Below are 56108 nucleotides of genomic sequence, written 5' to 3'. Positions count from 1 at the left end.
CGCCACATCCAGGCCTTCCAGCACACGCAACATGAAAGCTTCGCGCTGGCGCTGGGGCAGCAGTTTCACGGCCGCTGCCATATCCGCGTACGACTGTGCATCATGCAACCTTTCCAGGGGGCCCGGAGAGTTGTCGGGCGGCTCCCAGGCGGGAAGCTCGTCGCCATCCTCATCCCTGCCGCCCAGCCAGCCCACCATGATCGAGCGCACCTTGCGGCGGCGCTGCAGATCCACGATGCGCCGGCGCAGGATGCCCCAGAACAGCGGCGTCCATTCCTGTGCGGGCTTGTCGCTGTAATGCTTGACCAGCCGGAGCATGGCGTCCTGCACGGCGTCCAGCGCGTCCTCACGATGGCCGAGGTTCAGCTCGGCCATGCGGAAGGCGCGACGCTCCACCTGCGCCAGGAAGGCATCCATCGAGGCGGGCACCGCGCGGACATCTTCGGCAAGCAGGTCGGCATCGAGGGTGGAGACGACGCTGCTCATGGCGTCATCGTCCGCTTCGCCGGATCGGGCATGCTGCGACTCCATCGGTACGTCCTTGTGCATCAACGCTCAAGGCTCGCACGGGTTGACCCACGCCCGTATGATGCGTGTACAACGATGTCCTGGCAGGGAGGGGTCATGATCGACGGGTTCCTGGCGCTTTACATCTTCATGCTGGCCGCTTTCACGGGGTACGAGATCATCGCCCGGGTACCGGTGATTCTCCACACGCCGTTGATGTCCGGTTCGAACTTCATTCACGGCATTGTGCTGGTGGGCGCCATGATAGCGCTAGGCCATGCCCAGACCACCTTCGAGCTGGTCATTGGCTTTCTGGGCGTCCTGCTGGGTGCCGGCAACGCCGCCGGTGGCTACGTGGTCACCGAGCGCATGCTGGAGATGTTCAAGTCCAGCAAGCCTGCCGTCAGCAAGGAGACCCACTGATGGGTCTGCTCCCGGACGTGATCAAGGCCTGTTATTTCCTCGCTGCCCTCCTGTTCATCCTCGGTCTCAAGCGCATGAGTTCGCCCCGCACGGCCCGGGGCGGCATCGTGTGGGCCGGTGTCGGCATGCTGGTGGCGGTGCTGGCCACCTTCGCGCTGCCGGACATGCACAACCGGGGCCTGATCCTGGCGGCGGTGCTGATCGGCGTGGCGGCGGCCTGGTGGTCGGGCCGGCGGGTGGCCATGACGGCCATGCCGCAGATGGTGGCCCTGTACAACGGCATGGGCGGCGGTGCCGCCGCGGCCATCGGCGCCGCCGAACTGTTCAGCTACGCGGGCGCCGCGGTGACCCTGCTCGACGGCGACCAGTTCACCGCCAGTGGTACGGCGTCTCCCGGGGCGGCCCAGCTGGCGCTGGCCGTGCTGGGCGCGCTGATCGGCTCGGTCAGCTTCTCCGGCTCGCTGATCGCCTTCGCCAAGCTGCAGGGCTGGCTGGACAAGCGCTTCGTGTTTCCCGGCCAGCGGGCGGTGAACCTGCTGATCCTGGCCGGAGCCGTGGTATTGGGGGCGATGATCGCCAGCGGCCAGCTGAGCATGCCGCTGATCGTGTCGTTCTTCGTGCTGGCGCTGCTGTTCGGCCTGATGATGACGCTGCCGATCGGCGGCGCCGACATGCCGGTGGTGATCTCGCTGTACAACGCCTTCACCGGCCTGGCGGTGGCCTTCGAGGGCTTCGTGCTGCAGAACGAGGCCATGATCATCGCCGGTACCGTGGTGGGTGCGGCCGGTACCCTGCTGACCCAGCTGATGGCCAAGGCCATGAACCGCTCGATCGGCAACGTGCTGTTCGGCAGCTTCGGCGCGGCGGGGGCCGCGGGCCAGGCCATCGATGGCGCCCAGAAGCCGATCGAGGCCAGCGACGCGGCGGTGATGATGGCCTACGCCGAGCGCGTGGTGATCGTGCCCGGCTACGGCATGGCCGTGGCCCAGGCCCAGCACAAGGTGTGGGAGTTCGCCAAGCTGCTGATCGAGCGCGGGGTGAAGGTGAAATTCGCCATCCACCCGGTGGCCGGCCGCATGCCGGGCCATATGAACGTGCTGCTGGCCGAGGCCGGCGTGCCGTATGACCTGATCGCCGACATGGACGACATCAACCCGGAATTTCCCAACACCGACGTGGTCCTGGTGATAGGCGCCAACGATGTGGTCAATCCGCTGGCCAAGACCGATCCGTCCTCGCCGATCTACGGCATGCCGATCCTGGACGTGGCCGCCGCCAAGCAGGTGATCGTGATCAAGCGTGGCAAGGGCACTGGCTTTGCCGGCATCGAGAATGCGCTGTTCTACGCGGACAATGCCCGCATGCTCTATGGCGATGGCCAGGCCGCCGCCGGCCAGCTGGTGGCGGAACTGAAGTCGCTGGATGCGTGAGCCGGATTCAGCCGCCGGTCTTGGCCGGCGGCCTGGCGCGGCCGGCGGCCACGGCCGCCAGGGCCATGCCGATGGCGTACCAGATATAGTCCGGCGTCATCGCCCCGAGCCGGGCCAACTGCAGCAGCAGGCCGAAGCCGGCCGTGCGCAACGCATCGATCAGGCCCAGTCCCATCAACCCGGCGATACGCGCGCCGGCGGTCAGCAGGTTGACGTAGAAAGCCGCCACCAGGGTCGCCAGCGCGGCCAGCAGGGCCGTTCCCGCGCCGGCCGGGCGTACCCAGCCGCACAGCGCCTTGCCCAGCAACCAGCCGATCGGCAGCGCCAGCCACGGCAGGGCGCGCTGCAGGTAGAGCGTGGGAACCATCCACACGGCGCCGGCGGCGAGGCCCAGCACCAGTGCGCTGACCAGCGCCAGTAGCCAGGAGAACGCGACCCGAGCGTTCATGAAAGAGCAGAAAGGAGCAGGGCTGCGGGCACGGGTTCTTCTCTAGCGTAAAACCCCCATCATAGCGCGGCCTGCGCGTCGGCTGCCCCGAGGCCCTTGAGATTGGGCCCGACTGGCCTGATCTCGCAGGCATGCCTGGCCGCCACGCGGCATAATAGGCAGTTCGGTGCGGTCCCTTGCCGCGCCCATCGATGAGATTCGGCATGAGCGGTTTCAGTCTTAGCAGCGAGCCTTTTACCCTGGAGCGTGACTGCCAGGCGGTCATGGTGCCGCAGGGCGAAACGGTGAACCTGCCCGCCGGCCAGGTGGGCTATATCACCCAGGCGCTGGGCGGCAGCTTCACCGTGTACGTGGAAGGTAACCTGTTCCGCATCGCCGGCAACGACGCCGACGCGCTGGGCAAGGAGCCGCCGCCGCCGATCGAGCTGCCGGCGGACGCCAGCGACGCCGACGTCGAAGCCCTGGTGTGGCTGCAACTGCGCACCGTGTTCGACCCGGAGATCCCGATCAACGTGGTCGAGCTGGGCCTGGTCTACGACGTCACCCTGGAACACCCCGCGCCGGACCAGCGCAAGGTATACGTGAAGATGACCCTGACCGCCCCCGGCTGCGGCATGGGCGACATCCTGGTCGACGACGTGCGCACCAAGCTCGAACTGATTCCCACGGTAATCGAGGCGGACGTGGATCTGGTGTTCGATCCGCCGTGGAACCACTCGATGATGTCGGACATCGCCAAGCTCGAAACCGGCATGCTCTGAGGCATCGCACGTTGCGGCCACAAACAGGGTCGCAGCGAACCGATACAGATCAAAACGTTCAGCTCCAGGGGGCGCCAGACTGCGCAACGCAGTCTGACTTAACCACTGGAGCCTTCATGTTTCCTGAGTTCCGCGAGCTGATCACCCAGCTGAAGGGCGAGGATCCTCACTTCTCGCGCTTGTTCCACCGCCACAACACGCTGGACCAGGCCATCAAGAACATGGAGTCCGGCGCGGTCCCCGCCGGCGACTTCGCGATCGAGCAGCTGAAGAAGGAAAAGCTGCTGCTCAAGGATCAGCTCTACAGCATCCTGCGTCGCGCCTCCGCATCCTGATTCGTGCGCCACCTCGGCGCTGTCCTTCTTGTCCATTGCCATGAGGTGACGCGATGCCGTCTCCCAATCCTCCCGTTGTGCCTTTTCCGAACGGGCTCGACAGCCAGACGGGCCCTGTCGCCGAGCCTGATGCCGCGGCCGAACCGCGGAGTCGCCCAGCCCTCAAGGCGCCGGATCCGGAACGGCGCACCGTCCAGGAGGCCATCGACTCGGCCGGGGAACAACTGGCCGCCAGCGTGCACGACATCGTGGCGCAGGCTGCACCGGATGCGGACGCCGTCATCGATGGCGTGCGTACCATCCTCGACGGGCTGGCGCCGGATGACGCGGTCCGCCTGCGCAACCTTGTATTGGAAGGTGACCCCAACCTGCGGGCCGGCCACCGCCATCCGGACGATGAGCTTTCGGCCGGATGGCGCAAGGGCGAGTACCCGTACCGAAACAAGATGTCCCGCCGCAATTACGAGAAGCAGAAGTACCGCCTGCAGGTGGAGCTGCTGAAGCTGCAGGCATGGGTGCGCGAGAGCGGCGAGCGCGTGGTGATCCTGTTCGAAGGGCGCGACGCGGCCGGCAAGGGCGGCGCCATCAAGCGTTTCATGGAGCATCTCAACCCGCGCGGCGCGCGCGTGGTGGCGCTGGAAAAGCCCACCGAATCGGAGCGCGGCCAGTGGTATTTCCAGCGTTATGTACAGCACCTGCCCACTGCGGGCGAGATCGTGCTGTTCGACCGCAGCTGGTACAACCGTGCCGGCGTGGAGCACGTCATGGGGTTCTGTACGCCCAGTGAGTACGACGACTTCATGCGACAGGTGCCGGAGTTCGAGAAGCACCTGGTGTCCAGCGGCATCCACCTGTTCAAGTTCTGGTTCTCGGTAAGCCAGGGCGAGCAGCGCCGGCGTTTTGCCGAGCGCAAGCTGCATCCGCTCAAGCAGTGGAAGCTCAGCCCGGTGGATCTTGCCTCGCTGGACAAGTGGGACGCCTATACGCAGGCCAAGGAAGCGATGTTCGCCCGTACCGACACGGCGGACTCGCCGTGGATCGTGATCCGTTCCGACTGCAAGAAGCGGGCACGCCTCAATGCCATGCGCCACGTACTCAACCGGTTGCCGTACGCCAATGGCCATCGCCAGGCAGTCGGGCTGGCCGATCCGTTGATCGTGGGGCGCGCACTGTTCGGTTGAGTCGCCGTGCTCCCCCAAAAACCACAGGCCCCGGCAGCGATGCCGGGGCCTGTGGTGTTTTGCCGTGGGGCGAGGTCGATCAGCCGTTGGCTTCCTCGAAGCGGTTGGCGTCGCGGTTCTTGCGCACCTTGGCCGGATCCCACACGCGACCGTTCATGGTGATGTAGACGCCATCGGGCAGGGTCTGCACGGCGGCAACGGCACAGCCGATGTTGAACACCGCGTCCGAGCCCTGGAAGCGGGCGGGATTCAGCGCGCCGGTGAGCACGATCACCTTGCCCTTGATGTTGGCCAGTTCGCGTGCGGTCTCGACCATGGTGTCGGTGCCGTGCGTCACCAGCACGTGGCGATGCGGCTGCGCCTCGATGGTGGAACGGATCAGCGCACGGTCCTCGTCGGTGATGTGCAGGCTGTCCTTGCGCAGGATCGGGATCACATCGAACTGGAAGGCCACGCCGAGCTGACCGAGGATCTCGCCGATCTGCGGCGCGCCGATCTTGTAGTCCGACTTGTCGTCGAAATAGATCTTGTCGATGGTGCCGCCGGTGGTGACGATGGTCAGATGCTGCATGGTCGATGATCGCAAGGTGGGGAGGCGCGCATTTTAGCCGCTGGCGCCGTCCCGTGCTCAGTGTGGCCCGAGCAGCAGGGCCGTGTCAGTGGCATCCGCGGCGTTCAGGCGGATCAGGCCATGCCCCACGAAGCGCCGCAACGCCGCGGCGGCCCGGGCACCGCCGCGGGGCGCCGACCAGCTGTCGTGGCGGGCCAGCAGCGCCGCCGCCGCGCAGCGCGCCAGCGTAATGGCCAGGCCTCGCGCACCGGCTTCCAGGCTGTCCCGCTGCCCCGCATGGTCCTGTAGGTAGGCGCTGGCCGCCTGCAAGGCCGCATGGATCTGCGCCCTGGCGTGGGCGTCGATGCTGTCGGCCAGCCAGCCGTCGATGGCCCGGTGCAACGGGGCCAACTGCTCGGCGCCAAGCGCGCGCAGGCTGTCGAGTGAGAGCACGTTGGTGGTGCCCTCCCAGATCGCATAGACCTGCGCATCGCGCAGCAGCTGCGGCAGGCCGGTGTCCTCGACGTAGCCGGCGCCGCCGAAGCACTCCAGTGCCTCCGAGCACATGCGCACGGCCATCTTGCCGGTCCACAGCTTGGCCAGTGGCGTCAGCAGCCGCAGGAGGGCGGCTTCGTGGGGTTGTGCTGCGCCATGCTCCACCCGGCCGAGCAGATGCGCGACCTCGAAGGTCAGCGCGAACGCCCCTTCGAACTCGGCCTGCAGGTCGGCCAGCGTCTGCGCGTGCAGCGGTTGCTCGATGAGCCGCTTGCCGAAGGCGCGGCGGCGCGTGGCGTAGTCGCGGGCGAGGGTGAGTGCGCGGGCCATGCTGGCGGTGGCGCCCACGGCGTTCCAGGTGCGCGTGATGTTGAGCATCGGCGCCACCTGGCGCACGCCGTTGGCAAGTTCGCCCAGCGGCCAGGCGGGGATCCCCTCGAGATGGATTTCCGCGGTGGGCAGCTCGTGCGTGCCCAGCTTGTCCTTGAGGCGGTCGATCACCAGTTCGGGCCGGCGGCGTTCGCCGTCCATGGTCTCCACGTAGAACAGCGCCAGTGCCGACGCGCCGGTCCCGGCGCCCTCGGGGCGCGCCAATGCCAGCGCCATTTCGCCGACCACGGCGGAGCTGAACCACTTGCGGCCGTACAGCCGCCACTGGCCGTTGGCGTCCTGGCGCGCGATGGTTTCGGTGTTGCCCACGTCCGAGCCGCCGGTGTTCTCGGTCATCCATTGGCCGCTCAGCCAGAAGCTGCCGGTGTCGCGGCTGAGCAGATGAGGCAGGGCGCGATCCAGCAGCGCCTTGTTGCCCGAGGCCTTCAGCGCGGTGGCCGCGCCATCGGTCATCGCCAGCGGGCAGGTATAGAACTCGCTGGCGACGTGATAGAGGTAGACGCGGGCAAACTCTTCCAGTCGCGCGTGCTCGTGCGCCTCATGGCCCGCGGCCAGCACGGCGTGGCGGGTGGTGAGTTGCGGGCCTTCCAACCAGGCCTCGGTCAGTTCGATGCGGTCGACCCGGTTGCCCCACGCATCCCACTGGGTCAGCACCGGCTTGCGGCGGGTGCTGTGCGCGGCGCGCTTGAAGGCCATGCAGGCATGGTCGCCCAGGGCGTCGAGGTCTGCCGCCAATACGGCGCGACGGGCCGGTGGCAGGGCGCGTTCCAGCATCGCCTGCAGCAGGCGGTCCTCACGGTACGGATGGGCGAGCTGCGGTGGTTCCTGCACGAATCCCATGATCGGCCCTCGTCGGATGGCTCCGGCCAGTATAGGCGCGTGAGGCGCTCAGCCGTCCTGGATGGCCGCGATGTCGACCAGGTCTTCCTGCTTGCCGTTGATGTACAGGCGCAGGCCGCGGTGCGGGTAGTCGCAGACGTCGTGTTCCAGTCGCTGGCCCATCACCAGCAGCACCAGCGGCGACTTGCCCGTGTTGGTCACCACATGCGCAGGCCCGTTGCGCGCGAAGCCGAGGAAGTCGCCCTCGCCGATGTCATGGTGATGACCGTCGACCATGGCGCTGCCATGGCCGCTGAGCACGTACACGCATTCTTCCTCGTACCGGTGCCGGTGGTACTCGCTGGAGTCGTGGCCCGGCATCAGCGTGATGTGGTGCACGCCGATCTGGCTCAGGCCTGTGGCATCGCCGAGCGACTTGCGATGGCGCACGCCATTGGGGTTCAGCGTATGCACGCTGACCGTGGCTTCCATGGCCTCGATGTCGGCCGCCTTCAGCAGTTCCCGCGGTTGTTTGCTCACATGCAATCCCACCCTGGTGACGACGATGGCGTGGAACCCGGTTGTGCGCCGGGTTCATCGGGCCATCCTAGCGCGTCGGTTCAGGGCGTGCGGAAGCGCAGCACGAAGCGGTCGGTGTCGCCGCGGATGGATGGATCGCGGATGCCCAGCGTGTGATCGTCGGCGGGGTTGCGCAGCGCATCGCTCTGGCCGTCGAAACGAAAACCGGCGGCGGCGAGTTCGCTTTTCACCGCGGCCGGATCGATGCGATGCAGGTCGTCGGTGCGGCGGGTGCCGCTGCCTGCCGCGGCGGCATGGTCGAGCACGAGCAAGGTGCCGCCGGGTTTGAGCGCCGCGTAGAGCGTGCGGTCCAGCGTCGCCATGTCCGGCGAACCCATGAACGGGTCGTGCAGGTCGTGATAGTTCTGCGAGGTGAAGATCAGGTCGACGCGTTCGGGCAGTCGCAGCTGGCTTATCGGTTCCACCAGCACCTGCACGTTTGCGTACGGCGCGGTGCCTGCAAAGCCATGCAGGCTTTGCAGGCCCTTCGGCGCGGCCTTGTCCATCTCCACCGGCTGCAGCGCGTAGACCTTGCCGGTGGGCCCGACGATGAGACTGAGCAGGCGCGTGTAGTAACCGGAGCCCGGCATCAGGTCCACTACCACCTGGCCTGGCTTCACGCCGGTGAAATCCAGCACCTGGGCGGGCTTGCGATGAGGATCCTGGGCGCGGTCGTCAGCCGGCCGGCTGCCGTCGCCGATGGCGCGGGCGATGTAGTCGGGTGGTTGCTGCGCACGGCTGAGGCCGATCGGCAGCAGCAAGGCGAAGGCAAAGGTGGCGAACAGCGGGGAGAGCTTCACGGGGGACCTCCGGGTTCGACGTTTCAGTGGACGTAGTTCAGCGCGATGGCGGGCGTGATCGAGCCCGTCGTGCCGTGGCCGTCGAGGATCACGCGCGTACCCAGCAGCACGCCGATGTTCGGCGTCCAGCTGTATTCCAAGGCGGGAGCAAAGCCCACCGCGTTGCTGCTGCCGCTGTGCGTGCGCACGCCTTGCGGAAACGGTTCGCCACCCGGGTCGGTGGTGTTGCCGCTGACCACGGTGTTGCAGTTATGGGTAAACAGCAGGTCGAGCGCGAGCACCCAGCGCCGGGTCAGGCTGTACTCGAACGCGGTATCGGCGGAGTAGCTGTTGCCCGGACGCACGTTGCCGCTGAAGCCCATGCCGGTGCCGTAGACGCTCACGCCGTGCAGGTTGGTACGCCCGGAGAAGTTGGCCCACACGTTGAAGCGCACGCGCAGGATGCGTCCGTTCGGCAGCCACAGGTAGGTCTGCGTGTTGATGCCGATGGACGTGGTGTAGACGCCGGCGCCCATGCCGTTGGCCGGACGGTTGCCAAGTTGGTCGTAACGGCCGGTGGGCACGGTTTCCTGCAACTGGAGCGCCACGGTGGGCACCCAGCTGCCCTCCTGGAACCGGTGCAGGCGGTACTGCGCGGAGAAGGTGGTGTCGCCCAGCTGCACGCCATCGCTGTCGGGACCGCCGCTCACGCGGTTGTAGTCGAACACCGGGATCACTCCCACGGTGAAGTCGTTGGCCAGGCCGTATTGCAGGTAGGTACGCGAGCCGAAGCTGTCCGAGCCCCGCGAGCTGATGTCGTACAGGTAGGGCTCGGCAAGGATGTGGCCGGTGGGCAGCGTCTCGGCCGAATTGGCCAGCATCGGGCCCGTCCACCAGGCGTTGTCGCGGCTTTCCGAGGTGGCGGGCGGTTCTTGCGAGCAGGCCGGCAGCGGCGCCACCAGCGAGAACAGGATGCCGAGCAGGCACAGCCAGGCCGCGCGTCGAAACAGCGTCAGCGAGGTCGTGGGGACTTGTGCCGGACGGTTCATGGGGCGCAAGCTAGGCCCAAAAGTGGTTGGCTGGAATAACCACTTTTACCTGGTTTTGTATAACCACTTTCGGAGATCCGCATGAAACGCCTGCATGCCGGTTTCCTGCCGTCGGTGGCCGTGGATCCGGCCGTGGATGTGCCGCTGTACCTGCAATTGTCGGAGTGGTTCCGGCAGGCCATCCTGCAAGGCCAGCTGCGTCCCGGCCAGCGCGTGCCTTCCACGCGGCGCCTTGCCGACGAGCTGAACATCTCGCGCATTCCAGTGCTGGGTGCCTACGAGCAGTTGCAGGCAGAGGGTTATCTCGAGACGTTCACCGGCGCCGGCACCTGTGTGGCGCGAGCCATTCCGGATGATCTGCGCGGTGCCGGGCGATCGCCACGCACGCCGTCGTCACCCGGGCAGCCTGCCGGTCCGCGTCGCGTGTCGCAGCGGGCTGCGCGCATGCGCGCGCCCGAGCAGACCTGGCTGGCCAACCAGGGCGCCTTCCGCGTGGGCCGGCCTGCGCTGGAGCAGTTTCCGTTTGCCGTTTGGTCCAAGCTGGTGAGCCGGCATGCCCGGCATATGAACGCGGACGCCATGATCTATGGCGACCCCGCGGGATACTCGCCGTTGCGCGAGGCGATCGCCGATTACCTGGGAGCCGTGCGTGGGGTGCGCTGCGATGCCACGCAGGTGCTGATCACCACCGGCTCGCAGCAAGGCCTGCAGATTTGCGCCCACGTGCTGTTCGACCACGGCGAGCGGGTGTGGATGGAAGATCCCGGTTATCCCGGCGCGCACCAGGCCTTCCACACGGCTGGCGCACAGCTGGTGCCGGTGCCTGTGGACGAGGATGGCCTGGACGTGGCGCAGGGGGCGCGGCTGGCACCGGATGCGCGTGCGGCTTACGTGTCGCCCTCGCACCAGTTCCCCCTGGGCACGACGATGAGCGCGGCGCGACGCATGCAGCTGATCGACTGGGCCGCGCGCAACGATGCCTGGATCGTGGAGGACGACTACGACAGCGAGTACCGCTTCGGCGGCCGACCGCTCGCCTCGCTGCAGGGCACCGACGCGCACGCGCGGGTGATCTACCTGGGCACCTTCAGCAAGGTGATGTTTCCCGCGCTTCGCGTGGGCTATATGGTGGTGCCCAGGGATCTGGTTCGCGATTTCCACGCCGGGCGCGACGCGATGGATACGTTCACCTCGTTGCTCTACCAGCGCGTGATGACCGACTTCATTCGCGAGGGCCATTTCGCGCGGCATATCCGTGGCATGCGTGCCCTGTACCAGGCACGCCGCTCGGCGGTGCTGGACGCGCTGGCCGAGCACCTGGCCGGTCGCTTCGAGGTGATGGGGGCCGACGCCGGCATGCAACTGGCCGGCTGGTTGCCGGAGGGCGTGGACGATGTCGCGGTGTCGCGTATGGCTGCCACGCGGGGCGTATCGGTGCGCCCCTTGTCGCTGTGCTACCTCGGCAGGCCGCGCAGCGGGCTGATCCTCGGCTACGGCGGCGCGTCGCCGGAAGAGATACGCGAAGGCGTGCGCGAGCTCAGTCACTGCTACTGAGCGTGCGTGCGCCGCGGTCGATGGCGCAACCGGATGCGGGCGCCGGATAGCGAAGCGGGGCCGCTCGGCCCCGCTTCGTCGCTCCTATGAGCCGCCTGGCTAATCCGCGTGAGGCACCGGCGCTCTGAGCGAGCGCCGGGAATGCCCGTAACAGATATCGCTGCGGATTACGGAGCGGTCTTGGCGGCCTTGGCCGGCTTGGCCGCGTCGGAACCGGCGGGGGCGTTCTTCACGTAGCGGTCGAACCAGGTCAGCATCTCGTAGACCTCCTGTTCGTTCGACTCCATTGCGGTGTACCAGTGCGGCTCATGCGGCAGCATTACCAGGCGGGTAGTGCCGCCAAGGCCGCGAATGGCCTGGAACAGCTTTTCCGACTGGATCGGCTCGGTGCCCGGGTTGGCATCGTCCATGCCATGCATGATCAGCAGCGGTGCCTTGACCTTGTCCGCGTGGAAGAAGGTGGAGGCCTGCTCGTACACCGAGGTCGCCTGCCACAGCGAGCGTCGCTCGTTCTGGAAACCGAATGGGGTGAGCGTCTTGTTGTAGCCACCACTGGTGGCCACGCCGGCGCGGAACAGGTCCGTGTGGGCAAGCAGGTTGGCGGTCATCAGCGCGCCGTGGCTGTGGCCGGTGACGCCAATGCGGTTGCGATCCACCACGCCCATGTCCACCGCCTTGTCGACGGCAGCCTGGGCATCCATCACCAGCTGGTCGATGTAGGTGTCATACGCTGTGCGCGGATCACCCACGATGGGGAACGAGGCGTTGTCGATGATCGCGTAGCCCGACAGCAGCAACAGGCGGTAGCTGCGCAGCACGTCGAACTTCTGCTGCGAGCCGCTGATCTGCCCGGCCTGGCTGGGGTCGGCGAAGTCCTGCGGGTAGGCATACAACACGGCCGGCAGCCGCGTGCCCGGCTTGTAGCCCGGCGGCGTGTACAGGGTAAAGGACAGTTCCACGCCATCCTTGCGCTTGTAGGTCACCAGCTGCTTGCCGATGCCGCGTACCTGCGGCGTCGGATCGGGGATGTGCGTGATCGGCGAGGCGCTGGAGGCAAACGCGGCTTCGCCAGCGGCAGCATTGGCGACCGGCTGGCCCAGCGTGTAGAGGAACAGGTTGGGCGGCTCGACGGGCGACTGGCGTGCGGTGATGAAGCGTTCGCCGCCGGTCAGTACGGCCAGCGGACGCTCGAAGGCGTCGGCGCTGCTGCGGAACAGCCGCTCGGTGTGGCCACTGGTGAGGTTGTAGCGATCAAGGAAGGGGCGATCACCCTTGGGCGTGCCACCCGGTCCGGCCAGGTACACGTTGTCGCCATCCTGGCGCACCACGCTGGCGCCATTGGGCAGCGTCTGCATCAGCAGCGAGCCGGGATTGTTGTAGACCTCGTTGAGCGAATAGTCCCAGATCGTGCGCGCGGGCTTCTCCGGGTGGGCCACGTCGACGCGGGTGATGTGCATCCACTGGCGGTTGGCGTCGAACTCGTACACGAAGGGCTCATCGCCCTGGGCGAGCCAGCGCATGCCGCCGAAGCGCTGCGTGGTGCGGGCGATTTCCCTGGGTTTGCCACTGAAGGGCGCGCTCCATGCCATCACCTTGTCGCGCTGGGGAACGTTGACCTTCCAGTCGCCTCCGTCCAGCGCCTCGGGCCATACGAGCGTCGCCGGTGCATTGGCGCGCCACGTCAGTTCGCGAGGGCCTACCGGCACGCCGTGCACCGGCACGCGGTCGGCCACCGGCAGCGTGGCGATGGCCGCGGCTTGTCCCGTGCGCACGTCCAGCACGCTGACGTCACGCGCAAAGCGCTCATAGGTCGTCACGTAGGAGTAGGGACGCTTGAGCGTCTCCACCAGCACGTGCACACCATCGGGTGCGCCGTTCACCTCGGCCAGCACGCCGGGCTTGCCGACGTCGCGGATCTGCCCGCTGGCGGCGTCGACCACGGCCAGCTGCGCCATGCCGTAGTAGTCGAACAGGGCCTCGTCCTCCGGGCTGCCGAGCGTGTCGCGGGCCTCGTAGGTGCTGCTCTCGCCCTTGCCCTGGATGGACTCCTTGATCTCCGGACCGGCAGTGGCGCTTGCCTTGGGCGCCGGGCCCAGGTTGGCCGGGACCAGCTTCACCAGCAGGGTGTCGCTGTCGTGCAGCCACTGCACTTCGTCTTCCATCACGGTGTTGATCGCCGCACCCTCGACGCGGTGCACCGCTCCGGTCAGGGCGTCGCCCAGCCACAGTTCGGTGCGCTCGCTGGTCGTGTTGGTGAAGGCGAAGCGATGGCCATCGGGCGACCACAGCGGCACGTCAGGGCAGGCGTCGGCGGGCAGCTTCACGGCAATCTGCTGGTGGCTGGCGACGTCTTCCAGCGTGAAGCTCTTCAGGCAGGGGCGGATGCCGTAGCCGCTGGAGGCGTCATGGCGGCTGTGGTTGCGCGGCTCGATGCGCAGGCCGGCGAGCTTTACGTACGGCTCGGCCACGCGCTCGATCGATGGGTACTGCGACAGCTCGACCAGCAGCATGCGCTGGCGGGTGGGATCCAGTACGGGAACCGCCGGCAGCGGCGCATGCATCACGCCGAGCAACGGCTCCGGTGGCTTGTCGTAGGCCGCCTGAAGGGCTATTGGCAGCAGGGCCAGCAATCCTGCAAAGAGGGGTGCCCGCCGACGAAGGGTGGCAAGGTGCATCGTGCATTCTCCCTGGGGTGATCATTCCCTGATAGCACAGCGCCTGCCACCGGCCTCCCTGCTGGAAGTCATGCGGCGAAAAATATTTCGAATTCCTCCGGTCGATGCCGGAGCGCGGGCTGCTCAGGCCGGCGACTTATGGCGTACGCCCCAGCCGAGCGTGCCGATCAGGGTGAGGGTAAGCGCGATCTCCAGCAGGGCCAGTAGGCGCTGGTCTGGTGCGCTCCACGCCTCGCTGATGCCGTGGCAGAAATAGAACAGGCTGAGGATGCCCACCCATAGCAGCGCGCGGCGCACATTGCGGATCGCCAGCAGCGGCAACAGCAGCGGGATCACCGTGACCGCCAGTACCAGCGATACCGGCAGTTGCTGTGGCGGAAACAGCCAGCCGTGCCAGACGGGCTGCAGCACGGCCAGTGCCGCCCATGCCGCCAGGCCCAGCCGGTAGACCGGGAGGATCGATGCGCTCATGCAGCGGTGCCCAGGCGCCGCGCCACGTCGGCCAGCCGACGGCCGAGTGCACGGGCCAGTTCGCGTTCGTGTTCGGTGATGGCGTTGTCGCCCTTGGCGCCGGCCACATGGCTGGCGCCGTACGGCGTGCCGCCGCTCTGCGTGGCGGTGAGTGCGGGCTCGGTGTAAGGCAGGCCCACGATCAGCATGCCGTGGTGGAGCAGGGGGAGCGCCATGGTGAGCAAGGTCGATTCCTGTCCGCCATGCATGGTGCTGGTGGCGGTGAACAGCGCGGCGGGTTTGCCGGCGAGTGCGCCGCTGGCCCACTCGGCACCGGTGGAGTCCAGGAAATACTTCAAGGGCGCGGCCATGTTGCCAAAGCGCGTGGGGCTGCCCAGCGCCAGGCCGGCGCATTCGAGCAGGTCCTCGCGGGTGACGTAGGGGGCGCCTTCCTCCGGCTCCGGCGGTTGTGCCACTTCGGTGACCGGCGCCACTGGCGGCACCTGGCGCAGGCGGGCGCGCATGCCGGGCACTTCCTCCACGCCACGCGCGATCAGTCGTGCCAGCTGGGCGGTATGGCCGGTGCGGCTGTAGTAGAGGACCAGGATGTCGTGGCTCATGGTTTGGGCAGCAGGCGAATGATCGGTTAGTGTACCGGTCGATCAAGCCCGTGTAGCCGGCCTGTTCACGTCACGCGCATGCCCCGTGGTGCATGCAGGGGGCGTCCTGTTCCGGCGCCATCGAAGGAACCCACATGGCCTTGCGTTTCGACCGCGACCGCCTCAGCAGCTTCAGCCGCTTCCTGTGGCAGCGCTTCATCGACGACAAGTGTTTCGAGACGGCCGGTGCGCTGTCCTACACCACGCTGGTTTCGCTGGTGCCGCTGATCGTCGCCTCGCTGGCGATCTTCGCCGCGTTCCCCGCGTTTGCCGACGCGCGTGCCACCCTGATCGAGTTCGTCTTCAGCAACTTCATGCCTGCCGCTGGCGAGCGCGTGCAGGAGTACCTCAACGGCTTCGCCGACAACGCCAGCAAGCTCACCGGCATCAGCGTGCTGGTGATGTTCTTCAGCGCACTGTCGATGATGGTGAGCATCGAGGATCGACTCAACCGCATCTGGCGCGTGCGCCGCCAGCGCGGCTGGGTGTCGCGCCTGTTGCTGTACTGGGCGGCGCTGACCCTGGGGCCGGTGCTCATCGTCGGCGGCATCGCGGTGGCGTCGTACGCCACCGCGATGCCGATCCTTGGCGATGCGGTCGGCCAGCTCGGCCTGCGCCAGCGGCTGGTGTCCACGTTGCCGTTCGTGGTGACGTTCCTCACCCTGATGCTGATCTACATGATGGTGCCGAACCGCCGCGTGCGCTGGCAGGAGGCGGCCATTGGCGCGCTGCTGGGCGCGGTGATGTTCGAGATCGCGCGCTGGGGCTTCGCCCACTTCATCCATCACGCGCACACCTACCAGCAGGTGTACGGCGCCGCGCTGGCGGCGATCCCGATCTTCCTGCTGTGGATCTACATGTCGTGGGTGATCGTGATCCTGTGCGCCTCGGTGGCCGCCTCGATGGAGGCGTTCGAATACCAGGCCCCCGCGACCTGCCTGCCCGACGAGGATGCCTTCCTCGGCTTGTTGCTGGTGCTGCGGCACTTCATCGATGCGCACCGGCAGGGCGTGGCGGTGGATCTGGAAGTCCTGCGCGGCCGCGAGCCACGCCTGTCGCGGTTGATCATCGGCCGTTACATCGACGACCTGCAACGCGCGGACCTGATCCGACAGGCGCCGGGTGGCTGGTTGCTGAGCCGCAGTCTCGACAGCACCGATCTCTTGCGCGTGTATGCTCACAGCCATTACCGCCTTCCGCTGCGGCCCTACGAAGACGTGCAGGCCAACGGCATCGAGTTGCCGGAGGCATTGCTCGCCCTGCTCGAGCAGACGGCGCGATCGCTGGACGTCACGCTGGGCACGCGCCTGGACGTGGCCTATCCGGTCACCGTTGCCCCCCTTACCGAGGACACCGATACATGACATTGCTCAAGCCGCTCGCCGCCGTCGCGCTGGCCATCGCGCTCGCAGGTACGGCGCAGGCTGCGATGCCCGTACAGCCGTCGATCAAGCTCACCACGCTGGACGGCAAACCCTATGACCTCGCCACGCAGCGGGGCAAGTGGGTGATCGTCAACTATTGGGCCACCTGGTGCGTGCCCTGCATCAAGGAGATGCCCGACATCTCGCGCTTCGTCACCGCGCACAAGGACAAGGTGTCGGCCATCGGCATTGCCTATGACGACAGCGACAAGGCCGATATCCAGGCATTCCTTGCCAAGCATCCGGTGAGCTATCCCGTGGCCCAGGTCACGCTGGACAAGCCGCTGAAGGACTTCGACGAACCACGCGGCCTGCCCACCACCTGGCTGATCGCACCCGACGGCAAGGTCGCCAAGCGTTTCGTGGGCACGGTGAACGATGCCTCGCTCAGCGAGGCGATCGGCCTGGGGAAATGACCGTGGCCGCCGCGCGCTTCCTGGTCAGCGGGCGCGTGCAGGGCGTGTTCTATCGAGCCAGTACGCGCGAGCAGGCGCTGGCGCTGGGCTTGAGCGGCCATGCGCTGAACCTGCCCGATGGCCGGGTCGAAGTGGTGGCGGTGGGCCCGGACGAGGCGCTCGACGCGCTGGAACGATGGCTGTGGCAGGGGCCCGCCCTGGCCCGGGGCGAAGTGGTGATCCGCGAAACCTGTGCCGTTCCCGACATAGAGGGCTTTCGCACCGCTTGAGCCTTGCTCAGTCGGCCTGCGCCAATTCCAGTTCCGCATTGCTTTCCCACGGCGGGGACATCGCGAAGGGGCGGGGCAGGGACAAGGCGAAGCCCTGAGCGAAATCGATGCCCAGCTTGCGTACCTGCTGCAGCAGGGCCTCCGAACCCACGCATTCGGCGATGGTCAGCTTGCCGGTGACGTGGCCGATGTTGTTGATCGCCTCGACCATGGCGAAGTCGATCGGATCCTCGATCATGTCCTTGACGAAGCTGCCCTCGATCTTCACGAAGTCCACCGGCAGATGCTTGAGGTAGGTGAACGAGGACATGCCCGCGCCGAAATCGTCCAGCGAGAAGCGGCAGCCGAGCCTGCGCATCTCATGGATGAAGGTGGTGGCGCGCGACAGGCTGGATATGGCGGCGGTTTCGGTGATCTCGAAGCAGATCATCGACGGCGCGATGCTGAACTGGTTGAACTGCTGGCGCAGGAAGCCCGCGAAGCCTTCCTCGCACAGCGAGTTGCCCGACAGGTTGATCGCGCATAGCCGTGGCGCGCGGGCGGGATCGCGATCCAGGCGCTGGCGCAGCGTGGCAAACGCCGACTGCACCACCCAGCGGTCGATCGAGGGCATCAGGCCGTAGCGCTCGGCTGCAGGGATGAACGCGCGAGGTGGTATCAGCAGGCCATCCTCGCTCACCATGCGCAACAGCAGCTCGACATGGCGTGGTCCGCCGGGCTCGCGAAGGTCCGCGATGTCCTGCGCGAACAGGCAGAAGCGCCCCTCGGCGAGCGCCGCCTGGATGCGGCTGACCCAGCTCATCTCCGACTGCCGCACCGCCACCTCGTCATTGTCCAGGTGGTAGGTCTGCACGCGATTGCGGCCTTTTTCCTTGGCCAGGTGGCAGGCGGCGTCGGCCGCGCCGAGGATGTCCTCGCGTGCCAGCTGCTCGCCATCGAGGCTCACCAGTCCGATGCTGGCGGTGATGGCGAAGCTGCGTTCGCCGAACACAAAGGGCTCGTCGTTGATCGCGGCGCGCAGGTTCTCTGCGATGGTGAGTGCCGCCCCGGCGTCGCAGTCCTCCAGCAGCACGACGAACTCGTCACCGCCGAGCCGCGCCACGGCGTCGAAGCCGCGCACGTGGCGCGCGAACAGCGCGGCGACCTGGCGCAACAGCTCATCGCCGGCAGCGTGGCTGCAGGTGTCGTTGACCACCTTGAACTGGTCAAGGTCCAGGTACAGCACGGTGAACGGCGGGCCACCGGCATGGGTGGCGCGTGACGCGCGTGCGAGGCGGCGTTCGAACTCGCGGCGGTTGATCAGGCCGGTGAGGCCGTCGTGGCTGGCCTGATAGGCGAGCTGGGCCGCATGCTCCCGATCGCGGCTGACGTCACGCATCACCAGCACCACGCCGTCGATGCTGCCGGTACGGCCCCGGATCGGCGTCGCGGTGAGATCCACCGCGACCGACCAGCCATCCGAATGCGCCAGCACCAGCTTGTCGCCGAAGCTCCAGGCCGATTGTTCGCGCAGCACTTGCGGGATCGGGTCAGGGGCTGGTTCGCCGGTCGATTCGGTGACGAACCGGCAGATCGCCGAGACGGGCAGGCCACGCGCCAGCTCCATATGCCAGCGCGTCAGGCGCTCGGCGCTGGGGTTGAGGTACTCGATGCGGCCTTGGGCGTCGGTGGTGATCACCGCATCGCCGATGGACTGCAGGGTGACCTCGGCGCGTTCCTTCGCTGCATAAAGCAGGGCGTCGGCGGTGCGCCGTTCGGTGATTTCGGTGACCGAGCCGGCCGTGCGCAAGGCGATGCCCCGTGCGTCGCGCGTGGATGCGCCACGGGCATGGAACCAGCGCACGCCACCTGCCGGTTGCGGCACCCGGAACTCCACGTCCAGCGCATGGCTGCGTCGCACGTGGGCCACCACGGCGCGCATGACCGCACGCCGGTCGCGCGGATGCAGGTGGTGGAACACGGAAGGCTCGTCGTTGCCGGCGCTCCCGTTCGCGCCGAGCATGCCGCGCAGCTGCGGCGAGAGGTAGACCCGCCCGCTGCGGCGATCCCAGTCCCACAGGCCATCGTTGCTGCCCGCCACCGCCAGTTGGTAGCGGTCTTCGCTGGCACGCAGCGCATGCGCCACCCGCGCGCGGTCGTCGAGCAAGCGGCGCGCGCGCCAGGTGGCGCCGAGCGCAAGCAGGCAGCCGGCCAGGCACAAGGTCGTGCGCAGCAGGTTCACCGTTTCACGCGAGGCCTGAGCCAGCGCATCGGAGAAGCCGTACTCGAGCGGGGTGAGCTCCGCGTCCACGTCACGCACGCGGCGCCGGTAGGCTTCGATCCAGGCACCGTCGTCCTCGCGCAGGAGCACGCGGCGGCGGGCGTCGCGCGCGAGCGTGATGAGTTCGTCGATGCGATCATCGGCAGCCGTCCAGTAGGCGACCGCGCGGCGCACGTCGCCGACATCGCGGAAATAGCGATACAGGCGTGCCATGCCCGGCACGTCGGTGCGATCGATGCCACCGCGAGCGAACTGCTTGGTGACCAGCGCCATGTCGGGTTCGGCGCGGTCCAGTTCCAGGCGCGCGGCGCGATCGCCCAGCGGCACCTCCATCATCTGCTCGAAGCCGCGGTAGTCCAGCTCGGAAAACGTCGAGAGGTAGTGCTGCAGGTAGGACACCGCGATCTTCTGGTTCTTCGACCAGCGGCTTTCGCCTCCCACGAAGGCACGGGCGGCCGAGAGGATGTCCAGGCTGGCGACGCACAGGCCAATGGTCACCGCGACGACCAGCACGAAGGGCACGACGATCTCCGTCGCACGCTCCCTCTGGTCCGGTGCAATCCCCCGGCCGCGACCTCGCATAGCCCCCTCCGGTGTGGCCTGACGATCAGGCCTGAGGTTTATCGGCCGGGGCAGGCGTGGCTTGAAGGCCGTGCGAGGCCTCGCGATGTCGATCCGGCGGGGGCTGCGTCGTCGGATGTAAGAGGCCGCGCGTGCCGGCGAGCCCCGACGCACAGCCAGGAGGGTCCCATGTCCAGCCGTTTCCAGCGCATCACCCCGTTCCTGTGGTTCGAGCACCAGGCCGAGCAGGCGGCGGCGTTCTACGTGCAGGTCTTTCCCCACTCATGCATCGGCGACACCACCCGCCATACCGCCGACAGCGCGGCGGCCTCGGGCCGCGCGGTGGGTTCGGTGATGACGGTGGCGTTTGAGCTGGACGGCCAGCTCTTCACGGCGCTCAATGGCGGGCCGCTGTTCCGCTTCAACGAGGCACTTTCGCTGGTGGTGCATTGCCATTCGCAGGATGAAGTGGACCACTACTGGAGCCGGCTGTCCGCCGGCGGCGATCCCCAGTCCCAACAGTGCGGCTGGCTCAAGGACCGCTATGGCGTGTCCTGGCAGGTGGTGCCGGACGAGATGATCCGGATGCTCGGCGCCGCGGACCCGGCCAAGGTGGCGCGCGTCACGGCGGCGCTGATGCGGATGAAGAAGATCGACCTGGCGGTATTGCGCCAGGCCGCCGCCTGATCAGTCCTCCTGGTCGTCGCAGGTGTCGGGCACCCACAGCGCCTTGCTGGTGACGTGTTCGGTCCTGGGCTTGCCCTTGAGCTTGGGCAGCTTCACCTCGGGGATCGTCTCATCGTGCCGCGGCACCTGTTCGAGCAGGTGGCGGATCAGGTTGACCCGGCCGCGCTTCTGGTTGTTGAAGTCGACCACGAACCAGGGCGCATGGGGCCGGTGCGTGCGATCGATCATGAGGTCGCGCAGATGGCCGATTTCCGCGTACTTTTCGCGCGAGGCAAGGTCGTTGGGCGACAGCTTCCAGCGCTTGAGCGGGTCCTGGGCCCGGTCGGAGAACCGCTCCTCCTGCTCCTCCTGGTCCACCGCCAGCCAGTACTTGATGAGGATGATCCCGTCGTCGGTGAGCAGCTTCTCGAACGCCGGCACGGCGGCCATGAAGGCCTTGTACTGTGCCTTGGTGCAGAAGCCCATGGCCGGCTCGACCACCGCGCGGTTGTACCAGCTGCGGTCGAACAGCACGATCTCGCCCGCGCTCGGCAGGTGCTGCACGTAGCGCTGGAAGTACCACTGGGTGGATTCGGTTTCGTCCGGCTTGGGCAGCGAGGCGATGCGGAATCCTCGCGTGTCCATCGACTCGGTGATGGCCTTGATGGTGCCGCCCTTGCCGGCGGCGTCACGCCCCTCGAACACCACCACCAGCCGTTGCCCGCTGCGTCGGAGCCAGCGATGCAGGCCGGCCAGCTCCAGTTGCAGTTCGGCCATCGCGCGCCGGTAGGTCTTGGCCTTCTTCTTCGCCATCGGGAGAGCCTCCTTGATGCTGCCGCCGGAACATTGTGCGTGGCCGATGAGAGGAGCGGGTGAAGGAAAGCCCACGGCACGCGGCCTGGGCACCTCGCTGCAGCCGCCCTTGCCGGGGCGGCCGCGGAACCTTACAGGTCCAGGTCCACCGGCTTGCGTCCTATCCGGTAGCGCACGCTCATCGCCTGCACCGCACGGCGGAAGTCGCCGGCATAACCGCGCATGTCGAACAACGGGCTCTGCGTGCGCTGTTGCGCCAGGTGGTGGCGCAGGGTGAGCAATGCGTCGCGATCGTTGCCGAGCTGGGTGGCCATGGCGATGAAGGTTTCCTCGTCCTCGCAGGCCAGCTCCGGCAAACCGAGCTGCTGCACCAGGCTGGTGGCCACGCGGCCGGCGAAGGTGCGGCCGGTGCAGGTCAGCACCGGACAGCCGGCCCACAGCGCATCCGAGGCCGTGGTGTGGGCGTTGTACGGCAGCGTGTCCAGGAACAGGTCGGCGTGTGCGTAGCGCCCCAGGTATTCGGCATGCGGCAGGCGCGGCATGAACACCAGTCGTTGCGGATCGACGCCAGCGGCACTGGCGGCGGCCTGCAGGCGCTGGTCGGCGCCATCGGGGCCGCTCAGCAGCCACAGCACGCTCTCGGGCACCTGCTGCAGGATCAGCATGAAGCGCGCGAACGCGGCCGGATTGAGCTTGTAGCTGTTGTTGAAGCAGGCGAACACCGTGCCCTGGCTGGGCAGGCCACACTCGGCGCGCGAGGGCGCCGGGGGCACCACGCGGGTGTTGTCGTTGGGCTGGTAGCAGCGGGGCAGGCGAATCAGCTTTTCACTGACCTGCGCGCGCAGGCCGTCGGGCAGCACAGCGGCGTCGGCCAGCAGATAGTCCATCCACGGGGCGCCGCTGGAGCCGGGATAGGCCAGCCAGTTCACCTGCACCGGGGCGGGGCGCAGCGCGAACAGTTCGCCGTTGTCGCGGCCGGAATAGCCATTGAGGTCGAACAGGATTTCGATGCCCTTGCCGTGAATCAGCTGCGCGAGCTGGGCTTGGTTCAAGCTGGCGGCATCGTGCAGCGTGCCGGTGGCGGCAAGACGACGGCGAATCGGGCCGCCATCGTCGGGCGTGGTGGCGAACAGGTGCAGTTCCAGGCCCTGGCCGGCCAGCGCCTCGAGCATGGCCACCACCAGCAGGCCGGTGGCGTGCTCGTTGAATCCGTCGGCGACCAGGCCTACCCGGATCGGCGCATCCGGGGCCGGCTTGGCGTGCTCAAGGTTCAGTTGCTTGCGCAGCGGGGCTGCCTGCCGCTCGATGGTCTGTGCATAGGTGGTGGCACAGCGCAGCTGCAGCGCCGCGTCGACATCCTCGGCGAGCATCACGAAGGGGCTGACCGCGGTGTGGCCATCGACCGCGGCCTGTTGCACGCGTTCGCTCAACTCATCGATGCCACGCCAGTCGCACAGCTTGCGCCGCACGAACAGCAGCTGGGCCAGGCTCGGGCCGTCATGGGGGGCCAGCGCCAGCGCACGTGCGTAGGCGTCGGCGGCGGCGGCGAGCTTGCCCGCATCCTCCAGCGCCTGGCCCGCGGAAAACGGATGGGAGGCATGGCCGGGGGCGAGCCGCTCGGCCGTCAGCCAGGCCTCGGCGGCCTCGGTATGGCGCCCCTCGGCGACGCGGATGCGTCCGCGCAGGGCGTAGGCGCCGTCCAGGCGTGCGTGCAGTGCCAGTGCCTCGTCGGTGTGCAGGTTGGCCTGCGGCAGATGGCCCAGTTCCAGCTCGGCCGCGGCGAGGTTCAGGCGCAGGCCGGCGTGCTCGGGCGCGCCATGCGTGGCCATGGCATACGACTCGCGGGCGTGCTGGTAGCGCGCCGCCGCCATCAACGCGTTGCCCAGCGCCAGCAGGATCGCCGGGTGTCCCGGTGCCTTGCGCAGCGCGGCGCGCAGCAGCTCGATGGCCTCGTCGGCCTGGCCTAGGCTCACCAGCAGGCTGCCCAGATTGCACTGCACCTCGATGCTGTGCGGGGCCAGGCGCGCGGCCTCGTGCATGGCGACCAGGGCCTGGTCCAGGCGTTGCAGCTGCATCAGGCAGATGCCGTGCAGGCGCGCCAGTTCGGCGTCTTCGGGGTGCTGCGTCCGGGCGTGAGCGGCCATCGGCTCGGCGTCGGCATAGGCGCCGCGCTCCAGACTCTCGATCACCTGCTGGGCGAGGATCTGTGAAGAGGGGGTAAAAAGGTCAGTCATTCGCCCAAACTAGCTCAGGGCGCCCTGCCTGCCAATCCATCGGCGGCAGGCAGGAACTTGCGCGCGACGCTCAGCCGGCGGTGAGCGCCTTCAGTTCGTCGGCCTGGTTTTCGCGGGTCAGGGTGTCGACCAGTTCGTCCAGGTCGCCCTGCAATACCTCGGGCAGCCGGTACAGGGTGAGATTGACGCGGTGGTCGGTGATGCGGCCTTGCGGGAAGTTGTCCGTGCGGATGCGCTGGCTGCGGTCGCCGGAGCCCACCTGCAGGCGCCGCGATTCGGCCTGCGCCGCGGCCTGCTTGCTGCGTTCGTCGTCGAGCAGGCGCGCCTTGAGCAGGCTGAGCGCACGGGCGCGGTTCTTGTGCTGGCTGCGCTCGTCCTGGCACTCGACCACGATGCCGGTAGGCAGGTGGGTGATGCGGATGGCCGAGTCGGTCTTGTTGACGTGCTGGCCGCCCGCACCGGAGGCGCGGAAGGTGTCGGTCTTGAGATCGGCCGGGTTGATCTCGATGTCGTCGATCTCGTCCATCTCGGGCAGGATCGCCACCGTGGCGGCCGAGGTATGGATGCGCCCCTGCGATTCGGTTTCCGGCACGCGCTGCACGCGATGCGTGCCCGATTCGAACTTCAGCCGCGAGTAGGCACCCTTGCCCTCGATGCGCGCCACGATCTCCTTGTAGCCGCCGTGCTCGCCCGCGTTCTCGCTGAGCACCTCGACATGCCAGCGCCGCCGTTCGGCGTAGCGCGTGTACATGCGGAACAGGTCGCCGGCAAAGATGGCCGCCTCGTCGCCGCCGGTGCCTGCACGCACTTCCAGGAACAGGTTGGCCTCGTCGCGCGGGTCCTTGGGCAGCAGCAGGATCTGCAGTTCGTCGTCCAGTTCCACCAGCCGGCGTTCCAGCCGGCCGATGTCGTCCTGCGCCATGTCGCGCAGTTCGGGGTCGTCCAGCATGGCGCGCGTTTCGCCCAGCTCCTGCTCGGCCTGGTCATGCTCGCGCAGCGCGCCCACCACGGGCTCAAGCTGCGCGTACTCGCGCGACAGGTCGCGGAATCGCGTGTTGTCGGCAAGTACGTCGGGTTGGCCTAGCAGCAGCCCGATCTCCTCGTGGCGTTCGGCGAGGGATTCGAGCTTGCGGCGGATCGATGGGGTCATGGAGAAGGCGGGTGGGCGAGGGGAGGGGATAGAGCCGGAGGCTCCGCGCAGGCATTGTCGCCCGGCCCGCTACTCTTCGCCCACTTCGCGCTTCTCGTCGATGCCGTAGAGTCGTCCGGCGGCATGCAGCAGGTCCATGTCACCGCTGAGCGCCGCCTCGCGCAGCCGTGCGCTGGGATGGTGCAGCAGCTTGTTGGTCAGCGTGTTGGCCAGGAAGGCCAGCGCCTCGTCCGGCGACTTGCCGCGGGCGATCATCGCGCGGGCCTTTTCCAGCACCTCGTCGCGGTACAGCTCGGCATGCTGGCGCAGGTCCACCGCCGGGTTGCGCAAACCGAGGGCGCGACGCCAGGCCATGTAACGCTCGACCTGCAGGTCGATGATGGCGTCCGCTTCGCGCGCGGCGGCCTCGCGGGAACGGCGGTTGTCGTCGATCACCTGGCGCAGGTCGTCGATGCCGTAGAGGAACACGTCGTCGAGGTCGCCTACCGAGGCATCGATGTCGCGCGGCACCGCGATGTCGACCATGAACATCGGCTTGCGCCGCCGCGCCACGATGGCCTTCTCGACCATGCCGTGGGTGACGATGGGCTGGCGGGCCGCCGTGGAGCTGATCACGATGTCGGCATCGGCCAGATGCTGGGGCAGGTCCTGCAGGGCGATGGCGTAGCCGCCGTGCCGGCTGGCCAGTTCCTGCGCGTTCTCCAGCGTGCGGTTGGCCACGATCAGCCGGCGCACCTGCTTGTCGACCAGGTGGCGCGCGGCCAGCTCGATGGTGTCGCCGGCGCCGATCAGCAGCACGCAGGCCTGGCGCAGGTCGGCGAAGACCTGCTCGGCGAGGCGCACCGCGGTAAACGCCACCGACACCGTGTGGGCGCCGATGCGGGTATCGGTGCGCACGCGCTTGGCCACCGCGAACGTATGCTGCAGCAGGCGCTCCATCGGCGCGCGCAGCATCTGCGCGTCGCGTGCCTGCTGGTAGGCATCCTTCACCTGGCCAAGGATCTGCGGCTCGCCCAGCACCATGGAGTCCAGCCCGGTGGCGACGCGGAACATGTGACGCACGGCGGCGTCTTCATCGTGCCGATACAGGAACTCGTCCAGCTTGCCGGCAGTCAGTTGGTGGTGCCGGCTGAGCCATGCCTGGGGTACGCCCTCTGCCCCTGCCGAGACACTCACGTAGAGTTCGGTACGGTTGCAGGTGGACAGGATCATGGCCTCTTCCACGCCGGGTTCACGGCCTAGCGCAAGCAGGGCCTGGCTGGCGGAATCCGCGTCGAACGCAACCTGTTCGCGCAGGTTGACCGGCGCGGTGAGGTGGTTGAGCCCTAGGGCGATCAGCGTCATGGTGTGGGGCGATTCGAGGCGGAAAGCAACCGGCGGCGTAAACTAGGCTTTGGCACCGGCCGTTTTACAAGGGCTGCGGCCAACACAGACGGATGAGCGGAGAATAGTGTGCTGAGCAGGTGGTTCAAGTTCAAGCAACTGCGGCATTTTGCGGCTGGCGGCATGGTGGTGCTTCTGCTGGCCGGGTGTGCCACCGCTCCGGGGCGCTCAACCAGCCAGGGTTCCGCGTCGAGCCAGCCCCTCGGCCGGTTGGTGGTGGCGACGTCGGACCAAGACCATGACCTGTTGGCGCAGCTCATGGCTGGCGAGATGGCGCTCACCCGCACCGATATCAAGGCAGCATCGGCGTCCTACAGCCGGGCGATGATGCTTTCCAGCGACCCGCGGGTCGCCGAGCAAGCCGCCGCCATGGCCATCGCCATCCACGACACGGACGGCGCCGAGGCGGCCATCGCGCGCTGGCAGGCACTCGGGGGCAAGCCGGCGCCGCTGGCGCAGGCCCGCGCCGAGCTGGCGCTGAGCCAGGGCAACACCGACGAAGCGCGCCGCCAGCTGGAGATCCTGGTCAACACCGGCGATCCGGATGCCTGGCGGCAGTTCGGCCGCGTGCTGGTGGGCAGTCGGGACACGGCCCAGGCGGCCCAGTTGCTGGAAGCGGTCGCCACTCCGCAACGACTGCCCAGCGATCCGCAGGCGTGGCTGGCGATGAGCGAACTGGGCGACAAGCTGGGTCGTCACGCCTATGCCATGCAGATTGCCGAGGCGGCAGTGAAGCGCTTCGGTACTGCCGAGACGTATGCGTGGCTGGGCCAGATGCGCTACCACGACGGCGACAAGGCGGGGGCCAAGGCATTGTTCGACAAGGCTTTGGCCAAGGACCCCAAGGACACCCACCTGCGCCTGGCCTATGCCACCCTGCTGGGGCAAAGCGGCGACTACAGCGACGCCGCCCGGCTGCTGGACAACGGTCCGCAGGACGCCGACACGTATGCGATGCGCGCCGCGCTCGCCGCGCGCGCCAACGACACCAAGACCATCAATCGCCTGTACACCCAGCTGCAGCGCGCGCCGGACGACGTCCGCCAGAACAGTGCCTACCTGCTGGGCCAGCTGGCCGAAATGCTGGACAAGAAGGAAGAGGCGCTGAAGTGGTACGACCAGGTGCCCGATGACGACGATCACGCCTTCGATGCCGACCTGCGCAGTGCCGTGCTGATGCAGGATCTGGGGCGCAGCGCCGATGCCCACGAGCAGCTCGCGCAGATGCAGACCGATTATCTCGACCAGCCCGCGCAGCTGCGGCGCGCGTACGAGGTCGATGCCGAGCTGTACATGAACGAGCAGCAGTACGGGCAGGCCGAGCGCGCCTTCACCCGCGCCCTGCAGGTGACCCCGGACGACCCCGCACTGCTTTACGGACGTGGGCTGGCCTACGCCGAATCGGGTGACATCGACCAGGCCGTCACCGACTTCCGCCGCCTGCTGCAACTCAAGCCGGACGATACCGACGCCAGCAACGCCCTGGGCTACACCCTGGCCGATGCCAACCGGGACCTGCCCGAGGCCGAGCGGCTCATCCAGGCGGCCCGCGCGGCACGTCCGGACGATCCGGCGATCCAGGACTCCTGGGGCTGGCTGCAATACCGGCTGGGCCACCTCGACCAGGCCGAGAAGACCCTGCGCGGCGCCTGGATGGCGCACAAGGACGCCGACGTCGGCGTGCATCTGGGCGAGGTGCTGTGGAAGCAGGGCCGGCAAGAGGATGCACGGCGCGTTTTCGACGAAGTGCGTAAGATCGACCCGCAGAGCACCAGCCTCCACAACACTCTCAAGCGCCTCAATCCATGAAGCTTCCCATTCGCGTATTTGCGGCAGCCCTGCCGCTGCTGCTAGCCGCCTGCGTCCACAAGGAAGCAGTCAAACCCCCGCCGCCGAAGGCGGATTTCGCCGCCTTGCTCGACCAGCAGCGCGCCCGTGAGCACCTGATGGCCAAGACCGATCATTGGGTGCTGCAGGGCAAGATCGGCGTGTCCGGCCCGGTCAACGGCAAGAACGAGGGCGGCAGCGGCAGCCTCACCTGGACCCAGAACGGCGCGAACTACGAATTCGTGGTGCGCGGCCCGGTGGGCAGCAAGAGCTTCAAGCTCACGGTGACTCCGGAAGGCGCCACGCTGGAAGGGCTCGACGGCGGCCCTCAGCGCAGCCCCGATCCCCAGTCGCTGGTGGAAAACGCCCTGGGCTGGCACATGCCGCTCACCGACCTGCGTGCCTGGGTGCTGGGCCTGCGCGCCGAGAGTGGCCCGGGCGAGTTGACCTTCGGTGACAACGGCCTGCCGACCCAGCTGGTCCAGGACGGCTGGACCGTGGCCTATCCGGCCTGGGATACCGCCCACCAGCCGCCCGTGCCGAGCAAGGTGTTCGCCGAGAATCCGCCGTACAAGGTGCGCCTGTCGGTCGATTCCTGGACCTTCCAGTAAACCGGGGCAGCCTTCTGGCTGAACTGTAGGAGTGCACTCCGTGCGCGACCCCGGCAGGGCATCGGGCCTGGTCCTGCCGTGGCCAGGAAATGGATGTTGACCCTTGATTCGCGCACAGGCTGCGCTCCTACAAAAAGGCGTGCGTCGTACTGGCGCCGCCGATTGCCGTCCAAGGACGACCGATGAGCTTTCACATCGAACGCGCCCGCCCCGACCAGGTCGATGCCCTTTGCGCCATCGAGCGGGCGGCCGTCGAGTTGTTTCGTGGCCACCGCGCCTGGGCGTCGTACCGGCAAGTGTCGGTGCCGCCCGAGGTGCTGCGCGAGGCGATCGCGCGTGGACTGGTGTGGGTGGCGCTGATCGGCTCCGGTGAACCGGTCGGTTTCGTCTGGCTGGATGCGGAGGAGGGCGGCGAGGCCATCGGCGTCGCCGAGATGGACGTACTGCCCTCGCACGGCCAGCGTGGCATCGGCGCGGCCCTGCTGGAGCATGCCTGCGGCTGGGCCCGCATGGCCGGCTACCACCGGGTGGACCTGGGCACCCTAGCCGATGTGCCGTGGAACGCCCCGTTCTACGCCAAGCACGGCTTCGTGGTGCTGGACAAGGATCGTCCCGAGTTCGCCTTCTACCGCGAGCGGGATCGCGAAAACGGCTTCCCTGACGACCTGCGGGTATTCATGAGCCGGCCCTTGCCGCCGCCGGACCCGGCCGACTGGACCGCCTGGCCGGCGCCGGCCAAGCTCAACCTGTTCCTGCGTATCACCGGCCGGCGCGCCGATGGCTACCACGAGCTGCAGACCGTGTTCCGCCTGCTCGACTGGGGTGACGAGATCCGCCTGCGGCCGCGCCGCGATGGCGAGATCCACCGTTTCAACGACGTGCCCGGGGTGCCTGCCGAGAGCGATCTGGTGGTGCGCGCCGCGCGCCTGCTGCGGCCGCATGCTCCGGCCGGCTCGGGCGTGGATATCGAGGTGGACAAGCGCATCCCGATGGGCGGCGGGCTGGGCGGTGGCAGTTCGGACGCCGCCACCGTGCTGGTGGCACTCAACCGCCTGTGGGGCGCCGGCCTGGACGAGGACGCCCTGGCCGAGCTGGGTCGGCAGCTGGGCGCCGACGTGCCGGTGTTCGTTCGTGGCCGTTCAGCCTGGGCCGAGGGGATCGGCGAGAAACTGCGTCCGTTGGCGCTGCCACGGCGCTGGTACGTGGTGCTGGACCCCCATGAACACGTGCCTACCGCAGCGCTTTTTCAAGCGACTGAATTGACACGAAATGCCCCGCCCGCCACAATTTCATCCTTTGCTTCGGGCGAAACGGTCGAGAACGCGTTCGCGCCCGTGGTCCGCGCGCGACATCCGCGCGTGGCTGCGGCGCTGGACTGGCTCGACGGCTTCGGCCGGGCAAGGCTTTCCGGCAGCGGTGCGTGTGTGTTCCTGGAGACGGATTCCCCGGAACGCGCCGAGGCCATCGCGGAGCGCTGTCCCGCCCGGTTCACGGCCCATGTGGCCAGGGGCGAGGATGTCTCTCCGTTGCTTGTCGCCCTGGCGCGCCATCGTGGTGCCGACGGGGCGGGCAAGTAGGAAAATCCAGTTTCTACTGGGGCGTCGCCAAGCTGGTTAAGGCACAGGATTTTGATTCCTGCATGCGAAGGTTCGAATCCTTCCGCCCCAGCCATTTCACACATGGCTCATCAGGTCCAAAGAAAATGACTGTCGACACGTCCGGTCCGATGCTCTTCACCGGTAATGCGCACCGCGCGCTTGCCGAGGATGTCGCCCAGCGTCTTGGCGTTCCCCTGGGCAAGGCACTCGTCAGCCGCTTCAGCGACGGCGAGACCCAGGTGGAGATCGAGGAAAACGTCCGTCGCCAGGAAGTGTTCGTGCTGCAGCCGACCGGTGCGCCGAGCGCGGAGAACCTGTTCGAACTGCTGACGCTGGTGGATGCGCTCAAGCGTGCCTCGGCGGCCAGCGTTACCGCGGTGATCCCGTACTTCGGCTACGCCCGCCAGGATCGTCGCCCGCGCTCGGCGCGCGTGCCGATCACGGCGAAGATGGTGGCCAAGATGATCGGCACCGCAGGTGTGGATCGCGTGCTCACTGTGGACCTGCATGCGGACCAGATCCAGGGCTTCTTCGACATCCCTGTGGACAACGTCTATGCCTCGCCGGTGCTGCTGGCGGACATCTGGCGCAACTACAGCATGGACGACCTGATCGTGGTCAGTCCGGACGTCGGTGGCGTGGTACGCGCCCGTGCGATGGCCAAGCGCCTCGACGACGCCGACCTGGCGATCATCGACAAGCGTCGCCCGAAGGCGAACGTCGCCACCGTGATGAACATCATCGGTGAAGTCGACGGCAAGACCTGCGTGCTGGTTGACGACATCGTCGACACCGCCGGCACCCTGTGCGCGGCCGCCGCGGCGCTCAAGGAGCGCGGCGCCCGCAAGGTGGTGGCGTACTGCGTGCACCCGGTGCTGTCGGGCGCGGCGCTGAAGAACATCGAGAACTCCCAGCTCGACCAGCTGGTGGTGACCAACACCTTGCCGCTGCGGCCCGACATCGCCGCGTGCAGCAAGATCCGCCAGCTCTCGGTCGCCGAGTTGCTGGCCGAAACGATCCGCCGCATCGCCTTTGGCGAGTCGGTGAGCTCGTTGTACATCGACTGATTTTTGGAGGGAATGGGGAATCGGGAATAGAGAACAGGAAAAGGCAAGGCGTCGCGCAGTGGCTCTTCCGATTCCCTATTCCCGACTCCCTATTCCCTCCGTAACACGGCTCCCCTGGTCGCGGGGGAGTCGCCAGACTGCCGCGAGGCAGCTCACTACTGATAGGCAATACCAACATGGCTACGACTCACGAAATCAAGGCTACGGCCCGTAATGACGAGGGGAAAGGTGCGAGCCGCCGCCTGCGTCATGCCGGCTTCGTGCCTGCTGTTGTCTACGGCGCCGGCCAGGCCCCGCAGAGCATCCAGATCGAGCACAACACCATCCTTCTCTCCGCCAAGCACGAGTGGTTCTTCTCCTCGGTGCTCGACCTGAACGTCGACGGCAAGGTGCAGAAGGTGCTGGTGCGTGACTGGCAGAAGCACCCGTACAAGCTGCAGATGCTGCACATGGACTTCCAGCGCGTGGACGAGAACAAGGCGATCCACGTCAATGTGCCGGTGCACTTCCTGAACCAGGAAAAGTCGGCCGCTGCCAAGACCTCGGGCGTGGTGATCTCGCACAACCTGACCGAAGTGGAAGTGTCCTGCCTGCCGAAGGATCTGCCGGAGTTCATCGAACTCGACCTGGCCGACCTGAAGCCGGGCGACATCGTCCACCTGTCGCAGCTCAAGCTGCCGAAGGGCGTGGAAATCGTCGCGCTGCACCTGGGTGCGGACCACGACATCGCCGTCGTCACCGCCAACACGGTGAAGGAAGAGGCCGAGGAAGCCCCGGCTGCCGAAGGCGAAGCCGCTCCGGCCGCCGAAGCTCCCAAGAAGTAAGTCGCTGCGGCCCGCGCTCTCCGGAGCGCGGGCCGTCACGATCTTATGGCGGGTCTTCGACTCATCGTCGGACTGGGCAATCCCGGTGCCGAATATCTCCGAACCCGGCACAACGCCGGGTTCTGGTTTGTTGATGCCCTGGCGTCAGGGCAGGGCGAGCGCTTCGGTTTCGATGGCAAGCTGCATGGCGAGACCTGCAAGGTCCGCATCGCTGGCCAGTCGGTGTGGCTGCTCAAGCCTTCCACCTTCATGAACAAGAGCGGCATCGCCGTGGCTTCGGCGCTGCGCTACTACAAGATCGAGCCGGACGAGTGCCTGGTGGCGCACGACGAGCTCGATCTCGATGCCGGCACCGTGCGGATGAAGTTCGACGGTGGCCACGGCGGCCAGAATGGCTTGCGCGACATCATTGCGCATCTGGGCCACGCCAAGTTCCATCGCATGCGCATCGGCATTGGCCATCCCGGCCACAAGGACAAGGTCACGCCGTGGGTGCTCGGTCGCCCCTCGGCCAAGGACGAGGACGCCATCGTCGACGGCATCGCGCGCGCGCTGGACGTGCTGCCGCTGGCGGTCGATGGCCAGTTCGACAAGGCCATGCAACAACTACATACAGCAGGGAAATAGAGAATTGGGCATAGGGAATCGTTAAGGCGATCCCGTCCCTGGTCTTACTATTCCCCATTCTCTATTCCCCATTCCCGGATCTACCCCATGGGCATCAAATGCGGCATCGTCGGCCTGCCTAACGTCGGCAAGTCCACCCTGTTCAACGCGCTGACCAAGGCGGGCATCGCCGCGGCCAATTTCCCGTTCTGCACCATCGAGCCGAACGTGGGTGTGGTGCCGGTGCCCGATCCGCGCCTGCAGGCGCTGTCGGACATCGTCAATCCGCAGAAGGTGATCCCGACCGCCGTCGAGTTCGTCGACATCGCCGGCCTGGTGGCCGGTGCGTCGAAGGGCGAGGGCCTGGGCAACAAGTTCCTGGCGCACATCCGCGAAGTGGATGCGATCGCCCATGTGGTGCGCTGCTTCGAGCACACGGACATCATCCATGTGGCCGGCAAGGTCGACCCGATCGCCGACATCGAAACCATCGACACCGAGCTGGCGCTGGCTGACCTCGATTCCGTCGAGAAGGCGCTGAATCGCGCCGAGCGTTCGGCCAAGGCCAACGACAAGGACGCCATCGCCAAGAAGCCGGTGCTGCAGAAGCTGGCCGCGGGCCTCAACGAAGGCAAGACCGCGCGCAGCCTGGGCCTGGACGAGGAGGAGAAGGCGCTGGTGCGCGACCTGTTCCTGCTCACGCTCAAGCCGCTGATGTACATCGCCAACGTGCGCGAGGACGGCTTCGAGAACAACCCGCACCTGGACGCCGTGCGCGCCCGCGCCGCCGCCGAGGGCGCCGAGGTGGTACCGGTGTGCGCCGCCATCGAGGAAGAGCTCTCGCAGCTGGATGACGCCGACCGCGACGAGTTCCTCAAGGACCTGGGCCTGGACGAGCCGGGCCTGAACCGCGTGATCCGTGCTGGCTACAAGCTGCTCAACCTGCAGACCTACTTCACCGCGGGCGTGAAGGAAGTACGCGCCTGGACCATCAAGCGCGGCTTCACCGCGCCGCAGGCCGCCGGCGTGATCCATACCGACTTCGAGCGCGGCTTCATCCGTGCCGAGACGGTGAGCTACGACGATTTCATCCAGTACAAGGGCGAGGCCGGTGCTGCTGCCGCCGGTCGCCTGCGCAAGGAAGGCAAGGACTACGTGGTGAAGGACGGCGACGTGCTGCACTTCCTGTTCAACGTCTGATCCATTCGGACGTCCGCAAAAAAGCCGCGCATTGCGCGGCTTTTTTGTTGCCTCTCTTGCAGGAGCGCACCCTGTGCGCGACCGGATCGGAGCGGGGATGCAGGCTGCAACGGCGCTGGGGCTTGGGCCCTCGCTACGCGTCGCTCGCCCCTCGGCGGTTCGCTTCATGGGTTTTTCGCGCACAGGGTGCGCTCCTGCAGGGGTTGTCGCTCGCCGCCGGCATGGCGCCGGGCGCGCTCTTCCAGCGTCTTCAAGACCCTCACGGCGGTGGCCACGTCCTCCGGCGGCAGGTCGGCCAGCAGCGCCGAGCGAAGCTCCCTCAGGGCTGTCTCCAACTCGGCGGCTACCCGCACGCCCTCGGGCAGCAGATAGATCGCCCGTTGGCGCCGGTTGGCGGGCACCAGGCGCCGCTCCAGCAGTTGTGCCTGCTCGGCTTGGTCCAGCGTGCGGACCAGGGCGGCGGGGTGGACGCCGACGCGCTCTGCGAGCACCTGCTGACTGACGCCGTCGCCCAGGCGCGAAAGCAGCAACACCGGGGTCGCCACGGTCACCGACAGGCCGCTGTCGCCCAGTACGGTGCTGGCGGCCTGGTGCCAGGCCTGGCGGGTCGGCTGCAGGGCCACGGTCAGGGCGTAATAAAGGTCCTGGGGCATGCGAGGGGTGCTCCGGGCGTGGCAGGCCACGCGCTGGCTGGTTAATCGTTTAAAAGCATATAGTCTATTTGACAATAATAAACATGACATCAATAATTCGCGACCATTCGGGCCCCGCGGCGGGCCTGTCGGCATCGCGCGTTCATGACCACCCCGTTTCGCCCACCGAATATGGTCCTCGCGACCATCGGCCTGTCGTTGGCCACCTTCATGCAGGTGCTGGACACGACGATCGCCAACGTCTCCCTGCCCACCATTGCCGGCAACCTTGGCGTCAGCAGTGACCAGAGCACCTGGGTGATCACTTCGTTCGCGGTGAGCCAGGCCATTTCGCTGCCGTTGACCGGCTTCCTCAGCAAGCGCTTCGGCGAGGTGAGGCTGTTTGTCTGGTGCACGCTGTTGTTCGTGCTGGCCTCGTTCCTGTGCGGCATCTCGCAGAGCATGGCCATGCTGATCGGCTTTCGCGCGCTGCAGGGTGCGGTGGCCGGTCCGATGTATCCGATCACGCAAAGCCTGATGATCGGCATCTATCCGGCGAACAAGCGCGGCATGGCGCTGTCGCTGCTGTCGATGGTGGCGGTGGTGGCGCCGATCACCGGCCCGATCCTGGGCGGCTGGATCACCGACAACTACTCGTGGCCGTGGATCTTCTTCATCAACGTGCCGGTGGGCATCTTCGCCAGCATGGTGGTGGCCAACCAGATGCGCGGCAAGGTGGAGACTACGTCGCGACCGCGCTTCGATTACGTGGGCCTGATCACCCTGGTCATTGGCGTGGGCGCGCTGCAGATCATGCTCGACAAGGGCAATGACGAAGACTGGTTCCATTCCAACTTCATCATCGTCACCACCATCATCTCGGCGATCAGCCTGGTGGTGTTCCTGATCTGGGAGCTCACCGACGAGCAGCCCATCGTGGACCTGCGGCTGCTGCGCCATCGCAACTTCAAATTCGGCACGCTGGCGCTGGTGTTGTCGTATTCGGCGTATTTCGCCATCAACCTGCTGTTGCCGCAGTGGTTGCAGCGCAACCTCGGCTATACCGCCACCTGGGCCGGTTTCGCGGCCGCGCCGATCGGCATCTTCCCCGTGCTCCTGAGCTTCGTGGTCGGCCGCTACGCGATGCGTTTCGACCTGCGCCTGCTGGCCTCGTTCGCCTTTGTGGTGATGGGCACCACCTGCTTCCTGCGCTCGAACTTCTACCTCGACATCGACTTCGCCCATGTCGCGTCGATGCAGGCGCTGATGGGCCTGGGCGTGGCGCTGTTCTTCATGCCGGTGACGGTGGTGCTGCTGTCGGACCTCGATCGCCACGAGATCGCCTCGGGCTCGGGCCTGGCGACCTTCCTGCGCACGCTGGGTGGCAGTTTCTCCGCCTCGTTGACCACCTTCCTGTGGGATCGTCGCGCGGTGCTGCATCACGCCCGGCTGGCCGAACACGTCACCCTCTATAACCAGGATGCGATGGCGACGGTGAACCAGTACGGCGGCGGCAACACCCAACTGGGTATCGGCGTGGTCAACAACCTCATCACCAACCAGGGTTACCAGGTCGCCTTCGACGAACTGTTTCACGCGCTGGGCTGGATTTTCCTCGGCCTGATCGTGTTCGTATGGCTGACCAGGCCGCCGTTCGCAGCCAAGTCATCCGACGCCGGGGCAGGTGCACACTGAGTCGACGGGCGCGGCTTGCTGGCGCCCAGGTGCCATGCTGTGATGGCCGCATGAGCGAATTGCGCATGCGGCTGGCACGCGTCGAGGACGCGGCGGCCATTACCGTGCTGGCCCGGCGCGTGGTGCGCCGCTGGATCATGCCGCACCAGCCGCGTGCCGGTGTGCTGGCGCTGGAGGAGGCGTTCTCCGTCCCCGTCATTCGCGCCCGCCTTCTGGCCGGCCAGCGCTTCCACTTGGCCTATGTGGATGGCGTGCTGGCCGGGGTGGCCGCCGTCCGTGACGATTGCCACGTCTTCCAGCTGTTCGTCGGCACCCGTTACCAGGGGCAGGGCATCGGCAGGAGGCTGTGGGCGCGCCTGAGGCGCGACTGCGTGCGTCGCGCCGGCACCCGCGTATTCACCCTCAACGCGGCGCTGGGCGCGGTGCCGGTCTACCTGCGGCTGGGCTTCGTGCGCGATCCGCGGCCACGCCGACGGGCCGGCCCGGTGGTCAGCATGCCCATGCTTTACCGGGTGGTGGAGCGCTCCTGACCTTGGTCGGCTGTATGCGACCATCGGTCGCGGCGCATAATGGCGTTCTTCCCGAATTCCGGAGTCCCTGATCCATGCCCGGCAAGCAGCACGAAGTGAACTTCCGTTTCCTGGCCCAGCCGACCGACGTCAACTTCGGCGGCAAGGTGCACGGCGGCATGGTGATGAAGTGGATCGACCAGGCCGGCTATGCCTGCGCCGTGGCGTGGAGCGGGGCGTACTGCGTGACCGCGGCGGTCAGTGGCATCCAGTTCGTGGCGCCGATCCTCATTGGCGACCTGGTGACGGTGCGCGCGCGGCTGATCCACACCGGCCGTTCCAGCATGCACATGGCGGTGGATGTGCTGGCGCGCGACCTGAAGAAGGACGAGCACCACCTGGCGACCAGTTGCGTGATGGTCTTCGTGGCGCTGGACGCGCCCGACGGCAAGCCCACCTCCGTGCCTGCATGGCAGCCACGCGATGATCGCGAGCGCCAGTTGCAGGAGCAGGCGATGAAGCTGATGGACCTGTCCAAGGAGATGGAGCAGCTGGTCGACGCGCACGTGGCGGAGAACGCCTGAGCCGTCCCGGCGGCGCAGTGAAAAAAAAACGCAGGAAAACGTCATTTTTTCTGCGACAGGTGTTGACAGCCACCGGGCTGATCCACACAATAGCCGTTCTTTGTTGGAGGGATACCCAAGCGGCCAACGGGGGCAGACTGTAAATCTGCTGGCTTACGCCTTCGGTGGTTCGAATCCACCTCCCTCCACCAGACGATTTCCGCAAAGGCTGATTCAACCAGGCGGGAGTAGTTCAATGGTAGAACCTCAGCCTTCCAAGCTGATGGTGCGGGTTCGATTCCCGTCTCCCGCTCCATTGAAGTCGTCTTAAGGTGTTTTTTGTGCTCATGTAGCTCAGTCGGTAGAGCACTTCCTTGGTAAGGAAGAGGTCGCTGGTTCGATTCCAGTCATGAGCACCATCTCACCGCGGCCCGCGGTACCATTCCACTTTTCATCATTCGACTCCATCGGGGTTTTAGACGTATGGCAAAGGGTAAATTCGAACGCACCAAGCCGCACGTCAACGTCGGCACGATTGGTCACGTGGACCACGGCAAGACGACGCTGACGGCTGCACTGACCAAGGTGGGTGCAGAGCGCTTCGGTGGCGAATTCAAGGCGTATGACGCGATCGACGCGGCGCCGGAAGAAAAGGCCCGTGGTATCACGATCTCGACCGCGCACGTCGAATACGAATCGCCGACCCGCCACTACGCCCACGTGGACTGCCCGGGCCACGCCGACTACGTGAAGAACATGATCACGGGTGCGGCGCAGATGGACGGCGCGATCCTGGTGTGCGCGGCCGCTGATGGCCCGATGCCGCAGACCCGCGAACACATCCTGCTGTCGCGCCAGGTCGGCGTGCCGTACATCGTCGTGTTCCTGAACAAGGCCGACATGGTTGACGACGCCGAGCTGCTAGATCTGGGTGAGATGCAAGTGCGCGAGCTGCTGTCGAAGTACGACTTCCCGGGCGACGACACCCCGATCATCAAGGGTTCGGCCAAGCTGGCGCTGGAAGGCGACCAGTCGGAAATCGGCGTGCCGGCGATCATCGCCCTGGTGGACGCACTGGACACCTACATTCCGGAGCCGCAGCGCGCGATCGACCAGCCGTTCCTGATGCCGGTGGAAGACGTGTTCTCGATCTCGGGCCGCGGCACCGTGGTGACCGGTCGTATCGAGCGCGGCATCATTAAGGTCGGTGACGAAGTCGAAGTGGTGGGCATCCGTCCGACCCAGAAGACCACCGTGACCGGCGTGGAAATGTTCCGCAAGCTGCTGGACCAGGGCCAGGCAGGCGACAACGCCGGTCTGCTGCTGCGCGGCCTGAAGCGTGACGACGTCGAGCGTGGCCAGGTGCTGGCCAAGCCGGGCACGATCACCCCGCACACCGACTTCGAAGCCGAAGTGTACGTGCTGTCGAAGGACGAAGGTGGTCGTCACACCCCGTTCTTCAAGGGCTACCGCCCGCAGTTCTACTTCCGCACGACCGACGTGACCGGCGCGATCGAGCTGCCGGAAGGCGTGGAAATGGTCATGCCGGGTGACAACATCAAGATGAACGTCACCCTGATCCACCCGATCGCCATGGATCAGGGTCTGCGCTTCGCCATTCGCGAAGGCGGCCGTACCGTCGGCGCCGGCGTGGTGGCCAAGGTCATCAAGTAAGCTGTAGACTGGGAAGTCGCCCGCTCTGCGGGCTGCAAGGAACCGGGGAGGGTGGCCGAGGCTGCCCCACCCAGGGCCGGGGTCAAAAGATCCCACCTTGCGGCAGCAAGGCGAGCGACTTCACCCATTTCATACGCCAGTAGCTCAATTGGCAGAGCAGCGGTCTCCAAAACCGCAGGTTGGGGGTTCGAGTCCCTCCTGGCGTGCCATCTTCCCGAGGATCCACGACGGATGGTGGATGGCATACAGGCCGTAGCCCGGTCGATGCCTCTCTCATCCGATCACGTCGCATGAATACGAAGGCAGAACCGACCAAGGGCGCCAATGGCGCCGATATCGCCAAGCTGGTGCTGGCCGTGCTGGTGCTGGCTGCCGGCATTTTTGCGTATTCGTGGTTCGGCAGTGACGGCGCGATCCCGCAGTCGGTGCTCCTCCTGGGAGTGCTGGTGGCGTTGGTCGCTTCGCTGGCCATTTCGGCCTTCACGGCGCCGGGTCGTCGCGTGCGCGCGTTCCTCGGTGAATCGCAGTTCGAACTGCGCAAGGTGGTCTGGCCCACCCGCGACGAGACGCTCAAGACGACCGGCATCATCATTGTCGTGGTCATCGTCCTTTCGCTGCTGCTGGGCCTGATCGATTTGATCCTGAAGTCGGTCGTGCTCGACTGGCTGCTCAAGCTCGGTACGTGAGGTGATGGCATGAGCAAGCGTTGGTATGTGGTGCACGCCTATTCGGGCTTCGAGAACCAGGTGAAGCGCTCGCTGGACGAGCGGATTCGCCGCGCCGGCATGGAAGAGAAGTTCGGCGAAGTGCTGGTGCCGACCGAAGAGGTCATCGAGATGCGTAGCGGCCAGAAGCGCCGCAGCGAGCGCAAGTTCTTCCCGGGTTACGTTCTCGTGCAGATCGAGACGGACACCGAGGGCAAGGCGCCGCGCATCGACGACGAATGCTGGCATCTGGTCAAGGAGACCCCGAAGGTCATGGGTTTCATCGGCGGCACCGCCGATCGCCCCCTGCCGATCCGCGACTCCGAGGCCGACGCCATTCTCAGCCGCGTCCGCGAGGGCGTGGAAAAGCCCAAGCCGAAGGTGCTGTTCGAGCCGGGCGAGATGGTCCGCGTCATCGACGGTCCGTTCAACGATTTCAACGGCGTGGTCGAGGAAGTCAACTACGAAAAGAGCCGCCTGCGCGTTGCGGTGCTCATTTTCGGCCGTTCGACCCCGGTCGAGCTGGAATTCGGCCAGGTCGAGAAGGCCTGATCGACGGCCCCGGCATGGGGCTTGCTTAAAACTTGATCAGTCTCTAAACTACGCGGTTCACGCTGGGGTCTTTTAGCCCGGCGTGTCCGTGTTTCTGGGGTTCGCGGGATGGCGGGCCTTCCTCTCTCAAGGACGACAACACTGCGAGGAGCCGCAAGGCGCTAATACTCGCGAGGAAATTCCAATGGCAAAGAAAGTTACTGGCTATATCAAGCTGCAGGTCAAGGCCGGCCAGGCCAACCCGTCGCCGCCGGTGGGTCCCGCCCTCGGCCAGCGCGGCCTGAACATCATGGAATTCTGCAAGGCGTTCAATGCCGCCACGCAGAAGATGGAGCCGGGTCTGCCGATCCCCGTGATCATCACGGCCTACTCCGACCGTAGCTTCACCTTTATCACCAAGACCCCGCCGGCTTCGATCCTGATCAAGAAGGTCACGGGTGTTGCCAAGGGTTCGTCCAAGCCGAACACCGACAAGGTGGGCAAGATCACCCGCAAGCAGCTGGAAGACGTTGCGAAGCAGAAGGAGCCGGATCTCACGGCTGCTGATCTGGATGCCGCGGTGCGCACCATTGCCGGTAGCGCGCGCAGCATGGGCTTGGTGGTGGAGGGCTAAGACATGGCAAAGATCACGAAGCGTATGAAGGCGGCCCAGGCCGCAGTGCAGCCGGGCAAGCTCTATGGCCTGGAAGAAGCCCTGAACATCGTCAAGAACAACGCCAAGGCCAAGTTCGCCGAGTCGGTGGACGTTGCCGTCCGCCTCGGCATCGACGCCAAGAAGTCCGACCAGGGCGTGCGCGGCTCCTCGCTGCTGCCGCACGGCACCGGCAAGACCGTCAAGGTCGCCGTGTTCGTGCCGGCCGGTGAAAAGGCCGAGGCTGCCAAGGCCGCCGGTGCCGACGCCGTCGGCATGGACGACCTGGCCGAGCGCATGCAGGCGGGTGATCTCGACTTCGGTCGCGTGATCGCCACGCCGGACGCGATGCGCGTGGTCGGTAAGCTCGGCCAGCTGCTCGGCCCCCGTGGCCTGATGCCGAACCCGAAGGACGGCTCGGTCACCGCCGACGTCGCCACGGCCGTCAAGAACGCCAAGGCCGGCCAGGTGAAGTTCCGCAACGACAAGGCGGGCATCATCCACGCCACCATCGGCAAGGCCAGCTTCGACGCTGCCCAGCTCGCGGACAACCTCAACGCGCTGGTCAACGACCTGCTGAAGGCCAAGCCGGCCACCGCCAAGGGTCAGTACCTGCAGAAGATCGCCCTGTCGTCCACCATGGGCGTGGGCGTGCCGGTCGACGCGTCGACCCTGACGGTGTCGACCAAGTAAGTGTTCAAGTCCTGCACCGGTACTGCCGGTGCAGGCACGTTTTTGAGGGCAGCCGAGGCTTCGAAGCCGACGCCGCCGTCAAAGACCGCAGGCGCGATCAGCGCGCCACGACGACGAGCAGGGAGCTCGTGTTGGCAAGGAAACGCCGTCGTGGCTAGCGGGTTCGCTTAATCGGGTTCTTCGCGAGCCTGGCCTGCGCAGATGGTGCTGCCCCTTCTGGAATCGTTGTTCTGGAAAGGCCACCACCCGGGATCACTACGATCCCCGACGTCACGGATGGCGTCGCTCAGGACCGCAAGCGGCAGGAGTCGCAAGCGGATTTCAAAGTGGAGGAGTGATATGGCTCTGAATCTCTCTCAGAAGCAAGAAGTAGTCGCCGAACTGGCAGAAGTTGCCGCGAAGGCTCACTCCTTGGTCGCTGTCGAGTACGCGGGCACCACGGTCGAACAGATGACCGCGATGCGCAAGAAGGCCCGTGAAAGCGGTGTGTTCCTGAAGGTTGCCAAGAACACGCTCGCTTCGCGCGCCGTCGGTGGTACCGAGTTCGAGGTCGTCAAGGACGCCCTGACCGGTCCGCTGCTGTACGCGTTCTCGATGGAGGAGCCCGGTGCTGCCGGTCGCCTGATCAAGGAATTCGCGAAGACCAATGACAAGCTGAAGGCCCGAGTCGTCTCCGTGGAAGGCAAGCTGCTGCCGGCTGCCCATGTGGACGTGCTGGCCTCGCTGCCGACCCGCGAAGAAGCGCTGGCCATGCTGGCCCGCGTGCTCGCCGAGCCCGCTGCGATGTTCGCCCGCGCCGTCAAGGCCGTGGCCGACAAGCAGGGCGGTGGCGAAGTCGCCGCGGAAGCCACGGCTGAAGCCTAAGTTCGACGCTTATCTAAATCGAATCAATTTCCAGAGGTAATACAAAATGTCCCTGACCAACGAACAGATCGTTGAAGCCGTTGCCGCCAAGTCGCTGATGGAAGTGATGGAGCTGGTGAAGGCCATCGAAGAGAAGTTTGGCGTGTCCGCCGCTGCCCCGGTCATGATGGCTGCTGGCCCGGCTGCCGCCGGCCCGGCTGCTGAAGAGCAGACCGAGTTCGACGTCATCCTGAAGAGCGCCGGCGACAAGAAGGTCGACGTGATCAAGGCCGTCCGCGCCATCACCGGCCTGGGCCTGAAGGAAGCCAAGGACCTGACCGAGGCCGGTGGCGTCGTGAAGGAAGCCGCTTCGAAGGAAGACGCTGCGAAGTTCAAGAAGGACCTCGAAGCTGCCGGCGCCACGGTCGAACTGAAGTAATTGGCGCCCTTGCGCGCCGTCAGTTTGATCTAGCGTCAAGCAAGCCTGGGGGCGTAAGCCCCCGGGCTTTGCCTGTTGCAGAAGGTCGCCCCCCGCGATGCGTTCTGTAACGACCGGGTTTCATCGTTGAGTTTTGTGTTTCACGCGTCGGGAAGACAGCACTGAAAGGCCCGCAGTCCATCGCCGACCTTTGATTCATGCCTTTTTGATCAGCGACGGGCAGGGCAGCACATCTTGTCCGTCGATGGCAGACACAGCTTTCACAATTCAGCCGGTGTGTGCACCACCGGCGTCACTGCGAACCGAGGCGGTACCCACCATGACCTACTCGTTTACCGAGAAGAAGCGCATCCGCAAGGATTTCGGCAAGCGTCCCCCTGTATTGGGCGTGCCGAACCTGCTGACCATCCAGACCGATTCCTATCGCGAGTTCCTGCAGGAGCATGTCGCTCCCAAGGCGCGCGACGACAAGGGTCTCCACGCTGCGCTGAAGTCGGTGTTCCCGATCGTCAGCTATTCGGGCAATGCCGCGCTTGAGTACGTCGACTATCGCCTGGGCGAGCCGCCGTTCGACGAGCGGGAGTGCCGCAACCGCGGCATGACCTTCGGCGCGCCGCTGCGCGTGACCGTGCGCCTGGTCATCTACGACAAGGACAGCCCGGCGACGAAGAAGGCCGTGAAGTACGTGAAGGAGCAGGAGGTCTACATGGGCGAGATCCCGCTCATGACCGAGACCGGCACTTTCATCATCAACGGCACCGAGCGCGTCATCGTCTCGCAGCTGCATCGTTCGCCGGGCGTGTTCTTCGACCACGACCGCGGCAAGACGCACAGCTCGGGCAAGCTGCTGTTCTCCGCCCGCGTCATTCCTTACCGTGGTTCGTGGCTCGACTTCGAGTTCGACCCGAAGGATGCGCTGTTCACCCGTATCGACCGTCGCCGCAAGCTGCCGGTGACCGTGCTGCTGCGTGCGCTCGGCTACAACAACGTCGAGATGCTCGATACGTTCTTCGAGCACAACGTGTTCCACCTGGGCAAGAAGGGTGGCACCACGCTGGAGCTGGTCGCCGAGCGACTGCGCGGCGAAACGCTGACCTTCGACCTGACCATCGGTGACAAGGTGCTGGTGGAAGCCGGCAAGCGCATCACCGCGCGCCACGTGCGCCAGCTCGCCGCCGAGAACATCACCGCGCTGGAAGTGCCGGATGACTACCCGATCGGCCGCATCCTGGCCATCGACGTGGTCGACCCGAAGACGGGCGAACTGCTGGCCCAGGCCAACGACGAGATCTCGGCCGAGCAGCTGGAGAACTTCCGCAAGGCCGGCATCGAGGTCGTCCCGACCCTGTACGTGAACGACCTGGATCGCGGCGCGTACATCTCGCACACCCTGCGTATCGACAACACCAAGACGCAGCTCGAAGCGCTGGTGGAAATCTACCGCATGATGCGCCCGGGCGAGCCGCCGACCAAGGACGCTGCGCAGAACCTGTTCTACAACCTGTTCTTCACCTTCGACCGCTACGACCTGTCGGCCGTGGGTCGCATGAAGTTCAACCGTCGCGTGGGCCGCCAGGAAATCGTCGGTCCGGGCGTGCTGTACGACAAGAAGTACTTCGCCGACCGCAAGGAAGAGGAAGCCCAGGCGCTGGTCGCCTCGCAGGGCGACCAGTCCGACATCCTCGACGTGCTCAAGGTGCTCATCGACATCAAGAACGGTCATGGCACCGTCGACGATATCGACCACCTGGGCAACCGTCGCGTGCGTTCGGTCGGTGAAATGGCGGAGAACACCTTCCGCATCGGCCTGGTGCGCGTCGAGCGCGCCGTGCGCGAGCGCCTGTCGCTGGCCGAGTCCGAGGGCCTGACCCCGCAGGAACTGATCAACGCCAAGCCGGTGGCGGCGGCGGTGAAGGAGTTCTTTGGTTCGTCGCAGCTCTCGCAGTTCATGGACCAGAACAACCCGCTGTCGGAAGTGACGCACAAGCGCCGCGTCTCGGCCCTGGGCCCAGGCGGCCTGACCCGCGAGCGCGCCGGCTTCGAAGTGCGCGACGTGCATCCGACCCATTACGGCCGCGTCTGCACCATCGAAACGCCGGAAGGCCCGAACATCGGCCTGATCAACTCGCTGGCCGTGTACGCCCGCACCAATACGTATGGCTTCCTCGAGACGCCGTACCGCAAGGTCGTGGGCGGCAAGGTCACCGACCAGGTGGATTACCTGTCGGCCATCGAAGAAGGCGATCACGTCATTGCACAGGCGAACTCGCCGCTCAAGGACGGCGCCTTCGTCGAAGACTTCGTGTCCTGCCGTTTCCGCGGCGAGTCCGAGCTGCGTCCGGCCGCTGAAGTCGACTACATGGACGTCTCGCCCATGCAGACGGTGTCGGTCGCTGCCGCACTCGTGCCGTTCCTGGAGCACGATGACGCGAACCGCGCACTGATGGGCGCGAACATGCAGCGCCAGGCCGTGCCGACCCTGCGTTCGCAGACCCCGCTGGTGGGTACCGGCATCGAGCGCGCCGTGGCGCGTGACTCGGGCGTCATCGTCACCGCCAAGCGCGGCGGCGTGATCGACCAGGTCGACGCCGGCCGCATCGTGGTGCGCGTGAACGAGGTCGAGGTCGGCGACAACGACGCCGGCGTCGATATCTACACACTGACCAAGTACACCCGCTCCAACCAGAACACCAACCTCAACCAGCGCCCGCTGGTGAACGTGGGTGACGTGGTGGCCAAGGGCGACACGCTGGCCGACGGTTCGTCGACCGACCTGGGCGAGCTCGCGCTCGGCCAGAACATGCTGATCGCCTTCATGCCGTGGAACGGCTACAACTTCGAAGACTCGATCCTGCTCTCCGAGCGCGTCGTGCAGGAAGACCGCTACACCTCGATCCACATCGAGGAGCTGTCGTGCATCGCGCGTGACACCAAGCTGGGCGCCGAGGAAATCACCGCCGACATCCCGAACGTGGGTGAGCAGGCGCTGGCCCGCCTCGACGAGTCCGGCATCGTGTACATCGGTGCGGAAGTGAAGGCCGGCGACATCATGGTCGGCAAGGTCACGCCCAAGGGCGAGAGCCAGCTGACCCCGGAAGAGAAGCTGCTGCGCGCGATCTTCGGCGAGAAGGCCTCGGACGTGAAGGACAGCTCGCTGCGCGTGCCGCCGGGCATGGACGGCACCGTCATCGACGTGCAGGTCTTCACACGCGACGGCATCGAGAAGGACAAGCGCGCCCGTCAGATCGAGGAGATGGAAATCAAGCGTATCCGCAAGGACCTTGATGACCAGTTCCGCATCCTGGAAGGCGCGATCTACAACCGCATGCGCACCCAGCTGGTCGGCAAGACCGCGATGAGTGGCCCCGGTGGCCTGAAGCGCGGCGCCGAGATCACCGACGCCTACCTGGACGGCCTGAAGAAGGACGACTGGTTCAAGATCAACGTCAAGGAAGAGGACGTCACCGAGTTCCTCGAGCGCGCCGCCGACCAGATCAAGCGCCACAAGGAAGAGTTCGACAAGCGCTTCAAGGAGAAGCAGGGCAAGATCACCCAGGGCGACGACCTCGCGCCGGGCGTGCTCAAGATGGTCAAGGTGTTCCTGGCCGTGAAGCGCCGCATCCAGCCGGGCGACAAGATGGCAGGCCGCCACGGCAACAAGGGTGTGGTGTCCAACGTGGTGCCGGTGGAGGACATGCCGTTCTCCGAGGACGGTACCTCGGTCGACATCGTGCTGAACCCGCTGGGCGTGCCGTCGCGTATGAACATCGGCCAGATTCTGGAAGTTCACCTCGGCTGGGCCGCGAAGGGCCTGGGCAAGAAGATCCAGAAGATGCTCGAGGCGCAGGCCAAGGTCGCGCAGATCCGCGAGTTCCTCGACCAGGTGTACAACCACCACGTCGCCGGCGCCGTGCAGCATGTCGACCTGAAGTCGTTGACCGACGAGGAAATCCTCGCCCTGGCCAACAACTTGCAGGAAGGCGTGCCGATGGCCACCCCGGTGTTCGACGGTGCCGAGGAAACCGAGATCAAGGCGATGCTCAAGCTCGCCGATCTGCCGGAATCGGGCCAGACCACGCTGTACGACGGCCGCACCGGCGAGGCGTTCGATCGCCCAGTCACCGTGGGCTACATGCACTACCTGAAGCTGAACCACCTGGTCGACGACAAGATGCACGCGCGTTCGACCGGTCCGTACTCGCTCGTCACCCAGCAGCCGCTGGGCGGCAAGGCGCAGTTCGGCGGCCAGCGCTTCGGTGAAATGGAAGTCTGGGCGCTGGAAGCCTACGGCGCGGCTTACACCCTGCAGGAAATGCTGACGGTGAAGTCCGACGACGTGCAGGGCCGTAACCAGATGTACAAGAACATTGTCGACGGCAACCACGAGATGGCGGCGGGCATGCCGGAATCCTTCAACGTGTTGGTGAAGGAAATCCGCTCGCTCGGTATCGATATTGATCTGGAAGAAGTGAAGTGAGTTGGTGCTGAGGGAGTAGGGAATAGGGAATAGGGAATCGCAAAAGCACGAAGCGCCGCAGCGATCCCGAACCTCCATTCCCCGCTCTTCCTATTTCCGATTCTCCATTACCTATTCCCGATCTTCGGAGACATCCATGAAAGACTTGCTCAATCTGTTCAACCAGCAGCGCACCGCGCCTGACTTCGATGCGATCAAGATCGCTCTGGCTTCGCCGGAGCTGATCCGCTCGTGGTCGTACGGCGAGGTGAAGAAGCCGGAGACGATCAACTACCGCACCTTCAAGCCCGAGCGTGACGGCCTGTTCTGCGCCGCCATCTTCGGTCCGGTGAAGGATTACGAGTGCCTGTGCGGCAAGTACAAGCGCATGAAGCACCGCGGCGTGGTGTGCGAGAAGTGCGGCACGGAAGTGACGCTGGCCAAGGTGCGCCGCGAGCGCATGGGCCACATCGAGCTGGCCTCGCCGACCGCGCACATCTGGTTCCTCAAGTCGCTGCCGTCGCGCATCGGCCTGATGCTGGACATGACGCTGCGTGACATCGAGCGCATCCTGTACTTCGAAGCCTTCGTGGTGATCGATCCGGGTCTGACCGCCCTCGAGCGCGGCCAGCTGCTCAGTGAAGACCAGTACCTGGAAGCCGTGGAAGAACATGGCGACGAGTTCGACGCCCGCATGGGCGCGGAAGCTGTTTATGAGCTTCTGAAGTCCCTGGACCTCCCGGGCGAAGTCGTGCGCCTGAAGGAAGAGATCGCCTCCACCAACTCCGAGACCAAGCTCAAGCGCCTCACCAAGCGCGTGAAGCTGATCGAGGCGTTCCTGGAGTCGGGCAACCGTCCGGAGTGGATGGTGCTGACCGTGCTGCCGGTGCTGCCGCCGGACCTGCGTCCGCTGGTCCCGCTGGATGGTGGCCGCTTCGCCACGTCCGACCTCAATGACCTGTATCGTCGCGTCATCAACCGCAACAACCGCCTGCGTCGCCTGCTCGAACTCAATGCGCCCGACATCATTGTGCGCAACGAGAAGCGCATGCTGCAGGAATCGGTCGACGCGCTGCTCGACAACGGCCGCCGTGGTCGTGCCATCACCGGCACGAACAAGCGCGCGCTGAAGTCGCTGGCCGACATGATCAAGGGCAAGCAGGGCCGCTTCCGCCAGAACCTGCTCGGCAAGCGCGTGGACTACTCCGGTCGTTCGGTGATCGTGGTGGGCCCGACCCTGCGCCTGCACCAGTGCGGCCTGCCCAAGAAGATGGCGCTGGAGCTGTTCAAGCCCTTCATCTTCGCCAAGCTGCAGGCTCGCGGCGAGGCTACCACCATCAAGGCCGCCAAGAAGCTCGTCGAGCGCGAGGAAGGCCAGGTGTGGGACATCCTCGAAGAGGTGATCCGCGAACATCCCGTCATGCTGAACCGTGCGCCGACGCTGCACCGTCTCGGCATCCAGGCGTTCGAGCCGAAGCTGATCGAAGGCAAGGCGATCCAGCTGCACCCGCTCGTGTGTACCGCGTTCAACGCGGACTTCGACGGTGACCAGATGGCCGTGCACGTGCCGCTGTCGATCGAGGCGCAGCTCGAGGCGCGCGCCCTGATGATGGCGACCAACAACATCCTGTCGCCCGCCAACGGCGAGCCGATCATCGTGCCGACCCAGGACGTGGTGCTGGGCCTGTACTACATGACCCGCGAGCTGGTGAACGCGAAGGGCGCCGGCATGGTGTTCTCGGGTATCGGCGAAGTGCGTCGCGCCTACGACAACCGTGCCGTGCAGCTGCACGCCAAGGTCAAGGTGCGCATCAACCAGGTGCGCATCGACGAGGAAGGCAACCGTACCGAGCAGACCCAGTTGGTGGACACCACTGTGGGTCGTGCGCTGCTGCTCGAAATCATGCCGGAAGGCCTGCCGTTCGAGCTGGCCAACACCGAGCTGACCAAGAAGAACATCTCGCGCCTGATCAACCAGTGCTACCGTCGCCTGGGCCTGAAGGAGACGGTGATCTTCGGCGACCAGCTGATGTACACCGGTTTCCGCTTCGCCACCCGTGCGGGCATCTCGATCGGCATCGATGACATGATCATCCCGGCCGAGAAGAAGCCGATCCTGGAAGAGGCCGAGAAGGAAGTGGTCGAGATCCAGGAGCAGTACCAGTCGGGTCTGGTCACGGCCGGCGAGCGCTACAACAAGGTGGTCGACATCTGGTCGCGCACCAACGAGCTCGTCGCCAAGGCGATGATCGACGGTATCGGTACCGAGAAGGTCACCGATGCCGAGGGCAAGACGGTCAACCAGAAGTCCATGAACTCGCTGTACATCATGGCCGACTCCGGCGCTCGTGGTTCGGTCGCGCAGATTCGCCAGCTGGCCGGTATGCGTGGCCTGATGGCCCGCCCGGACGGCTCGATCATCGAGACGCCGATCAAGGCGAACTTCCGCGAAGGCCTGAACGTCCTGCAGTACTTCAACTCCACCCACGGTGCCCGTAAGGGTCTGGCGGATACGGCGCTGAAGACCGCGAACTCCGGTTACCTGACCCGTCGTCTCGTCGACGTGGCGCAGGACGTGGTGATCACCTCGTCCGACTGCGGTACGGACGAAGGCGTGACCATGCAGCCGATCGTGGAAGGTGGTGACGTGGTCGAGCCGTTGCGCGATCGCGTGCTCGGCCGCGTGGCGCTGGAAGACGTCTACGGCCCGGGCGAAGACAACGAGCCGATCGTCACCCGCGATACGCTGCTGGACGAAGCCCTGGTCGAGAAGCTCGACAAGGCCGGCGTGCAGTCGGTCAAGGTGCGTTCGCCCATCACCTGTGCCGCCGACCATGGCGTCTGCGCGCTGTGCTACGGCCGCGACCTGGCCCGTGGCCACCTGGTGAACATGGGTGAGGCTGTCGGCGTCGTCGCTGCGCAGTCGATCGGTGAGCCGGGTACCCAGCTGACCATGCGTACGTTCCACATCGGTGGTGCGGCGTCCCGTGCGGCTGCCGTGGACAACGTGACGGTGAAGACCACCGGCACGCTGAAGTTCAACAACCTCAAGACCGTGCAGCACGCCCAGGGCCACCTGGTGGCCGTGTCGCGTTCGGGCGAAGTGAGCGTCATCGACGCCAACGGCCGCGAGCGCGAGCGCTACAAGGTGCCTTACGGTGCGACCATCGCGGTCAAGGACGGTGACTCGGTCAAGGCCGGCCAGGCCGTGGCCAACTGGGATCCGCATACCCATCCGATCGTGTCGGAAGTGGCCGGTACCGTGCGCTTCATCGACTTCATCGATGGCGTCACCGTGCAGAGTCAGACCGACGAACTGACCGGCCTGGAGTCGGCGGTGGTGACCGATCCGAAGCGCCGCGGTACGGCCGCCAAGGACCTGCGCCCGATCGTGCGCCTGGAAGATGCCAAGGGTCGCGAGCTCAAGCTGCCGGGCACCGACGTGCCGGCGCAGTACATGCTCCCGGCCGGCGCGATCGTGTCGATCCAGAATGGTGTGCAGGTGGGCGTGGGTGACGTGGTTGCCCGTATCCCGCAGGAAACCTCCAAGACCCGCGACATCACCGGTGGTCTGCCCCGCGTGGCCGACCTGTTCGAAGCGCGCAAGCCGAAGGAGCCGGCGATCCTCGCCGAGCGTTCGGGCGTGGTCAGCTTCGGCAAGGACACCAAGGGCAAGCAGCGCCTCATCATCAAGGACGTGGACGGCAACGAGCACGAGGAGCTGATTCCCAAGTGGCGTCAGGTCATCGTGTTCGAAGGCGAGCACGTGGAGAAGGGCGAAACCATCGTGGACGGCGAGCCCAGCCCGCACGACATCCTGCGCCTGCTGGGTGTCGAGCCGCTGGCGGCCTACCTGGTCAAGGAAATCCAGGACGTCTACCGACTGCAGGGCGTGAAGATCAACGACAAGCACATCGAAGCGATCATTCGCCAGATGCTGCGCAAGGTGGAAATCACCGATCCGGGTGAGAGCCACTACCTGCGTGGTGAGCAGGTCGAGCGTGTCCGCATCAACGCGGAGAACGAGCGTGCCGTCACCCGCGGTGAGCGTCCGGCCGAGTACCAGTCGGTGCTGCTGGGCATCACCAAGGCCTCGCTGGCCACGGAATCCTTCATCTCGGCGGCGTCCTTCCAGGAAACCACCCGAGTCCTGACGGAAGCCGCGGTCCGCGGAACGCGCGACACCTTGCGTGGCCTGAAGGAAAATGTTATTGTCGGCCGTCTCATTCCGGCGGGTACGGGTCTGGCGTATCACGCGTCGCGTCATCGCCAGGGCGGTCTGACCGCCTCGGAGCTTGAAACCCTCTCCGGTTCCGCTTCGTCGGCTTCCTTTGCAGAAGCCACCACCGGTAGCGACATTGGTGTGGAGTAAGCCCCTTCCGGGCTCTGCTCGCTGACATACGAAATGAGGCGCAAGGACTGCGCCTCGTGTTCGGGCTATGGATGGCAGGGACTTAGCTTGTCTGTGACGGGCTGCCCATGTTAAATTCCCGCTTCTTGGCAGACCGAGCCGGTTCGGTCTGCCTTTATGTTTCTCAGGAACTGCTTCAATGACGACAGTCAACCAGTTGGTTCGCAAATCCCGCAGCCCGAAGACCTACAAGAGTGCTTCGCCGGCTTTGCAGAACAGCCCGCAGCGTCGCGGCGTGTGCACGCGCGTCTACACCACCACCCCGAAGAAGCCGAACTCGGCCCTGCGTAAGGTCGCCAAGGTGCGCCTGACGAACGGCTACGAGGTGATCAGCTACATCGGTGGCGAAGGTCACAACCTGCAGGAGCACTCCGTGGTCCTGATCCGTGGCGGCCGCGTCAAGGATCTCCCGGGTGTGCGTTACCACACGGTGCGCGGCAGTCTCGACTGCGCCGGCGTCACCAAGCGCCGTCAGTCGCGCTCCAAGTACGGCGCCAAGCGCCCGAAGTCCTGATCTTTAGGAAATAACTATGTCGCGTAAAGGTTCCCACCCCGCCCGCCTGGTCCTGCCGGACCCCAAGCATGGCAGCCAGCTGATCGCCCGTTTCATCAACATGGTGATGAAGAGCGGCAAGAAGTCCGTCGCCGAGAGCATCGTCTACGGCGCGCTCGATCACCTGGGCGAGAAGCACGCCGAGCCGGTTCAGCTCGTCGAGAAGGCCCTGAACAACATCGCTCCGGCGGTTGAGGTGAAGTCCCGTCGTGTCGGCGGCGCCACCTACCAGGTGCCGGTCGAAGTGCGTCCGGGTCGCCGTATGGCGCTGGCCATGCGTTGGGCCATCGAGTCCGCCCGCAAGCGTGGCGAGACCTCGATGCCGCGCAAGCTGGCCGCCGAGCTGCTCGAGGCTTCGGAGAATCGCGGTGGCGCGATCAAGAAGCGCGAAGAGACGCATCGCATGGCAGAGGCCAACAAGGCCTTCTCGCATTACCGCTGGTAAGCAGTACAGCTAGAACTTTCAGAGGTTAAGACCGTGGCACGCACCACTCCTATCGAGCGCTACCGCAACTTCGGCATCATGGCCCACATCGATGCCGGCAAGACCACCACCACGGAGCGCATCCTGTTCTACACCGGCGTCAGTCACAAGATTGGCGAGGTGCACGACGGTGCAGCGACGATGGACTGGATGGAGCAGGAGCAGGAGCGCGGCATCACCATCACGTCGGCGGCAACGACGGCGTTCTGGAAGGGCATGGATCGTTCCCTGCCCGAGCACCGCTTCAACATCATCGACACCCCAGGCCACGTGGATTTCACCATCGAGGTGGAGCGTTCGTTGCGCGTGCTTGACGGCGCGGTGTTCGTGCTTTGCGCCGTGGGTGGTGTGCAGCCGCAGTCTGAAACCGTCTGGCGCCAGGCCAACAAGTACAAGGTGCCGCGCCTTGCGTTCGTCAACAAGATGGACCGCACTGGCGCGAACTTCTACAAGGTCGTGGACCAGCTGAAGGCTCGTCTGGGTGCAAACCCCGTCCCGATGCAGGTGCCGATCGGCGCCGAAGACAACTTCGAGGGCGTGGTCGACCTGCTCAAGATGAAGGCGATCGTGTGGGACATGGAGTCCCAGGGCATGAAGTTCGAGTACGCCGACATCCCGGCCAACCTGGCGGACAAGGCTGCCGAAGCCCGCGCCTACATGGTCGAGTCGGCTGCCGAGGCAACCGAAGAGCTGATGAACAAGTACCTCGAAGAGGGTGAGCTCTCCGAAGAGGAAATCATTGGCGGCCTGCGTTCGCGCACCCTGTCCAGCGAGATCATCCCGGTCTACTGCGGCACGGCGTTCAAGAACAAGGGCGTGCAGGCCATGCTCGACGCCGTGGTGAACCTGCTGCCGTCGCCGATCGATCGTCCGCCCGTGCAGGGCGTGGACGACGACGAGAAGGAAGCCACCCGTACGGCTGAAGACACGGCTCCGTTCTCGGCGCTGGCGTTCAAGATCATGACCGATCCGTTCGTCGGCTCGCTCACGTTCTTCCGCGTCTACTCGGGCACGCTCAACGCGGGCGACCAGGTGTACAACCCGGTCAAGTCCAAGAAGGAGCGCATCGGCCGTATCCTGCAGATGCACGCCAACGAGCGTCAGGAAATCAAGGAAGTCCGCGCTGGCGACATCGCCGCTGCGGTCGGCCTGAAGGACGTGACGACCGGTGACACGCTGTGCTCGCAGGATCACATCATCACCCTGGAGCGCATGACGTTCCCGGAGCCGGTGATCTCGATGGCGGTCGAGCCGAAGACCAAGTCCGACCAGGAAAAGATGGGTATCGCGCTGGGTCGCCTGGCTGCCGAAGATCCGTCCTTCCGCGTTCGTACGGACGAGGAATCCGGCCAGACCATCATCTCGGGTATGGGCGAGCTGCACCTGGACATCCTCGTGGACCGCATGAAGCGCGAGTTCAACGTGGAAGCCAACGTCGGCAAGCCGCAGGTGGCCTACCGTGAAACGATCCGCACGTCGGACGTCAAGTCGGACTACAAGCACGCCAAGCAGTCGGGTGGTAAGGGTCAGTACGGTCACGTCGTGATCGAGCTGTCGCCGATGAACGAAGAAGAGCGTAAGAGTCCGGACGTCAAGGACGATTTCCTGTTCATCAACGACATCACCGGCGGTGTGATTCCGAAGGAATTCATCCCGTCCGTCGAAAAGGGCCTGCGCGAAACCATCACCAGCGGTCCGCTGGCTGGCTTCCCGGTCGTCGGCGTCAAGGTGAAGCTGGTGTTCGGTTCGTACCACGATGTCGACTCGTCCGAAATGGCGTTCAAGCTCGCCGCGTCGATGGCGTTCAAGCAGGGCTTCGCCAAGGCGTCGCCGGTGCTGCTCGAGCCCATCATGAAGGTCGAGGTGGTGACGCCGGAAGACTACGTCGGTGACGTCATGGGCGACCTGAGCCGCCGTCGCGGCCTGCTCCAGGGCCAGGACGACACGCCGTCGGGCAAGACCATCAACGCGATGGTCCCGCTGGGCGAGATGTTCGGTTACGCGACGACCATTCGTTCGCTGACCCAGGGTCGCGCCACCTTTACGATGGAGTTCGACCACTACGCTGAAGCGCCGAACAACATCGCTGAGCAGGTCATGAAGAAGGCCTGATAAGGTCTTCTTCCTCCACCACATACCGTTCTTTTTAGAGGTTTAAGTCATGGCAAAGGGTAAATTCGAACGCACCAAGCCGCACGTCAACGTCGGCACGATTGGTCACGTGGACCACGGCAAGACGACGCTGACGGCCGCACTGACCAAGGTGGGTGCAGAGCGCTTCGGTGGCGAATTCAAGGCGTATGACGCGATCGACGCGGCGCCGGAAGAAAAGGCCCGTGGTATCACGATCTCGACCGCTCACGTCGAATACGAATCGCCGACCCGCCACTACGCCCACGTGGACTGCCCGGGCCACGCCGACTACGTGAAGAACATGATCACGGGTGCGGCGCAGATGGACGGCGCGATCCTGGTGTGCTCGGCCGCTGACGGCCCGATGCCGCAGACCCGCGAACACATCCTGCTGTCGCGCCAGGTCGGCGTGCCGTACATCGTCGTGTTCCTGAACAAGGCCGACATGGTGGACGACGCCGAGCTGCTCGAGCTGGTGGAGATGGAAGTGCGCGAGCTGCTGTCGAAGTACGACTTCCCGGGCGACGACACCCCGATCATCAAGGGTTCGGCCAAGCTGGCGCTGGAAGGCGACCAGTCGGAAATCGGCGTGCCGGCGATCATCGCCCTGGTGGACGCACTGGACACCTACATTCCGGAGCCGCAGCGCGCGATCGACCAGCCGTTCCTGATGCCGGTGGAAGACGTGTTCTCGATCTCGGGCCGCGGCACCGTGGTGACCGGTCGTATCGAGCGCGGCATCATCAAGGTCGGTGACGAAGTCGAAGTGGTGGGCATCCGTCCGCCCCAGAAGACCCCCGTGACCGGCGTGGAAATGTTCCGCAAGCTGCTGGACCAGGGCCAGGCAGGCGACAACGCCGGTCTGCTGCTGCGCGGCCTGAAGCGTGACGACGTCGAGCGCGGCCAGGTGCTGGCCAAGCCGGGCACGATCACCCCGCACACCGACTTCGAAGCCGAAGTGTACGTGCTGTCGAAGGACGAAGGTGGTCGTCACACCCCGTTCTTCACGGGCTACCGCCCGCAGTTCTACTTCCGCACGACCGACGTGACCGGCGCGATCGAGCTGCCGCAAGGCGTGGAAATGGTCATGCCGGGTGACAACATCAAGATGAACGTCACCCTGATCCACCCGATCGCCATGGA

At 66.0% G+C, this 56108-nt stretch carries 49 protein-coding genes and 5 tRNA genes (1 of these 54 running past the window's edge); 38 read left to right on the top strand and 16 right to left on the bottom strand.

Features of this window, described 5'->3' with window-relative positions:
- Positions 1 to 486, bottom strand: partial view of an RNA polymerase sigma factor gene (locus DVU99_RS09115; RefSeq protein WP_114239989.1) — the 5' portion only. It extends 99 nt beyond the left edge of the window; 486 of the gene's 585 nt are visible here — the first part of the coding sequence; its start codon is at positions 484 to 486; its stop codon lies off the left edge, out of view.
- Between the two features lie 138 nt (positions 487 to 624).
- On the opposite strand from DVU99_RS09115, the gene DVU99_RS09110 reads away from it, so the two are divergent.
- A complete protein-coding gene (locus DVU99_RS09110) occupies positions 625 to 930 on the top strand; it encodes an NAD(P) transhydrogenase subunit alpha (RefSeq protein WP_114239895.1) in 306 nt (101 codons plus the stop codon).
- On the top strand, positions 930 to 2360 hold the full coding sequence (locus DVU99_RS09105) for an NAD(P)(+) transhydrogenase (Re/Si-specific) subunit beta (RefSeq protein WP_114239894.1): 1431 nt from the start codon (positions 930 to 932) through the stop codon (positions 2358 to 2360). The genes DVU99_RS09110 and DVU99_RS09105 overlap by 1 nt, the downstream gene beginning before the upstream one ends.
- A 7-nt stretch (positions 2361 to 2367) precedes the next feature.
- Here the strand turns inward: DVU99_RS09105 and DVU99_RS09100 are convergent, their stop codons facing one another.
- Positions 2368 to 2808, bottom strand: a complete 441-nt coding sequence (locus tag DVU99_RS09100; RefSeq protein WP_114239893.1) for a hypothetical protein — start codon at positions 2806 to 2808, stop codon at positions 2368 to 2370.
- A gap of 203 nt (positions 2809 to 3011) precedes the next feature.
- Here DVU99_RS09100 and sufT point away from each other — a divergent pair, with 203 nt between their 5' ends.
- The 3 genes from sufT to ppk2 (DVU99_RS09085) all read left to right on the top strand — a co-directional run bounded on the left by sufT (position 3012) and on the right by ppk2 (DVU99_RS09085) (position 5085).
- Complete coding sequence (gene sufT, locus DVU99_RS09095) at positions 3012 to 3569, top strand: putative Fe-S cluster assembly protein SufT (protein ID WP_114239892.1); 558 nt, start codon at positions 3012 to 3014, stop codon at positions 3567 to 3569.
- A gap of 116 nt (positions 3570 to 3685) precedes the next feature.
- On the top strand, positions 3686 to 3904 hold the full coding sequence (locus DVU99_RS09090) for a YdcH family protein (RefSeq protein WP_114239891.1): 219 nt from the start codon (positions 3686 to 3688) through the stop codon (positions 3902 to 3904).
- 53 nt (positions 3905 to 3957) lie between these two features.
- Positions 3958 to 5085 (top strand): polyphosphate kinase 2, encoded by a 1128-nt coding sequence (gene ppk2 / locus DVU99_RS09085; protein ID WP_114239890.1) that lies wholly within the window; start codon positions 3958 to 3960, stop codon positions 5083 to 5085.
- A 79-nt stretch (positions 5086 to 5164) separates the two neighbouring features.
- Here the strand turns inward: ppk2 (DVU99_RS09085) and DVU99_RS09080 are convergent, their stop codons facing one another.
- The 5 genes from DVU99_RS09080 to DVU99_RS09060 form a co-directional block, all read right to left on the bottom strand.
- Positions 5165 to 5656, bottom strand: a complete 492-nt coding sequence (locus DVU99_RS09080; RefSeq protein ID WP_114239889.1) for an asparaginase domain-containing protein — start codon at positions 5654 to 5656, stop codon at positions 5165 to 5167.
- Between the two features lie 57 nt (positions 5657 to 5713).
- Positions 5714 to 7360, bottom strand: a complete 1647-nt coding sequence (locus DVU99_RS09075; RefSeq protein ID WP_114239888.1) for an acyl-CoA dehydrogenase family protein — start codon at positions 7358 to 7360, stop codon at positions 5714 to 5716.
- Positions 7361 to 7408: 48 nt separating this feature from the next.
- A complete protein-coding gene (locus tag DVU99_RS09070; protein WP_198670242.1) occupies positions 7409 to 7879 on the bottom strand; it encodes a cupin domain-containing protein in 471 nt (156 codons plus the stop codon).
- A gap of 80 nt (positions 7880 to 7959) precedes the next feature.
- Complete coding sequence (locus DVU99_RS09065) at positions 7960 to 8718, bottom strand: class I SAM-dependent methyltransferase (protein WP_232823527.1); 759 nt, start codon at positions 8716 to 8718, stop codon at positions 7960 to 7962.
- 23 nt (positions 8719 to 8741) lie between these two features.
- The gene (locus DVU99_RS09060; protein ID WP_114239887.1) at positions 8742 to 9746 is read right to left on the bottom strand and encodes a transporter; all 1005 of its coding nucleotides are present in this window, start codon (positions 9744 to 9746) and stop codon (positions 8742 to 8744) included.
- An 81-nt stretch (positions 9747 to 9827) separates the two neighbouring features.
- Between DVU99_RS09060 and DVU99_RS09055 the strand changes: the two genes are divergently transcribed.
- A complete protein-coding gene (locus DVU99_RS09055) occupies positions 9828 to 11300 on the top strand; it encodes a PLP-dependent aminotransferase family protein (protein ID WP_114239886.1) in 1473 nt (490 codons plus the stop codon).
- A 167-nt stretch (positions 11301 to 11467) separates the two neighbouring features.
- Here the strand turns inward: DVU99_RS09055 and DVU99_RS09050 are convergent, their stop codons facing one another.
- The 3 genes from DVU99_RS09050 to wrbA all read right to left on the bottom strand — a co-directional run bounded on the left by DVU99_RS09050 (position 11468) and on the right by wrbA (position 15045).
- Positions 11468 to 13975: a prolyl oligopeptidase family serine peptidase gene (locus DVU99_RS09050; protein ID WP_114239885.1), complete on the bottom strand. Its 2508-nt coding sequence runs from the start codon at positions 13973 to 13975 to the stop codon at positions 11468 to 11470.
- A gap of 123 nt (positions 13976 to 14098) precedes the next feature.
- Complete coding sequence (locus DVU99_RS09045; RefSeq protein WP_114239884.1) at positions 14099 to 14446, bottom strand: DUF2069 domain-containing protein; 348 nt, start codon at positions 14444 to 14446, stop codon at positions 14099 to 14101.
- A complete protein-coding gene (wrbA, locus tag DVU99_RS09040) occupies positions 14443 to 15045 on the bottom strand; it encodes an NAD(P)H:quinone oxidoreductase (RefSeq protein WP_114239883.1) in 603 nt (200 codons plus the stop codon). The genes DVU99_RS09045 and wrbA overlap by 4 nt, the downstream gene beginning before the upstream one ends.
- A gap of 134 nt (positions 15046 to 15179) precedes the next feature.
- On the opposite strand from wrbA, the gene DVU99_RS09035 reads away from it, so the two are divergent.
- From DVU99_RS09035 to DVU99_RS09025, 3 genes are read left to right on the top strand one after another with little or no spacing between them, the layout of a single operon-like run.
- Complete coding sequence (locus DVU99_RS09035) at positions 15180 to 16448, top strand: YihY family inner membrane protein (protein WP_114239882.1); 1269 nt, start codon at positions 15180 to 15182, stop codon at positions 16446 to 16448.
- On the top strand, positions 16445 to 16924 hold the full coding sequence (locus DVU99_RS09030; protein WP_114239881.1) for a TlpA disulfide reductase family protein: 480 nt from the start codon (positions 16445 to 16447) through the stop codon (positions 16922 to 16924). Before DVU99_RS09035 ends, DVU99_RS09030 begins: the two co-directional genes overlap by 4 nt.
- A gap of 2 nt (positions 16925 to 16926) precedes the next feature.
- The gene (locus DVU99_RS09025) at positions 16927 to 17193 is read left to right on the top strand and encodes an acylphosphatase (protein WP_114239986.1); all 267 of its coding nucleotides are present in this window, start codon (positions 16927 to 16929) and stop codon (positions 17191 to 17193) included.
- A 7-nt stretch (positions 17194 to 17200) separates the two neighbouring features.
- Here DVU99_RS09025 and DVU99_RS09020 read toward each other — a convergent pair whose 3' ends face one another.
- Positions 17201 to 19975, bottom strand: a complete 2775-nt coding sequence (locus DVU99_RS09020) for an EAL domain-containing protein (protein WP_198670241.1) — start codon at positions 19973 to 19975, stop codon at positions 17201 to 17203.
- Between the two features lie 228 nt (positions 19976 to 20203).
- Between DVU99_RS09020 and DVU99_RS09015 the strand changes: the two genes are divergently transcribed.
- Positions 20204 to 20701: a VOC family protein gene (locus DVU99_RS09015; protein WP_114239879.1), complete on the top strand. Its 498-nt coding sequence runs from the start codon at positions 20204 to 20206 to the stop codon at positions 20699 to 20701.
- Here DVU99_RS09015 and ppk2 (DVU99_RS09010) read toward each other — a convergent pair whose 3' ends face one another.
- The 4 genes from ppk2 (DVU99_RS09010) to hemA all read right to left on the bottom strand — a co-directional run bounded on the left by ppk2 (DVU99_RS09010) (position 20702) and on the right by hemA (position 26221).
- Positions 20702 to 21493: a polyphosphate kinase 2 gene (ppk2, locus tag DVU99_RS09010; RefSeq protein ID WP_114239878.1), complete on the bottom strand. Its 792-nt coding sequence runs from the start codon at positions 21491 to 21493 to the stop codon at positions 20702 to 20704.
- A gap of 131 nt (positions 21494 to 21624) precedes the next feature.
- Entirely contained in the window at positions 21625 to 23727 is a 2103-nt protein-coding gene (locus tag DVU99_RS09005) for a tetratricopeptide repeat protein (RefSeq protein ID WP_114239877.1), read from the bottom strand.
- A gap of 70 nt (positions 23728 to 23797) precedes the next feature.
- Complete coding sequence (prfA, locus tag DVU99_RS09000; RefSeq protein WP_114239876.1) at positions 23798 to 24877, bottom strand: peptide chain release factor 1; 1080 nt, start codon at positions 24875 to 24877, stop codon at positions 23798 to 23800.
- Between the two features lie 69 nt (positions 24878 to 24946).
- Complete coding sequence (gene hemA / locus DVU99_RS08995; RefSeq protein ID WP_114239875.1) at positions 24947 to 26221, bottom strand: glutamyl-tRNA reductase; 1275 nt, start codon at positions 26219 to 26221, stop codon at positions 24947 to 24949.
- A 162-nt stretch (positions 26222 to 26383) separates the two neighbouring features.
- Here hemA and DVU99_RS08990 point away from each other — a divergent pair, with 162 nt between their 5' ends.
- The 8 genes from DVU99_RS08990 (at position 26384) to ychF (ending at position 33993) form a co-directional block, all read left to right on the top strand.
- The gene (locus DVU99_RS08990; protein ID WP_114239985.1) at positions 26384 to 28069 is read left to right on the top strand and encodes a tetratricopeptide repeat protein; all 1686 of its coding nucleotides are present in this window, start codon (positions 26384 to 26386) and stop codon (positions 28067 to 28069) included.
- Positions 28066 to 28698: a lipoprotein insertase outer membrane protein LolB gene (gene lolB, locus DVU99_RS08985; RefSeq protein WP_114239874.1), complete on the top strand. Its 633-nt coding sequence runs from the start codon at positions 28066 to 28068 to the stop codon at positions 28696 to 28698. The genes DVU99_RS08990 and lolB overlap by 4 nt, the downstream gene beginning before the upstream one ends.
- A gap of 182 nt (positions 28699 to 28880) precedes the next feature.
- Positions 28881 to 30275, top strand: a complete 1395-nt coding sequence (gene ispE, locus DVU99_RS08980; RefSeq protein WP_114239873.1) for a 4-(cytidine 5'-diphospho)-2-C-methyl-D-erythritol kinase — start codon at positions 28881 to 28883, stop codon at positions 30273 to 30275.
- Positions 30276 to 30292: 17 nt separating this feature from the next.
- Positions 30293 to 30369: transfer RNA gene (locus DVU99_RS08975), tRNA-Gln, on the top strand.
- 55 nt (positions 30370 to 30424) lie between these two features.
- The gene (locus DVU99_RS08970; RefSeq protein ID WP_114239872.1) at positions 30425 to 31363 is read left to right on the top strand and encodes a ribose-phosphate diphosphokinase; all 939 of its coding nucleotides are present in this window, start codon (positions 30425 to 30427) and stop codon (positions 31361 to 31363) included.
- Positions 31364 to 31539: 176 nt separating this feature from the next.
- Positions 31540 to 32187, top strand: a complete 648-nt coding sequence (locus DVU99_RS08965) for a 50S ribosomal protein L25/general stress protein Ctc (RefSeq protein ID WP_114239871.1) — start codon at positions 31540 to 31542, stop codon at positions 32185 to 32187.
- A gap of 45 nt (positions 32188 to 32232) precedes the next feature.
- Positions 32233 to 32814, top strand: coding sequence for an aminoacyl-tRNA hydrolase (gene pth / locus DVU99_RS08960; RefSeq protein ID WP_114239870.1), 582 nt, complete (start codon positions 32233 to 32235; stop codon positions 32812 to 32814).
- An 87-nt stretch (positions 32815 to 32901) separates the two neighbouring features.
- A complete protein-coding gene (gene ychF / locus DVU99_RS08955; protein ID WP_114239869.1) occupies positions 32902 to 33993 on the top strand; it encodes a redox-regulated ATPase YchF in 1092 nt (363 codons plus the stop codon).
- Positions 33994 to 34157: 164 nt separating this feature from the next.
- Here ychF and DVU99_RS08950 read toward each other — a convergent pair whose 3' ends face one another.
- Positions 34158 to 34646, bottom strand: coding sequence for a MarR family winged helix-turn-helix transcriptional regulator (locus tag DVU99_RS08950; RefSeq protein WP_114239868.1), 489 nt, complete (start codon positions 34644 to 34646; stop codon positions 34158 to 34160).
- A 144-nt stretch (positions 34647 to 34790) separates the two neighbouring features.
- Here DVU99_RS08950 and DVU99_RS08945 point away from each other — a divergent pair, with 144 nt between their 5' ends.
- The 20 genes from DVU99_RS08945 to tuf (DVU99_RS08850) all read left to right on the top strand — a co-directional run.
- Positions 34791 to 36320, top strand: a complete 1530-nt coding sequence (locus tag DVU99_RS08945) for a DHA2 family efflux MFS transporter permease subunit (protein ID WP_114239867.1) — start codon at positions 34791 to 34793, stop codon at positions 36318 to 36320.
- Between the two features lie 50 nt (positions 36321 to 36370).
- Positions 36371 to 36850: a GNAT family N-acetyltransferase gene (locus DVU99_RS08940; RefSeq protein WP_114239866.1), complete on the top strand. Its 480-nt coding sequence runs from the start codon at positions 36371 to 36373 to the stop codon at positions 36848 to 36850.
- A gap of 74 nt (positions 36851 to 36924) precedes the next feature.
- Positions 36925 to 37413, top strand: a complete 489-nt coding sequence (locus DVU99_RS08935) for an acyl-CoA thioesterase (RefSeq protein WP_114239865.1) — start codon at positions 36925 to 36927, stop codon at positions 37411 to 37413.
- A gap of 105 nt (positions 37414 to 37518) precedes the next feature.
- A tRNA-Tyr gene (locus DVU99_RS08930) sits at positions 37519 to 37604 on the top strand.
- A gap of 30 nt (positions 37605 to 37634) precedes the next feature.
- Positions 37635 to 37708, top strand: a tRNA-Gly gene (locus DVU99_RS08925).
- A gap of 27 nt (positions 37709 to 37735) precedes the next feature.
- Positions 37736 to 37811: transfer RNA gene (locus DVU99_RS08920), tRNA-Thr, on the top strand.
- 64 nt (positions 37812 to 37875) lie between these two features.
- A complete protein-coding gene (gene tuf / locus DVU99_RS08915) occupies positions 37876 to 39066 on the top strand; it encodes an elongation factor Tu (RefSeq protein ID WP_114239864.1) in 1191 nt (396 codons plus the stop codon).
- 133 nt (positions 39067 to 39199) lie between these two features.
- Positions 39200 to 39275, top strand: a tRNA-Trp gene (locus DVU99_RS08910).
- An 81-nt stretch (positions 39276 to 39356) separates the two neighbouring features.
- Positions 39357 to 39752: a preprotein translocase subunit SecE gene (secE, locus tag DVU99_RS08905; RefSeq protein ID WP_114239863.1), complete on the top strand. Its 396-nt coding sequence runs from the start codon at positions 39357 to 39359 to the stop codon at positions 39750 to 39752.
- Between the two features lie 9 nt (positions 39753 to 39761).
- Positions 39762 to 40322, top strand: a complete 561-nt coding sequence (nusG, locus tag DVU99_RS08900; protein WP_111981395.1) for a transcription termination/antitermination protein NusG — start codon at positions 39762 to 39764, stop codon at positions 40320 to 40322.
- A 184-nt stretch (positions 40323 to 40506) separates the two neighbouring features.
- Complete coding sequence (gene rplK, locus DVU99_RS08895) at positions 40507 to 40935, top strand: 50S ribosomal protein L11 (RefSeq protein ID WP_114239862.1); 429 nt, start codon at positions 40507 to 40509, stop codon at positions 40933 to 40935.
- A gap of 3 nt (positions 40936 to 40938) precedes the next feature.
- Positions 40939 to 41646, top strand: a complete 708-nt coding sequence (rplA, locus tag DVU99_RS08890; RefSeq protein ID WP_114239861.1) for a 50S ribosomal protein L1 — start codon at positions 40939 to 40941, stop codon at positions 41644 to 41646.
- 339 nt (positions 41647 to 41985) lie between these two features.
- Positions 41986 to 42510 carry a 50S ribosomal protein L10 gene (gene rplJ / locus DVU99_RS08885; protein WP_114239860.1) on the top strand — a complete coding sequence of 175 codons (525 nt, stop codon included), beginning with the start codon at positions 41986 to 41988 and terminating at the stop codon, positions 42508 to 42510.
- Positions 42511 to 42556: 46 nt separating this feature from the next.
- The gene (gene rplL / locus DVU99_RS08880; protein ID WP_114239859.1) at positions 42557 to 42928 is read left to right on the top strand and encodes a 50S ribosomal protein L7/L12; all 372 of its coding nucleotides are present in this window, start codon (positions 42557 to 42559) and stop codon (positions 42926 to 42928) included.
- A gap of 319 nt (positions 42929 to 43247) precedes the next feature.
- Positions 43248 to 47405, top strand: coding sequence for a DNA-directed RNA polymerase subunit beta (gene rpoB / locus DVU99_RS08875; RefSeq protein ID WP_114239858.1), 4158 nt, complete (start codon positions 43248 to 43250; stop codon positions 47403 to 47405).
- 136 nt (positions 47406 to 47541) lie between these two features.
- Entirely contained in the window at positions 47542 to 51756 is a 4215-nt protein-coding gene (gene rpoC / locus DVU99_RS08870) for a DNA-directed RNA polymerase subunit beta' (RefSeq protein ID WP_114239857.1), read from the top strand.
- Between the two features lie 178 nt (positions 51757 to 51934).
- A complete protein-coding gene (rpsL, locus tag DVU99_RS08865; RefSeq protein WP_019464011.1) occupies positions 51935 to 52309 on the top strand; it encodes a 30S ribosomal protein S12 in 375 nt (124 codons plus the stop codon).
- 16 nt (positions 52310 to 52325) lie between these two features.
- Positions 52326 to 52793: a 30S ribosomal protein S7 gene (rpsG, locus tag DVU99_RS08860; protein ID WP_114239856.1), complete on the top strand. Its 468-nt coding sequence runs from the start codon at positions 52326 to 52328 to the stop codon at positions 52791 to 52793.
- A gap of 33 nt (positions 52794 to 52826) precedes the next feature.
- On the top strand, positions 52827 to 54944 hold the full coding sequence (fusA, locus tag DVU99_RS08855) for an elongation factor G (RefSeq protein WP_114239855.1): 2118 nt from the start codon (positions 52827 to 52829) through the stop codon (positions 54942 to 54944).
- Between the two features lie 49 nt (positions 54945 to 54993).
- Positions 54994 to 56108: elongation factor Tu (gene tuf, locus DVU99_RS08850; RefSeq protein ID WP_114239854.1), on the top strand; the 1115-nt coding region annotated here is incomplete at its 3' end.

Source organism: Dyella sp. C9 (assembly GCF_003332825.1).
GTDB lineage: Bacteria > Pseudomonadota > Gammaproteobacteria > Xanthomonadales > Rhodanobacteraceae > Dyella.
Note: the sequence above shows the minus strand (reverse complement) of the source record. Positions and strands in the feature narration are given on the sequence as shown.

Excerpts from the sequence above, each read along its gene's own strand:
- DVU99_RS09110 (WP_114239895.1), top strand. The coding sequence starts at position 625 with ATGATCGACGGGTTCCTGGCGCTTTACATCTTCATGCTGGCCGCTTTC.
- DVU99_RS09105 (WP_114239894.1), top strand. The coding sequence starts at position 930 with ATGGGTCTGCTCCCGGACGTGATCAAGGCCTGTTATTTCCTCGCTGCC.
- DVU99_RS09100 (WP_114239893.1), bottom strand. The coding sequence starts at position 2,808 with ATGAACGCTCGGGTCGCGTTCTCCTGGCTACTGGCGCTGGTCAGCGCA.
- sufT (WP_114239892.1), top strand. The coding sequence starts at position 3,012 with ATGAGCGGTTTCAGTCTTAGCAGCGAGCCTTTTACCCTGGAGCGTGAC.
- DVU99_RS09090 (WP_114239891.1), top strand. The coding sequence starts at position 3,686 with ATGTTTCCTGAGTTCCGCGAGCTGATCACCCAGCTGAAGGGCGAGGAT.
- ppk2 (WP_114239890.1), top strand. The coding sequence starts at position 3,958 with ATGCCGTCTCCCAATCCTCCCGTTGTGCCTTTTCCGAACGGGCTCGAC.
- DVU99_RS09080 (WP_114239889.1), bottom strand. The coding sequence starts at position 5,656 with ATGCAGCATCTGACCATCGTCACCACCGGCGGCACCATCGACAAGATC.
- DVU99_RS09075 (WP_114239888.1), bottom strand. The coding sequence starts at position 7,360 with ATGGGATTCGTGCAGGAACCACCGCAGCTCGCCCATCCGTACCGTGAG.
- DVU99_RS09060 (WP_114239887.1), bottom strand. The coding sequence starts at position 9,746 with ATGAACCGTCCGGCACAAGTCCCCACGACCTCGCTGACGCTGTTTCGA.
- DVU99_RS09055 (WP_114239886.1), top strand. The coding sequence starts at position 9,828 with ATGAAACGCCTGCATGCCGGTTTCCTGCCGTCGGTGGCCGTGGATCCG.
- DVU99_RS09050 (WP_114239885.1), bottom strand. The coding sequence starts at position 13,975 with ATGCACCTTGCCACCCTTCGTCGGCGGGCACCCCTCTTTGCAGGATTG.
- DVU99_RS09045 (WP_114239884.1), bottom strand. The coding sequence starts at position 14,446 with ATGAGCGCATCGATCCTCCCGGTCTACCGGCTGGGCCTGGCGGCATGG.
- wrbA (WP_114239883.1), bottom strand. The coding sequence starts at position 15,045 with ATGAGCCACGACATCCTGGTCCTCTACTACAGCCGCACCGGCCATACC.
- DVU99_RS09035 (WP_114239882.1), top strand. The coding sequence starts at position 15,180 with ATGGCCTTGCGTTTCGACCGCGACCGCCTCAGCAGCTTCAGCCGCTTC.
- DVU99_RS09030 (WP_114239881.1), top strand. The coding sequence starts at position 16,445 with ATGACATTGCTCAAGCCGCTCGCCGCCGTCGCGCTGGCCATCGCGCTC.
- DVU99_RS09015 (WP_114239879.1), top strand. The coding sequence starts at position 20,204 with ATGTCCAGCCGTTTCCAGCGCATCACCCCGTTCCTGTGGTTCGAGCAC.
- ppk2 (WP_114239878.1), bottom strand. The coding sequence starts at position 21,493 with ATGGCGAAGAAGAAGGCCAAGACCTACCGGCGCGCGATGGCCGAACTG.
- DVU99_RS09005 (WP_114239877.1), bottom strand. The coding sequence starts at position 23,727 with ATGACTGACCTTTTTACCCCCTCTTCACAGATCCTCGCCCAGCAGGTG.
- prfA (WP_114239876.1), bottom strand. The coding sequence starts at position 24,877 with ATGACCCCATCGATCCGCCGCAAGCTCGAATCCCTCGCCGAACGCCAC.
- hemA (WP_114239875.1), bottom strand. The coding sequence starts at position 26,221 with ATGACGCTGATCGCCCTAGGGCTCAACCACCTCACCGCGCCGGTCAAC.
- DVU99_RS08990 (WP_114239985.1), top strand. The coding sequence starts at position 26,384 with ATGGTGGTGCTTCTGCTGGCCGGGTGTGCCACCGCTCCGGGGCGCTCA.
- lolB (WP_114239874.1), top strand. The coding sequence starts at position 28,066 with ATGAAGCTTCCCATTCGCGTATTTGCGGCAGCCCTGCCGCTGCTGCTA.
- ispE (WP_114239873.1), top strand. The coding sequence starts at position 28,881 with ATGAGCTTTCACATCGAACGCGCCCGCCCCGACCAGGTCGATGCCCTT.
- DVU99_RS08970 (WP_114239872.1), top strand. The coding sequence starts at position 30,425 with ATGCTCTTCACCGGTAATGCGCACCGCGCGCTTGCCGAGGATGTCGCC.
- DVU99_RS08965 (WP_114239871.1), top strand. The coding sequence starts at position 31,540 with ATGGCTACGACTCACGAAATCAAGGCTACGGCCCGTAATGACGAGGGG.
- pth (WP_114239870.1), top strand. The coding sequence starts at position 32,233 with ATGGCGGGTCTTCGACTCATCGTCGGACTGGGCAATCCCGGTGCCGAA.
- ychF (WP_114239869.1), top strand. The coding sequence starts at position 32,902 with ATGGGCATCAAATGCGGCATCGTCGGCCTGCCTAACGTCGGCAAGTCC.
- DVU99_RS08950 (WP_114239868.1), bottom strand. The coding sequence starts at position 34,646 with ATGCCCCAGGACCTTTATTACGCCCTGACCGTGGCCCTGCAGCCGACC.
- DVU99_RS08945 (WP_114239867.1), top strand. The coding sequence starts at position 34,791 with ATGACCACCCCGTTTCGCCCACCGAATATGGTCCTCGCGACCATCGGC.
- DVU99_RS08940 (WP_114239866.1), top strand. The coding sequence starts at position 36,371 with ATGAGCGAATTGCGCATGCGGCTGGCACGCGTCGAGGACGCGGCGGCC.
- DVU99_RS08935 (WP_114239865.1), top strand. The coding sequence starts at position 36,925 with ATGCCCGGCAAGCAGCACGAAGTGAACTTCCGTTTCCTGGCCCAGCCG.
- tuf (WP_114239864.1), top strand. The coding sequence starts at position 37,876 with ATGGCAAAGGGTAAATTCGAACGCACCAAGCCGCACGTCAACGTCGGC.
- secE (WP_114239863.1), top strand. The coding sequence starts at position 39,357 with ATGAATACGAAGGCAGAACCGACCAAGGGCGCCAATGGCGCCGATATC.
- nusG (WP_111981395.1), top strand. The coding sequence starts at position 39,762 with ATGAGCAAGCGTTGGTATGTGGTGCACGCCTATTCGGGCTTCGAGAAC.
- rplK (WP_114239862.1), top strand. The coding sequence starts at position 40,507 with ATGGCAAAGAAAGTTACTGGCTATATCAAGCTGCAGGTCAAGGCCGGC.
- rplA (WP_114239861.1), top strand. The coding sequence starts at position 40,939 with ATGGCAAAGATCACGAAGCGTATGAAGGCGGCCCAGGCCGCAGTGCAG.
- rplJ (WP_114239860.1), top strand. The coding sequence starts at position 41,986 with ATGGCTCTGAATCTCTCTCAGAAGCAAGAAGTAGTCGCCGAACTGGCA.
- rplL (WP_114239859.1), top strand. The coding sequence starts at position 42,557 with ATGTCCCTGACCAACGAACAGATCGTTGAAGCCGTTGCCGCCAAGTCG.
- rpoB (WP_114239858.1), top strand. The coding sequence starts at position 43,248 with ATGACCTACTCGTTTACCGAGAAGAAGCGCATCCGCAAGGATTTCGGC.
- rpoC (WP_114239857.1), top strand. The coding sequence starts at position 47,542 with ATGAAAGACTTGCTCAATCTGTTCAACCAGCAGCGCACCGCGCCTGAC.
- rpsL (WP_019464011.1), top strand. The coding sequence starts at position 51,935 with ATGACGACAGTCAACCAGTTGGTTCGCAAATCCCGCAGCCCGAAGACC.
- rpsG (WP_114239856.1), top strand. The coding sequence starts at position 52,326 with ATGTCGCGTAAAGGTTCCCACCCCGCCCGCCTGGTCCTGCCGGACCCC.